Origin of the sequence: Bordetella tumbae, from assembly GCF_965139195.1 — a bacterium.
GTDB classification, from domain to species: Bacteria; Pseudomonadota; Gammaproteobacteria; order Burkholderiales; family Burkholderiaceae_B; genus Bordetella_A; species Bordetella_A tumbae.
The window spans coordinates 1-57,671 of record NZ_CBCSJH010000024.1 but is presented as its reverse complement, the minus strand read 5'-3'; the positions used below and the strand labels follow the sequence as shown (position 1 = coordinate 57,671).

General features: G+C 59.2%; 48 protein-coding genes (1 of these 48 running past the window's edge). 20 read left to right on the top strand and 28 right to left on the bottom strand.

Going from position 1 to position 57,671, the window contains the following annotated elements:
- The 11 genes from ACNA0J_RS20700 to ACNA0J_RS20650 all read right to left on the bottom strand — a co-directional run.
- A protein-coding gene (locus tag ACNA0J_RS20700; protein ID WP_415820757.1) for a glycosyltransferase crosses the window boundary here: on the bottom strand, positions 1 to 332 show its beginning. The gene continues 802 nt to the left of window position 1, outside the view; only the first 332 of its 1,134 coding nucleotides appear in the window; the start codon lies at positions 330 to 332; the stop codon falls past the left edge of the window.
- Complete coding sequence (locus tag ACNA0J_RS20695) at positions 332 to 1,690, bottom strand: ABC transporter ATP-binding protein (protein WP_415820756.1); 1,359 nt, start codon at positions 1,688 to 1,690, stop codon at positions 332 to 334. The genes ACNA0J_RS20700 and ACNA0J_RS20695 overlap by 1 nt, the downstream gene beginning before the upstream one ends.
- Positions 1,691 to 1,706: 16 nt before the next feature.
- Complete coding sequence (locus ACNA0J_RS20690; RefSeq protein WP_415820755.1) at positions 1,707 to 2,513, bottom strand: ABC transporter permease; 807 nt, start codon at positions 2,511 to 2,513, stop codon at positions 1,707 to 1,709.
- Between the two features lie 18 nt (positions 2,514 to 2,531).
- On the bottom strand, positions 2,532 to 3,656 hold the full coding sequence (locus tag ACNA0J_RS20685; RefSeq protein ID WP_415820754.1) for a glycosyltransferase family 4 protein: 1,125 nt from the start codon (positions 3,654 to 3,656) through the stop codon (positions 2,532 to 2,534).
- Positions 3,657 to 3,663: 7 nt separating this feature from the next.
- Complete coding sequence (locus ACNA0J_RS20680) at positions 3,664 to 5,913, bottom strand: glycosyltransferase (protein ID WP_415820753.1); 2,250 nt, start codon at positions 5,911 to 5,913, stop codon at positions 3,664 to 3,666.
- 53 nt (positions 5,914 to 5,966) lie between these two features.
- A complete protein-coding gene (locus tag ACNA0J_RS20675) occupies positions 5,967 to 6,902 on the bottom strand; it encodes a class I SAM-dependent methyltransferase (RefSeq protein WP_415820752.1) in 936 nt (311 codons plus the stop codon).
- 48 nt (positions 6,903 to 6,950) lie between these two features.
- On the bottom strand, positions 6,951 to 7,961 hold the full coding sequence (gene galE, locus ACNA0J_RS20670) for a UDP-glucose 4-epimerase GalE (RefSeq protein WP_415820751.1): 1,011 nt from the start codon (positions 7,959 to 7,961) through the stop codon (positions 6,951 to 6,953).
- A 115-nt stretch (positions 7,962 to 8,076) separates the two neighbouring features.
- On the bottom strand, positions 8,077 to 9,213 hold the full coding sequence (locus ACNA0J_RS20665; RefSeq protein WP_415820750.1) for a glycosyltransferase family 4 protein: 1,137 nt from the start codon (positions 9,211 to 9,213) through the stop codon (positions 8,077 to 8,079).
- Positions 9,210 to 10,427 carry a glycosyltransferase family 4 protein gene (locus ACNA0J_RS20660; protein WP_415820748.1) on the bottom strand — a complete coding sequence of 406 codons (1,218 nt, stop codon included), beginning with the start codon at positions 10,425 to 10,427 and terminating at the stop codon, positions 9,210 to 9,212. The genes ACNA0J_RS20665 and ACNA0J_RS20660 overlap by 4 nt, the downstream gene beginning before the upstream one ends.
- A 29-nt stretch (positions 10,428 to 10,456) precedes the next feature.
- The gene (locus ACNA0J_RS20655; protein ID WP_415820747.1) at positions 10,457 to 11,878 is read right to left on the bottom strand and encodes a mannose-1-phosphate guanylyltransferase/mannose-6-phosphate isomerase; all 1,422 of its coding nucleotides are present in this window, start codon (positions 11,876 to 11,878) and stop codon (positions 10,457 to 10,459) included.
- A 157-nt stretch (positions 11,879 to 12,035) separates the two neighbouring features.
- Positions 12,036 to 13,142, bottom strand: a complete 1,107-nt coding sequence (locus ACNA0J_RS20650) for an MraY family glycosyltransferase (protein WP_415820746.1) — start codon at positions 13,140 to 13,142, stop codon at positions 12,036 to 12,038.
- Between the two features lie 475 nt (positions 13,143 to 13,617).
- Between ACNA0J_RS20650 and ACNA0J_RS20645 the strand changes: the two genes are divergently transcribed.
- Positions 13,618 to 14,826, top strand: a complete 1,209-nt coding sequence (locus ACNA0J_RS20645) for an O-antigen ligase family protein (RefSeq protein WP_415820745.1) — start codon at positions 13,618 to 13,620, stop codon at positions 14,824 to 14,826.
- Positions 14,827 to 14,839: 13 nt separating this feature from the next.
- Here ACNA0J_RS20645 and ACNA0J_RS20640 read toward each other — a convergent pair whose 3' ends face one another.
- From ACNA0J_RS20640 to ACNA0J_RS20630, 3 genes are all read right to left on the bottom strand, one after another.
- A complete protein-coding gene (locus tag ACNA0J_RS20640) occupies positions 14,840 to 16,279 on the bottom strand; it encodes a 3-deoxy-D-manno-octulosonic acid transferase (protein WP_415820744.1) in 1,440 nt (479 codons plus the stop codon).
- A 21-nt stretch (positions 16,280 to 16,300) separates the two neighbouring features.
- A complete protein-coding gene (gene waaC, locus ACNA0J_RS20635; RefSeq protein WP_415820743.1) occupies positions 16,301 to 17,320 on the bottom strand; it encodes a lipopolysaccharide heptosyltransferase I in 1,020 nt (339 codons plus the stop codon).
- 103 nt (positions 17,321 to 17,423) lie between these two features.
- Positions 17,424 to 19,475 carry an acyltransferase family protein gene (locus ACNA0J_RS20630; protein ID WP_415820742.1) on the bottom strand — a complete coding sequence of 684 codons (2,052 nt, stop codon included), beginning with the start codon at positions 19,473 to 19,475 and terminating at the stop codon, positions 17,424 to 17,426.
- 250 nt (positions 19,476 to 19,725) lie between these two features.
- On the opposite strand from ACNA0J_RS20630, the gene ACNA0J_RS20625 reads away from it, so the two are divergent.
- The 5 genes from ACNA0J_RS20625 to ACNA0J_RS20605 all read left to right on the top strand — a co-directional run bounded on the left by ACNA0J_RS20625 (position 19,726) and on the right by ACNA0J_RS20605 (position 24,512).
- Positions 19,726 to 20,292 (top strand): CoxG family protein, encoded by a 567-nt coding sequence (locus ACNA0J_RS20625; RefSeq protein ID WP_415820741.1) that lies wholly within the window; start codon positions 19,726 to 19,728, stop codon positions 20,290 to 20,292.
- Positions 20,293 to 20,455: 163 nt separating this feature from the next.
- Positions 20,456 to 21,898 (top strand): MFS transporter, encoded by a 1,443-nt coding sequence (locus ACNA0J_RS20620; RefSeq protein ID WP_415820740.1) that lies wholly within the window; start codon positions 20,456 to 20,458, stop codon positions 21,896 to 21,898.
- A gap of 16 nt (positions 21,899 to 21,914) precedes the next feature.
- Positions 21,915 to 22,793 (top strand): DMT family transporter, encoded by an 879-nt coding sequence (locus tag ACNA0J_RS20615; RefSeq protein WP_415820739.1) that lies wholly within the window; start codon positions 21,915 to 21,917, stop codon positions 22,791 to 22,793.
- Between the two features lie 244 nt (positions 22,794 to 23,037).
- A complete protein-coding gene (locus ACNA0J_RS20610; RefSeq protein ID WP_415820738.1) occupies positions 23,038 to 24,228 on the top strand; it encodes a hypothetical protein in 1,191 nt (396 codons plus the stop codon).
- A gap of 2 nt (positions 24,229 to 24,230) precedes the next feature.
- Positions 24,231 to 24,512: a hypothetical protein gene (locus tag ACNA0J_RS20605; protein ID WP_415820737.1), complete on the top strand. Its 282-nt coding sequence runs from the start codon at positions 24,231 to 24,233 to the stop codon at positions 24,510 to 24,512.
- A gap of 5 nt (positions 24,513 to 24,517) precedes the next feature.
- On the opposite strand, the gene clsB is transcribed toward ACNA0J_RS20605, so the two are convergent.
- The 5 genes from clsB to ACNA0J_RS20580 all read right to left on the bottom strand — a co-directional run bounded on the left by clsB (position 24,518) and on the right by ACNA0J_RS20580 (position 29,526).
- On the bottom strand, positions 24,518 to 25,729 hold the full coding sequence (gene clsB, locus ACNA0J_RS20600) for a cardiolipin synthase ClsB (RefSeq protein ID WP_415820736.1): 1,212 nt from the start codon (positions 25,727 to 25,729) through the stop codon (positions 24,518 to 24,520).
- Positions 25,726 to 26,586, bottom strand: a complete 861-nt coding sequence (locus ACNA0J_RS20595; RefSeq protein ID WP_415820735.1) for an endonuclease/exonuclease/phosphatase family protein — start codon at positions 26,584 to 26,586, stop codon at positions 25,726 to 25,728. The genes clsB and ACNA0J_RS20595 overlap by 4 nt, the downstream gene beginning before the upstream one ends.
- 122 nt (positions 26,587 to 26,708) lie before the next feature.
- Entirely contained in the window at positions 26,709 to 28,496 is a 1,788-nt protein-coding gene (aspS, locus tag ACNA0J_RS20590) for an aspartate--tRNA ligase (protein WP_415820734.1), read from the bottom strand.
- Positions 28,497 to 28,537: 41 nt separating this feature from the next.
- Positions 28,538 to 29,179, bottom strand: a complete 642-nt coding sequence (locus tag ACNA0J_RS20585; protein ID WP_415820733.1) for a DUF502 domain-containing protein — start codon at positions 29,177 to 29,179, stop codon at positions 28,538 to 28,540.
- A gap of 20 nt (positions 29,180 to 29,199) precedes the next feature.
- On the bottom strand, positions 29,200 to 29,526 hold the full coding sequence (locus tag ACNA0J_RS20580) for an FmdB family zinc ribbon protein (protein ID WP_415820732.1): 327 nt from the start codon (positions 29,524 to 29,526) through the stop codon (positions 29,200 to 29,202).
- A gap of 323 nt (positions 29,527 to 29,849) precedes the next feature.
- Here ACNA0J_RS20580 and ACNA0J_RS20575 point away from each other — a divergent pair, with 323 nt between their 5' ends.
- The 3 genes from ACNA0J_RS20575 (at position 29,850) to ACNA0J_RS20565 (ending at position 34,047) form a co-directional block, all read left to right on the top strand.
- Positions 29,850 to 30,386: a sigma-70 family RNA polymerase sigma factor gene (locus ACNA0J_RS20575; protein WP_415820731.1), complete on the top strand. Its 537-nt coding sequence runs from the start codon at positions 29,850 to 29,852 to the stop codon at positions 30,384 to 30,386.
- A gap of 4 nt (positions 30,387 to 30,390) precedes the next feature.
- Positions 30,391 to 31,428, top strand: a complete 1,038-nt coding sequence (locus tag ACNA0J_RS20570) for a FecR family protein (protein WP_415820730.1) — start codon at positions 30,391 to 30,393, stop codon at positions 31,426 to 31,428.
- 192 nt (positions 31,429 to 31,620) lie between these two features.
- Positions 31,621 to 34,047 (top strand): TonB-dependent siderophore receptor, encoded by a 2,427-nt coding sequence (locus ACNA0J_RS20565; RefSeq protein ID WP_415820729.1) that lies wholly within the window; start codon positions 31,621 to 31,623, stop codon positions 34,045 to 34,047.
- Positions 34,048 to 34,074: 27 nt separating this feature from the next.
- On the opposite strand, the gene ACNA0J_RS20560 is transcribed toward ACNA0J_RS20565, so the two are convergent.
- From ACNA0J_RS20560 to ACNA0J_RS20525, 8 genes are all read right to left on the bottom strand, one after another.
- Positions 34,075 to 35,367, bottom strand: coding sequence for a putative Na+/H+ antiporter (locus tag ACNA0J_RS20560; protein WP_415820728.1), 1,293 nt, complete (start codon positions 35,365 to 35,367; stop codon positions 34,075 to 34,077).
- Positions 35,368 to 35,570: 203 nt separating this feature from the next.
- Entirely contained in the window at positions 35,571 to 37,202 is a 1,632-nt protein-coding gene (locus tag ACNA0J_RS20555) for a GMC family oxidoreductase (RefSeq protein WP_415820727.1), read from the bottom strand.
- Between the two features lie 57 nt (positions 37,203 to 37,259).
- Positions 37,260 to 38,162, bottom strand: a complete 903-nt coding sequence (locus ACNA0J_RS20550; protein WP_415820726.1) for a DUF6999 family protein — start codon at positions 38,160 to 38,162, stop codon at positions 37,260 to 37,262.
- Positions 38,159 to 40,111: a 3-oxoacyl-[acyl-carrier-protein] synthase III C-terminal domain-containing protein gene (locus ACNA0J_RS20545; protein ID WP_415820725.1), complete on the bottom strand. Its 1,953-nt coding sequence runs from the start codon at positions 40,109 to 40,111 to the stop codon at positions 38,159 to 38,161. The genes ACNA0J_RS20550 and ACNA0J_RS20545 overlap by 4 nt, the downstream gene beginning before the upstream one ends.
- A gap of 17 nt (positions 40,112 to 40,128) precedes the next feature.
- Positions 40,129 to 41,034, bottom strand: a complete 906-nt coding sequence (locus ACNA0J_RS20540; protein WP_415820724.1) for a fatty acid desaturase — start codon at positions 41,032 to 41,034, stop codon at positions 40,129 to 40,131.
- Between the two features lie 4 nt (positions 41,035 to 41,038).
- Positions 41,039 to 41,815, bottom strand: coding sequence for a sterol desaturase family protein (locus ACNA0J_RS20535; RefSeq protein WP_415820723.1), 777 nt, complete (start codon positions 41,813 to 41,815; stop codon positions 41,039 to 41,041).
- Positions 41,816 to 41,967: 152 nt separating this feature from the next.
- Positions 41,968 to 42,936, bottom strand: coding sequence for a 4-hydroxy-tetrahydrodipicolinate synthase (gene dapA / locus ACNA0J_RS20530; protein ID WP_415820722.1), 969 nt, complete (start codon positions 42,934 to 42,936; stop codon positions 41,968 to 41,970).
- 385 nt (positions 42,937 to 43,321) lie between these two features.
- A complete protein-coding gene (locus tag ACNA0J_RS20525; RefSeq protein ID WP_415820721.1) occupies positions 43,322 to 43,813 on the bottom strand; it encodes a GAF domain-containing protein in 492 nt (163 codons plus the stop codon).
- Positions 43,814 to 43,942: 129 nt separating this feature from the next.
- Here ACNA0J_RS20525 and ACNA0J_RS20520 point away from each other — a divergent pair, with 129 nt between their 5' ends.
- From ACNA0J_RS20520 to ACNA0J_RS20505, 4 genes are all read left to right on the top strand, one after another.
- Positions 43,943 to 45,142: an aminotransferase-like domain-containing protein gene (locus ACNA0J_RS20520; RefSeq protein ID WP_415820720.1), complete on the top strand. Its 1,200-nt coding sequence runs from the start codon at positions 43,943 to 43,945 to the stop codon at positions 45,140 to 45,142.
- A gap of 75 nt (positions 45,143 to 45,217) precedes the next feature.
- Positions 45,218 to 46,141, top strand: coding sequence for a 4-hydroxybenzoate octaprenyltransferase (gene ubiA, locus ACNA0J_RS20515; RefSeq protein WP_415820787.1), 924 nt, complete (start codon positions 45,218 to 45,220; stop codon positions 46,139 to 46,141).
- 34 nt (positions 46,142 to 46,175) lie between these two features.
- Positions 46,176 to 46,595 carry a DUF1090 domain-containing protein gene (locus tag ACNA0J_RS20510; RefSeq protein ID WP_415820719.1) on the top strand — a complete coding sequence of 140 codons (420 nt, stop codon included), beginning with the start codon at positions 46,176 to 46,178 and terminating at the stop codon, positions 46,593 to 46,595.
- A gap of 272 nt (positions 46,596 to 46,867) precedes the next feature.
- Positions 46,868 to 47,260 carry a DUF4148 domain-containing protein gene (locus ACNA0J_RS20505; protein ID WP_415820718.1) on the top strand — a complete coding sequence of 131 codons (393 nt, stop codon included), beginning with the start codon at positions 46,868 to 46,870 and terminating at the stop codon, positions 47,258 to 47,260.
- Positions 47,261 to 47,435: 175 nt separating this feature from the next.
- On the opposite strand, the gene glcC is transcribed toward ACNA0J_RS20505, so the two are convergent.
- Positions 47,436 to 48,200 carry a transcriptional regulator GlcC gene (gene glcC / locus ACNA0J_RS20500; protein ID WP_415820717.1) on the bottom strand — a complete coding sequence of 255 codons (765 nt, stop codon included), beginning with the start codon at positions 48,198 to 48,200 and terminating at the stop codon, positions 47,436 to 47,438.
- Between the two features lie 224 nt (positions 48,201 to 48,424).
- Here glcC and ACNA0J_RS20495 point away from each other — a divergent pair, with 224 nt between their 5' ends.
- The 7 genes from ACNA0J_RS20495 to ACNA0J_RS20465 all read left to right on the top strand — a co-directional run bounded on the left by ACNA0J_RS20495 (position 48,425) and on the right by ACNA0J_RS20465 (position 57,321).
- Positions 48,425 to 50,599, top strand: a complete 2,175-nt coding sequence (locus ACNA0J_RS20495) for a malate synthase G (RefSeq protein WP_415820786.1) — start codon at positions 48,425 to 48,427, stop codon at positions 50,597 to 50,599.
- A gap of 195 nt (positions 50,600 to 50,794) precedes the next feature.
- Positions 50,795 to 52,975: a TonB-dependent siderophore receptor gene (locus ACNA0J_RS20490; RefSeq protein ID WP_415820785.1), complete on the top strand. Its 2,181-nt coding sequence runs from the start codon at positions 50,795 to 50,797 to the stop codon at positions 52,973 to 52,975.
- Between the two features lie 207 nt (positions 52,976 to 53,182).
- The gene (locus tag ACNA0J_RS20485; protein ID WP_415820716.1) at positions 53,183 to 53,605 is read left to right on the top strand and encodes a PaaI family thioesterase; all 423 of its coding nucleotides are present in this window, start codon (positions 53,183 to 53,185) and stop codon (positions 53,603 to 53,605) included.
- 71 nt (positions 53,606 to 53,676) lie between these two features.
- Positions 53,677 to 54,360: a nitroreductase gene (locus ACNA0J_RS20480; RefSeq protein ID WP_415820715.1), complete on the top strand. Its 684-nt coding sequence runs from the start codon at positions 53,677 to 53,679 to the stop codon at positions 54,358 to 54,360.
- 140 nt (positions 54,361 to 54,500) lie between these two features.
- Positions 54,501 to 54,893, top strand: coding sequence for a RidA family protein (locus ACNA0J_RS20475; RefSeq protein ID WP_415820714.1), 393 nt, complete (start codon positions 54,501 to 54,503; stop codon positions 54,891 to 54,893).
- Positions 54,894 to 55,037: 144 nt separating this feature from the next.
- Complete coding sequence (locus ACNA0J_RS20470) at positions 55,038 to 56,321, top strand: MFS transporter (RefSeq protein ID WP_415820712.1); 1,284 nt, start codon at positions 55,038 to 55,040, stop codon at positions 56,319 to 56,321.
- Between the two features lie 16 nt (positions 56,322 to 56,337).
- Positions 56,338 to 57,321 carry a threonine/serine dehydratase gene (locus ACNA0J_RS20465; RefSeq protein WP_415820711.1) on the top strand — a complete coding sequence of 328 codons (984 nt, stop codon included), beginning with the start codon at positions 56,338 to 56,340 and terminating at the stop codon, positions 57,319 to 57,321.
- Positions 57,322 to 57,671: the final 350 nt, after the last annotated feature.

The following is a 57,671-nucleotide window of genomic DNA, read 5'->3' as shown; positions in this document are numbered from 1 at the left end:
GGACGCACCAGCAGATCCATCAGATCGGCGAATGGCCACGGGAAGTGGTAGCAAATCACATCCGCCTGCCGCGCCTGCGCCCCGAAACGCAATAGAGCGCCGGGCCCACCCACATCGCACGAAGCCGGCGCCATCCACGAGCGGGCTCGAACTACCTGGCCTTCCTGCATGGGTAACACAGACGGATGGGGTGTTGGAGACAGGGTAAAAATCGTGCTCTGTACCCCATGTGATGCAGTCGCCAAACATATTTGACGCACCGCCTGCGCAACTCCGCCCGGCGGGTCGGGATAGTACGTACGATAGATGTGCAGAATGCGCAGTGCTGACATCAATCGAGCGCCAGATTTTCTACTGAAAACGGCACGTAGGTGACTCCCCACAGATCCAGTGCGCTGTCACTATCGGGAAACCGGACGTTGAAACGCGCGCCGCCGGCCGCGTAATCGACGATATGGTTCGTCAGCATCTGGCCAAAATTGTTGGGATTTTTCCGGAACGACCCGATCCCCGCAGAGAGACCGTACTCTCCTGGGCACAATGAGTTGTCAAACTCAAACTCCATCATGCAAGGCCTATGCATGCTTTCCGTGTCCAGGGACACCCCCATCGAACATGAATTGAAGTGAACCACTTCCCGTCCGCTGTTATCAGAAATACCCAGCGTTATGCCACACTCCGCAGGTAGCTTCTTGTCGATCTGATAGAAAACTCGTATGCGGGTCTTCTCATTGAACGGCACGGTATCCGTATCGACACCATCGTGTCCAATGACGGCAATATCCAGGATTCTCGCTTCCCCGCTACCTGTGCGCAACGCGGCGATGCGCTCTTCAAAAGCCCTGTGTCGCGCATGGTCCACGCTCTGCGCGACTGCACTCTGCTGTTCCTGCGTCGCGCCATCATTGCCGGTGCTTACTTCGTCGCTCAGACCCGCATGGACCATGCGCCGGAAAACCTCGGCCTGATAAGCCGCTCCCACCTCGCTTGAGGACCCCGCCATGCGGACTTTGCCGTGATCCATCCAGACGCCGCGATCACACAAAGCGCGAATAGAATCCGCCACGTGCGTCACGTAGATAAACGTCACGCCATCGTCCAGCAAGGACTTGATCTTGTGGAGGCACTTATTCTGAAAATAAGCATCCCCTACACTGAGCGCCTCGTCCACAATGAGAATCTCGGGTTGGACATAGACGGCGCAGGCAAAGCCCAGCCGAATGGCCATGCCACTGCTGTAGGTTTTGACCGGCTGCTCAACCGCATCGCGCAGTTCGCTGAACTGGATGATGTCTGGCGTGGCGGCCTCTATCTCTTCGGAGGACATACCATGCAGCATGCAGAACTGCTTGATGTTTTCCCTGCCTGGCAACGCAGGGTTAAAACCGGCCCCCAGCTCCAGCAACGCCGAAACACGGCCGTTGACGGTAATGGATCCCGAGCTCGGCGTGAGCACCCCTGCCAGCACTTTCAGCAGCGTGCTTTTGCCGCTCCCGTTCTCTCCCACGATACCCAATCGTCCGCCCTTGGGCAGCATGAAAGAAACTGAATCCAGCGCCCGGGTTTCTTTGGCGTAGCGCCTTTTCCCATTTGTCAGGATTTCCAGCAGCCGATGCTTGGGAGACTGATAGGTATGGTAGATCTTATTGATATTCGACAGCTCGATAGCTACGTCTTGGCGATTGTCCATGTTCGAAGCCATCCCGTCAGAGCACGTCGGCGAAGCCGGACTTGAGTTTCTTGAATACCAATGCCCCCACCCCAAGTGCCACGAGCGATATCACAATGAGAAAACCCGCTTTGTCCGCCGAGAAGGTCACTCCCATATCGAACATTGAACGCCGGGACAACTCCGCCCAGTAATAAAAAGGGTTGTATTCAAGAATGAACGCCTTGGCCCACCGTCCGCCGTGGCTCTCCACGAGAGACGCGGGATACAAGATGGGCGTAAGCCAATACAGAATATTGACAATCACCGGCACGATCTGGGACAAGTCCGGAACGTACACGGTCAAAGCCGACACGGCATACGCCACACCGAGGGAGAAAACCAGGCAAGCCATCCACACAAAGAGATAGCCCCATGCGTCGGCTCCGGGTGCAATGCCGTAAAACGCCATCAGCACGGCCACAATGGACAAAATCACCACTTGGTTCACGAAGGCTGAAGCCAATGGCACCAGAGGCAATACCCAGAACGGAAAGGAGATCTTATTAATGAGATAGCTATATTCCTTGAGGATTCCGGTGCTGCGATTGACCGTCTCCTGAAAGAAAATCCAGATCGAGAACGGCACAAAGTAGAACAGTGCAAAGGGGATGTTCTCATAACCCCCACCCATTCTGCCGCCGACCAGAATTGAAAACACCGCCACGTTGATAGAAGCGTAGAGCAGTGGCACACCGATGTGCCATGCGATCCCCGCATACGACCCCGCGTACCTGTTTTTCAGATCGCGTTTGGACAGCATCCAGGCCAGCGATAGGCCTTTGAAAAAACCCGCATTGTTCATATAGCGTTATCTTGAACGTTACGCAGCGGTCTGGCGCCATGCGCCTGACATGCGTTCTATAAATCTCAGAAAACTGCGACGCACCGCATCAGGATGAAACTGTGCGACATGAGCCTTGGCCCGCTCTGCATACGCATGATAGCCGGTGCTCGCCCAATCCTTGCTATCGATGTCCCGCAACGCGTCGTCGAGCGCGCGGGACAGAGCCTCGACATCGCCCGTGGGCACCAGCGAGGCCAAGCCGCCCGACACCGCCGGCACATTGCTGTTCTCGTAGGAAACGACCCGACAACCACAAGCGAGCGCCTCTAAGATCGGAACGCAGAACCCCTCGTGATAAGTAGGCAGCGCGAAGATGTCCGCCTCTGCCAGGAGCGCTTGTTTCTCGCTGTCCGCCACGCTCCCCTTGAGCGCCACGCGCACACGCTCTGGAAACATCCGATGCAAAGCGTCAATTTGCAGCCTCACCTGGGCAATGATGGCCTGATCCGAAAAATCCAGGTTGCCAATCAGATCCAGCTGCAGGCGCCTGTCAGGATTGCCGTCCAGAACACGCCGTACTGCCTCCAACAATTCGCCCGGCCCCTTGGACTGGACGAAACGGCCCAGGAACACGATGCGCGGCAAACCATCAACAAAACTCGGTTTGCTGGCAGGCATCACCAAATCATCCCGTATTGCCAATGGCAGCTTGGTCCAGGGAACGGTGATTCCTGCCGAGAGCAAGACGTCATGATTGGTATCGCTGACGCATACAACATGATCCGCAAAGACAATATTGCTCATTTGTCTGAACGAGCGCTCGATCAGCGGTGCCGCGGACGGAGGCAGGAATTGCTTGGGCGTAATGTTATGAAAAACGACGATCCTTTTGGCATGCCGGGGCGTTACCATCAGCAAGTCAAACAGACCGGAATACACACCAAAGTGAAAAACCACGATATCGGCGGACTGAAATCCCGGATCGGACATCACCTGCCATAGGCTACTGACCTGCTTATGGGGAATATCCCCATAATCGCATCGATAGGTAAATAGCCGGACCTCGTGCCCGGCCTCTTTCAGCCATCGAACTTCGCTATGAATAGCATTGGAAATGGCGTCGTGCGCTACGCAGACTCCAGCCAAATAGGCGACTCTCATGATAGGTTCACAGTGAGTTTGCCCGTTCGCGATGTGCTGCCGTCGCGATCTCGTACAGTTCACCGCTTTTCTCCGACATCCGCCGAGCGGTGAAGTGTTCCTGAAAGCGCTGCAAACCGGCCCGTCCCATCTGGTCGCGCAGGTCCGCACTGTCAACCAACTTGATAATGGCCTGAGCCAGGGACTGCACATCGCCAGGTTCAGCCAGCAAGCCATTGCTGCCGTCCTCCACGACCTCGGGCATCCCGCCCGCGCGGCAACCAATCACCGGCTTGCCCACTCTCATTGCTTCCAGAAACACCAGGCCAAATGACTCGAAGCGGCTAGGCGCGACGAAAACGTCGGCTTGTGCGTAGGCTTGCAACAGCGCTTCCTGCTCGAGGCGTCCAGCAAAAGTGATGCTCGATAACCAAGCCTGCCGGGAATGCCGCTTCAGAAACGCTTTCTTGTAGGTGCTGCCGTCGGGGCCTGGCAACGTATCATCGCCGACCAGCGTAAAACGCACAGAAGGACAAGCTTCCATGACCACGGGGATGGCCTCAAGCAAGACATCGATGCCTTTGCGCGGCTCTAAACGACCCACATACAGGACATTGACGGCGTCGCCGCGATGGTCGCTGTCTTCAACGGCAGACACTGCTACATCCGCCATGCCATGCGGTACGACGCGAGTTGATTGGACCGGGAAATCGAATCCATAAGCTTTTTGAATTTCTTCGACGATGGCCTTGCTATTGGCCCGTACCGCGTCGGCCTTGAGCATCAATTCGCGCTCCAATGAGAGCATGGGCGTGCCGAAGCTTTCCATCCATTTCGAGTCTGCGGATTTTTCCGGATGCGAAGCGATCCAGAAATGCAGCGTCGTATGCAGGCTGGTTACCAAAGGCCACGCCCCATCCAGCAAGAAAGCAATGCCCTCGCAATCCCAGATGGGAGCCTCGATGACATCGATATTTCGATGCTCTGCAATACGCCGGGCTTCGGCCAAGGCGCTGGCCGACCAGTTCCAGATATGTTGCGGGACCTGCCGGGAAACAGCCTCCGGCGTTCTCTCTCGATCTTTCAGGACGATCCGGTGTACCCATACGCCATGTTCAAGATCGACACGATCAATGTCGGGGCTATGCGTGATGACATGAACGATATGCCCTTCTTGCGCAAGCGCCTCGGCCAGGTTCTGGCTGAAAACAGCGATACCACCGCCGTGTCCGGGCGGAAAATCCTTGGATACCAACACCAGACATTTGGCGTTCGGATTGTGAATTGGCTCGAAGGGCAGGAATTCGCCCGCATACTTCTGCTGTTTGGCCGGAGTGATCAGACCGTCCGGCAGCGTCCCCTCAAAACCGCGTTGCAGGCCCACCTCGACGGCGCGCTCCATATCCACATTAAAGCGTTTTACGTCCTCGTCGGACAACAGCCGCTCACCGTGACACCAATTCACATCATTGCGTTGCGACTGCAGAAAAGAATCCTGCTCCTGCATGACACGATCCAACGAATAATATTCGCGGGCATGCTTGAGCATGAAATAAATTTTGTTCTTGATGATGGGATAGCGGTAGCGCACTGCTTTGTTCTCGCCACGAATATTGCTTGGCGCATATTTGTGATGGACAAAGGCGTTGGGCAGCTGACCGATCAGATAGCCTGCATCGACGATACGCAGACAGACATCGGTTTCATCAAGAAAATACTCGAACTCCTCATCGAACCCACCAATTTCCAATAACGCTGAACGCAGGAATGATGAGTTACACCCGAGCAGATGGGGGAAGCTGCTGCTTTTGGGAAACGAGAGCTGAGGGTGAGCCCTGGAAGGCGTAAGATCGGCATTGCCGAAACGATCCACCAAGCCATACTTGTACTGGAAATGGTAGCCCGTGTGATTGAACACAAATCCGCCAACGGCACCCACCTGAGGGTCGCGGCGGTAGGCCTCGGCCAGTTGCTGCAGCCATTCCGGTTCCGGTACTGCGTCGTCATCGATGAATGCGATGATGTCACCGCGAGCCATGCAAATGCCCACATTGCGCGACACGGACAAATTGGCGACATCGCACTTGCCCGCCCGAATTCTCGGAAGCCACGACGCAATGACCTCTTCGGAATTATCGGTAGAAGGCCCGTTGACGACAACGACCTCGAACTCGCCATCGTATTTCAGCCACTGGAAGCTCTCCAGTGTTTTCTGGAGCACGGCGCCCCGATTCAGCGTGTTGATGACGATTGTGAAAGAAGGATAGGACTGATCCATGCTCACCCGCATGTTATGTAATTTCGGTAAGGTTGCGACAAACGCAATACGGTTTACTTTTTTGCTGAAATCTCAAACTCGTAGCATTTACCGTTCTTGCGCCCGGCCTCGATGACAGTCACATCGCCAAACCCTGCTTCCACAAGCAATCCGCTCAGCGAATCAGGGGTAAACATGTTGAAGTGAAAATCACCGTCATAGTCCTGCCCGCCGTATAGAACCTCTCGCATATCGTCGTAGGGATAATTGCCGTTGCCGTACTCGCGAATCATGGCTTGTGCATCGGGCACCACCGCACGAAACTCGCCGCCGCTCTTGAGCAGCCTGTGGAAATAGGGCAATAGCTCACGTCGCAGCTGTTCCTGAGGGAAATGTTCCAGCACATGCGCCGAGAACAGCTCGTCGATCTCGTCATCGCCGAAAGGCAATTGATCGATCTCGGCCACGATATCCACACCGGGCAAGCCCCGCCGATCGACATTCAAATAGCCATCTAGCGGCACATGACCACAACCCAAATTCAGCCGTAAAGCGCTGGCACGCGCCTGTTCGAGCTTTTCCTGATTCAGCACCTTGGTGTTGGCCGTGATCTGGTCATCCCCTTCTGCGGCTCCACCCGAGGCGCCATAGCGCATTTCAAACATCAGTTCACGGCGGACAAACTCCATCCGGCCCAAAAGATAGCCAACGGATTCCTTGATTTCTTCTATCGTCTGCTTCTTGTCGGCGGCCGCGCTTTGCGACTCTTTTAGCTCGGCAACCAGGTTTTCAACATCCGACACCGTCTTTTTTAATTTATTCAAGTCCAACGTATTCTGACGCAACGCGATAGGCACGGATTGAATGAAATTGTCGTGCTCCAGCCGACGATGATTGACGTCGGAAATCGCCTGCAGCAGAGTGGGCATCTGCTCTTCCTGGAAATGCGGCAGTCGAACCACCGCGATGCCGATGTTCACGAAACGCCCTATGACAGGCATCTTCGCCATCCGACGAACTACTCTTTTAATGAACGGCTTCACGTTTGCTACCTCTATTCAATAACCATTTGGGTTTTTCGTTTGCCAACGCCACGTATCTCTGCACATACGCTCGATATCATGCTTGGCCTGCCACCCCAACAATTCCCTGGCCTTCGCTGGATTGGCATAATACTCTGCCAAATCGCCCGGGCGACGGGCCACTATTCGGTGAGGGATAGGCCTATCCGCCGCCTTGCCAAACGCAGCCACCATCTCCAATACGCTGGTCGACTGTCCAGTCCCCAAATTGACCACAATGGGATTGGCCTGCCCTTCCAAAGCATTCAGCGCCGCCAAGTGGCCTGAGACCAGATCCTCCACGTGGATGTAATCTCGCCTGCCGGTGCCGTCGACGGTCGGATAATCACCTCCGAATACCGACAGATATTCCCGCTGACCTGATGCCACCTGTGACATGAATGGCATCAAGTTGTTGGGTATGCCTCTGGGATCCTCTCCGATCAACCCAGATTCATGCGCCCCGACGGGATTGAAATAACGCAAAATGGCTACACGCCAGGCAGGATCAGCCTTGAGCGCATCGCACAAAATCTGCTCTACCATCAATTTGGTACGGCCGTAAACACTGACCGGTGCCACAGGCGTATCTTCGCGGTAGTCAGGGTAACCCGGGTCACCATAAACGGTGGCAGAAGACGAGAAAATGATTTTCCTGACCCCGGCGCTGGCCATTTCCATGAACAGGGCGGCACTGCCTAGTACATTATTGTCGTAATAACGTAGCGGCTCGGCTTCGCCCTCGCCCACCGCCTTCAGGCCGGCAAAATGGATGACTGAGTCTATTTCGTGAGTGGCGAACAGTTCCCGCAACGCTTGTCGATCACGAATATCACCCTTGACGAAAGCAGGGCGTTTGCCGGTGATGGCCTCGATACGATCGAGGACCTGTTCCTTGCTATTGCTCAAATTGTCGAAAATGACAATATCTCGCTGCGCTTCAAGTAGCCGCACAGCCATGTGCGAGCCGAGATAGCCTGCGCCACCCGTTATCAATATCGTTTTCATTTGAACCCTTCTCTCGGAACAGCCATTGAACGCCCTCGCTCCAAGGGACAGCCTGACCAAATCGATAGTGCGAGCAGCGATGCAGGCATAGCAGCAGAGTAATCGTTGAACATTTTCACGTCAGTACAGATCGGTAGACAGCTTGCGTGCGGATGGCGCATGCTTGCCAGGTAAACAAGCGGGCACGCGCCAGCCCGGCAGTTATGAGTCGATTGGCTAGCGCAGAATCGTCCACAATTCGACGCATGCCGTCAGCAATAGAGTGTGGATCACGCGGGTCGACCAACACCGCAGCCTGACCCGCTACTTCAGGCAGTGAGGTGGTGTCGGATGTCACAACGGGCAACCGGGAAGCAAATGCCTCCAGTACGGGCAAGCCGAAACCTTCTCCCAGAGACGGGAAGATCATGGCCGAAGCACTTTGCATCAAGGCGCGCAAGTCCTCGTCTGGCAAGTACTGTAACCAGTACACCGTCCCCACAGCCTGTGATGCCTGCAGGCGCCTCACCAACGTTTCGCTGCCCCAACCTTCCCTGCCTACTACGACCAAGGGAAATTCGGTGCGCACAGCTGCCGGCAAGGCAGCATGCGCGTCCAGCAGATTACCAATGTTCTTACGTGGTTGCAGCGTACCAATAGACAGAAAAAACTGCTCGGGCAGGCCGTATCGCGACAACACCGTTTTCCGGTCCGCTGACGCGATCAGCTGGAAAAATCGCTCTCCAACACCCTCTGGAATGACAGTAATGCGGCGCGCAGCAATCCCGAAGTACTCGACGATCTGCCCTTTCGAATACTCCGACACGGTGACGATATGGTCAGCCCAGCGTGCGGCGCGTTTCCATAACCAGCATTTCAAGTGGGCGTTTTTCATACGAATCCACTCAGGATGGGATAACGGAAAGGCGTCGGCCAATGTCGCTACGACAGGAATGCGCGAAAGCTTCGGAATCAGGTTATCCGTCGCATGAAATAAATCGATCTGATTCGCCAATGCGGACTCGCCCCGAAAAGCAAACGGTGTGCTCACTCCCAAGCCTGCCAGCGCAGGATAACGCCCCATCGACACGGGCCTTTGTGCCTGCGGAAACACGTCGGTATTTATGTTGTGCCCGAATCCAACGGGCACCAAGCCCACATCGCCGACATCCAACAGCGCTCGACCCAATTCCCGAGTGTAGATGCCAATGCCATCCACCCCGCTTCCCGCCAACCCCCGGGCCAAATTCGTCGTACCGTATCCCACTCTCACTTCGCGTACGCTCCCAGTACGTTCAGTAGTTGACGTGCCGAATTAGACCAATTGAACTCGCTCACACGCTGCCGTGCTCTGGCCCCGACGTCATCTCGGTACTGCTTGTCGAATGCAAGCCTATGCATGGCGCGGGCCCAGGCCTGGGCATCATCCGGCTCGCAGAAAACTGCGGCGTTCCCCAGCGTTTCATCCATGGCGGGACGCGCGCTACAAATAGAGGGAACGCCTAACCAGGCCGCTTCGAGCGGAGGCAGACCAAAGCCCTCGTACAAACTGGGAAACACCAGTCCGGCGCTGTCAACCAGTACGCGACCCAGGCTCTCATCGCTGAGTTTCCCCATGAACCACACTCGGTCTGACAGGCCTAGTGACTTAACCTTCCGCACGCAACCCTGGGTCCTGTTGTCTCCTATCATGGCCAGCGCCACGCCACGCATGGCAGGGTCGGACATGGCCTCGAGCACTACGTCTACGTTTTTGTGCTTGTCGTCCGAAGCAAGGAATACGAAATAGGGCAGGTCCGGCATGGACATATCCATGCGTTGAGCCACTGGCAATACCGTCGTACCGTTATAAACGACGCTGATCTTTTCTCGTGGAATATCGAACACGCGCTCGCAGGCCTGTGCGGTAGCTCGACTGATCGCCACGATATGCACGGCCTGCCGCAAGATATGCCGGAAGCGATATCGCCATTCGCTGACCAACGATCTTGAAAACTCCTCGGGAAAAAGCAGAGGTATCACATCGTGGACCATCACCACGGTATTGGGCGGCAACGTGCCGGGACACCAGTGCACGGAAGTGTAGAAACGTACGGTGCGTCGTCCCGCTTGCGCGTATCCGGGGTTTTCGACAGACTTTGCCGATAGCGTCGACAACTGCCCTATTTGTTCGCGGCAGACTCTGCCTATACCGCGACGATCCAACAATGGCCCATTGGAAAACAGCACATCGAAGTCACCGCAGTCGATTCGCGAAAAACTGGCATCCTTGATGTCTGTTCCTTGCGGATTGAACATCACACGATGCAGGGTCCGAAGTGTCGGATTGAGCGGTTGCGCCTGGGGCGACGTCAGGCGCGACAGACCAGGCACGGCCTTCATGGCGCGCCCCATCACTCGCAACCCAACATACAGCAGACGCTTGACTCCCACTATGGTTGCGTATCGAAAGGACGCGAAAGACTGCAGCCACCAGGAACCGCTCATATTGCAAGAGTCCTCGCGCATATCTGGAGTCAAGTGCGTCCGTAGATATCCGCAAAACGCACGATATCATCCTCGCCCAGATATTCTCCGCTTTGCACCTCGATCATGACCAGATCCAGCACGCCCGGATTTTCCAGGCGATGCTTGTGGCCGGCAGGGATGTAGGTGGACTCGTTGGCGCCGACTAACAGTTCTTTGTCGCCGTTGACAACCCGGGCCATACCGCACACCACGATCCAATGCTCGCTGCGATGATGATGCATCTGCAGGCTCAGGCTGGCACCGGGCTTGACTTCGATGCGCTTGATCTTGAAACGTGGCCCCTCCTCGAGCACCGTGTAGGTGCCCCATGGCCGCGTCACAGTGCGATGCAGCCGATAAGCTTCATGGCCTTGAGTTTTGAGCTGCTTGACGACCTGCTTGACCTCTTGCACCTTGTCCGGATGAGCCACCAGCACAGCGTCGGGCGTATCGATGACCAGCAGATCCTGTACCCCTACGGTGGCCACCAGGCGGTCATCGCCTTGCACGTACACGTTATGGCTATCGACGAACACCGCATTGCCCGTGGCGCGATTGCCGACATCATCGGCGGCAGTCAAATCGCGCACGGCGACCCAGGAACCTATATCGCTCCAGCCGAAATCGCCGGGCACCACGGCCACGTTGGACGAACGCTCCATCACGGCATAATCGATAGAAATATCCGGCACCTCGGCAAACGCCGCAGCGGGAATCTCGGCCATGGCAAGGTTGTCACCGGACGACGCAAGCGTGGCTTCCCAGCAGGCGCGCGTGGCAGCGTCCACATCGCTCGCGTGCGCGGCGAGTTCTTGCAGGATGACGCCGGCCTTAAAGCAGAACATCCCTGAATTCCAGACAAAACGGCCCGAGTCGACATATTCTCGAGCCTTGTCCAGCGAGGGCTTTTCAACAAAACGCACTACCTGCTTGCCATCACCTACGTCGGCACCGGTTTCGATATATCCGAAACCGGTTTCCGGCCCGGTAGGAATGATGCCGAACGTGACCAGTTTGCCTTGTTCGGCCAACGTCTGAGCACGAGATACTGCATCTGCAAAACTGTCTTGATCCTGCACGAGATGATCGGCAGGCAACACCAGCATGAGGGCATCGGGACCATAACGCTCTGCCACCAGATGCGCGGCCATCGCCACGGCTGGTGCCGTATTACGGCCGGCGGGCTCAAGCAGGAATTGGGTAGACACATCAAGCTGCGCCTGCGCCATCTCATCCTTGCTCATGAAGTAGTAATCACGATTAGTGACCGTGAGAATGTCTTTGGCGCCCACGGCCGCCGCACGCCGATAAGTTTTAAGCAGCAGACTTTCGCCATCCGCCAGCTTCATGAATGGCTTCGGATAGCCCTCGCGAGAGACGGGCCAGAGGCGGGTACCCGCCCCACCAGACAGGACAACAGAGATCAGCATGAAGATGCCTTAGCGTTTAAAGGGAATGGCGACTTCTTCTGAAGAAAGGCAGGATTCCCGATGACAGAATGATGAATAATAGTAGCCTGGAGCTATTTTGCTCCATTTGGCAATCCGCAAGGGCAGAAAAACGGCTGCCCAACGTACGGATTACCGATCAACGTCCATGCTTTTTCTTCCTCACAATCATCCATTTGGGAATACGGAAAAGCACTAATTTTCGATACAGCATGACGTACCCCGTGGCGAATGCGAGCACGCACACCATCAATACAACGGGCATTTGCCAGAACAGCACGGCAGGAATCACTCCTAGCGACGACAGCAGCCACAAATACGGCGATGTCAGCGAATTGCGCCAAGTCAGATGATGCGCTTCACGCGACCCCACCACCCATCGTACGACACGCTTGTAGATCAGCATGTGCAGATGCACGCCGTCGGGCGCGCCCGGTGAATTACCGCGCAGCCACCGTTTCCGATAAATAGAAAATAGCGTCTCGAATACGGGATAGATACACAGCAGCAACGGGAACCAGGCAGACACCTCTGGATGGCGCGCCAGCAGCAACACCGACAACTCGCCAATCATGAAGCCCAGGAAATAGGCGCCGCCATCACCCAAGAAGATATGACCACGCGGATAATTCCAGAAAAGGAATCCGATCACGCCGCCCAACATCCCCAGGGCCACGATCAGCAGCATGCGATCGCCCAAATAGAAACAGACATAGGCGAAACCCGCGAAAATCATCGCCGACACCACCGCCGCCAAACCGTTGTACCCATCGATGATATTCAAGGCATTGGCCGCACCGCCGATCGCCACAATGGTAAACACGAACGAGATGGCGCTGAACTGCAGCAACCAGTCCAGGCCGATGATATCCACCCGCGTCACCGCGGCATCGAGCAGAAAATACGCCAACGCCCCCGATGCCATCGCCAACGCCAAACGGGTCAAGACCCGTACGCGCTTGGTCAGGTCCTCAACGAATCCGCCCAAAAAGGCGGGCGCGGCCGACAGGCCCAGCAACAGCATGCCCCACAGGACCTCCGGCTCGCGAAAGCCGGCGACCATACAGGTGGCAGCCATAGCGATCACCAACGAGAGGCCACCCACTCGCGGCACAGGCTTGGCGTGGAATTTTTGTACGCTGCCGAGTTCGGAATCCAAAGTCCACCCATTGCGCCAGAATCGGCACCTAACGAGTAATGCAGTGAATACCAACGAGGTAAGAAATGCCGTCAACAAATATTGCATAGCAAAGCAGTGTTAGAAACCCCAAACTGCCGGGTTCCGAGCGGATTCTATAGGTAGGCACCCATACATAGTGTTTCTGGATTGATCCGCTGGTATTCGCGAACCTTCGCGCCGGACACCAATGCATGCGTATCTATCGGTTCATTTCAGTCGTCGCAGCTATACTCGCTGGATTAGATGTCTCCTCTTGGCTACTGCAAAGCCTCGGATTCGGCGTTCTTGGAGATCTAAGCCGCACAACGAATCCCCCAACCTTCACACTCTGTGGCAAAAACCACAAAAAGATTCCATCGGGTTAGTTTAAGTTTAGAATATTTTACACAATTTATGTAACAATTTTGTCACGCTTTCGTTGCATACCCAAGGGCAATCATAGACTGCCCTAGCCGTACCAGTCTGCCGCTTTCTTTTCATGACGCCTTCATCTTTACCCCGTGCCTCGCTACTGATTACTGTCTTGGTAGCGCTCCTGCCTATGCTGACACTCACTGTGGGCTGGGGCAGCGGTCTCTTCTACCTGCTGGCTTTCGTCTGCCTCTGCCTTATCTTGACCGCGCCTGCCCCGCACTGGCTGCAGCAGTTGCATCCCTACCGCTGGCTGATGCTCGCCTTGTGCCTGCCACTGGCGGCCGTACTGCTCAGCCAGGCGCTCAACGGTCATTTGGAAGGTCCCGGCATCGAGCGTGGCCTGCGAGTCGCCTTGGGTTTTCCTTGCCTGCTGGCTGGTTTTCTATTGATCGACCGTGATCGGCTGCGCCATTTCGTCTGGGGTGTGCTCGCTGCGGGCATTGGCTCCACCGCTATCGTGTGCTATTTGGCAGGACCGACGTTAGAGCGCCCACCAACGCCCCAATTCAATGCCGTCGGCTACGGCAACCTCATGCTGCTGATGACCGTGCTGACGCTCTATAGCCTGGGTTGGCAGCTCACTCGTCACCCGCGAGCCGAACGCGCGCTCAAACTCGCCGTCGCGGCGATCACCTGCCTGGGCTTCGTCCTGACACAAACTCGCACCGGCTGGATGGCCATCCCCGTATTCGCGGCGATCGGCATCGCATTGGCCGGCTGGCTCCACCGCCCAATGCGGGCATTGGCAGCACTGCTGGGCATTGGCCTGGTCGCGTTGGCCATCGGTGCGTCCAGCCCGGCATTGCGTGAGCGCGTGGCGCAAGGCGTTCAGGAAATTCACGAATGCGTCACCGTGGCTCCGACTGCCGATACGTCCATGTGTATACGTCTGCAGCTATGGGGCGCAGCGTGGCATACGATCAAACAATCCCCTTGGTCGGGGATCGACGGTGAATCCACTTTCTCAGACAAGCTGCGGCAACTCGCTGCCACGGGCCAAGTCTCATCCTTTGTCGCGAGGGATTTCGGCGAACCGCATAATGACTTCTTGCTGGCGCTGGCCACCAACGGCGTGCCGGGCGGCATCGCTCTGCTAATTCTGTATTTCGCACCCGCAGGGCTGCTCGCGTGCCGCTTGCGCCGCAACGTGCCACAGGCTCAACGTGTAGCGGCAGCCATGGGGCTCGCGGTATGCCTGGGTTTTGCCGTCTTTGGCGTCACCGAACTCATGTTCCGGGGCATGCGCACGGTGAGTCTGTACGTGACACTCATTGCACTGTTTACTGCACTGTCGGCACCAGGCCGCGAGCAGACGACAGCCTCAACACCCAGATAGCTCGGGCAAGCTGCTACGACGACAGCCACGTCTGCAGCGCCTGCAGGGTCCGCGCCGTGGCTCCGGCATGCGCAGCGGCCCAGCCGCGCGCGGCACGTCCCATGACCAGACGGCGGTTTTCGTCACCCAAGAGCGCCGATGCCGTGTCCAATGCTTCAAGGACGTCGGAGGCCCGCAACGCAGCGCCTGCGGCAATCGCATCAGTTGCCGCCTGTTTGAAATTGAACGTGTGCGGCCCGACGATAACAGGCACGCCGACGGCGCAGGCCTCGATCAAATTGTGCCCCCCCAACGGCACGAAGCTCCCCGCAACGATGGCCACATCCGAGGCGGCGAAATAAAACGGCATCTCGCCCAGCGTGTCTCCCAACATGACATCGACATCGAGATCGGTCAGCGGCAAGCTTTCTGCCTGCGTCAGCGGCAGTTGCCCCTGTTGCGGCACCGTTCGAGGCGCAAGGCTCTCCGGCGCGTATTTTCGGGCTTGAGTACGCCGCATATACGTCAATCCAGCGGCATTCAACTGCTGTGCAACGTCTTCAAAGCGTTGCGGATGCCGAGGAATTATCAGATACAACACTGACTGCAGGCCGCCCGTCTGTGCCGTTGCCGCTGTATCGGGCGCCGTCTTTCCAGAGTCCGCTATCGCTACTGCGCCGTTCGTCCGCGCGTCGCGCAGCGTCTTTATCGCTTGCACGAACAACGCGTCTTCCCCTTCACGCGTACTCGCCACGGCCACGATCGGCCTTCCCACGGCGTGACGCCAGGCCCGGCCCTCCTCGACCTGCGCGGCGGGCAGGCTCAGATCGAACTTCAGATTGCCTGTCACGCTGACCCGGTGCGCGCCCGCCTGCTCCAGCCGCTGGGCGTCTTCGGGGGTTTGTGCCAGCACGGCATCCAGGCCTGCCAGCGCATCGCGCAACGCCCGTCCCATCCATCCCGCCTGGCGCAGCGAAGAGGCGGAAAATCGCGCACTGATCAATGCCATGCGTATCCCTTGCCGACGCGCCTGCGCCAACAGGTTAGGCCATACCTCACGCTCGATCAAAAGCCCGCAACGAGGCCCATAACGCTGCAAAAACCCGCGCACAGCGCCAGGAAAATCATAGGGCAGCCATGTCTGACGCAACTGACCGGAGGCAATCGCCTCGGCAAACAGACGAGCGCCTTCGGCTCGGCCTGTCGCCGTCGTATGTGTCAACAAGATGGGCAATCCGCGCTCCAGCAGAGCCTGTACCAACGGTTGCGCCGCGCGCGTCTCTCCCAGGCTGACGGCATGTACCCAGACGGGCGGACGGGCAAATGGCGCCGGGCTGCGGTCGTCAGCCCGGCCAAACCTTGCGCCTGAAAAAATGCCCCAGTCGCCCCCGGCCCGGCGGGCACGCCGTCCCATCCAGAGCCACACCAAGGGAGCCAGAACATACAACGCCAGAGTGTAGGTGCCGCGTCGCATGTCAGCCCTGTGCCATCGTGATCAGCTAGCCGCCAATGCCTGATCGACAGAGGCCAAGACCGCCTCTCGCGACGGCGGAGCGCCTCGGTCCCCTAGACTGGCAGTGAAATTCGAGCCGATCAAAGGCGTCCGTACCGGCGTGGAGGCCCGATAGATCCCCACCGTGGGACGCCCCAACGCTGCCGATAAATGCGTCAAACCGCTGTCCAGCCCCACCATGATGCGAGCACCGGCCAACTGCCGGGCAATCGCCGTCAAATCCATCCGGGGCAGTACCTCGACGCCGTCGAAGCCGGCCACCAAAGCCTGGGCGCGCTCGGCCTCTTGCGGATTGCCTGCCAGCAACCGCAATGTGCACCCCGCCTCGCGCACGCGAGTGAATACGGCGCGCCAGTCCTCCTCGGGCCACAGTTTGTCGTCACGGCTGGCGGACGGCATGATCACGGCGTAGCCACGATCCGTATTCAGATGATGATGCGGACGGGCGCAATCACCCTGGCCCTTGCAGGCCTGCGCCTGCGCCCGCGCCTGCTGCGCGAACGTCTGCAATCCGAAATCCGGCGGGCCACTGTAGGTATAGCCAAATGCCAGAGACGCCAACAATCGTTGCCGCGTCACAGCCGGCTGCCAGAACTCAACGCGGTGACGGACCTGATAAAACAACGACGCCAAAGGCTCACGGGCCGAGCGCCAGTCCAGCCCGTGACGCACGCCACGGGTCTGGCGTACCAGCCAGGCCGACTTCATCAGCGCCTGCATATCCAGCACGACGTCGTACTTCACCGACCGCAGCCGCTGGGCCAGCGCACGCCGCTCGGCCTTCACCGGCTCGGACCACCAGGCCTTGCGCCAACGCCGATGCGCCACTTTGATCACGTCATGCACGGCAGGATGCCAGCTCGGTATCTCCGCAAATGCCTCCTCCGCGATCCAGTCGATGACAGCATCGGGAACATGGCGCGCGATGTCGGAGATCGCGGGCAGCATGTGCACGAGATCGCCCAGCGACGAAGTACGAACAATAAGAATACGGGTTGTCATCAATGACTAGCGGGAACCCTCGGGATACGGGTCAGGCCGCAAAACAGAATCCTGGCAATTTACAACAAACGTAAACTTTATGGTGCCCGCCCTGCGGGAGGCCTCAGCGCGGAGCGGACACGGATCGCAATAACGGCAAGAAGACAGCGCGCAATTCGCGGGCGGCGTCATCGGTCACCTGGTGCGCGTTGCGATACCAGGTACGCCCCTCACTTGCCACCAGGCATTGCCCTGTCGCGCACAGCTCAACGGCCGGATCCACAATTCCAAAGGGCTTCACGGTCGGCCAGACCTCCTCGATGCTCCTCACGATTGCCGCCTGGCGCGCCATATGATCGGCCAGACTGGGCCCGTACACATCGACCCCTTTCTGGTTGACACTGAGCAACGCCGAATCGCGAGGGACATCGTCATTGGCCAGCCGCGGCACATCCAGAATCAGCGTTACCGCCTTGCCGGCCTGCTGCAAATATCGAATGGTGTCACGCAATGAGGTACTGAACGTCGGTGCAGGCATCGGCGAACCATTCGCCACCGCCGCTGGTCTCGCAAACGCCGTTGCCTCAGCCTCAGTCCAAAAACCAGCCAAAATTACCTGCTGGACGGGAGAGCGCGCGACATATTCCAGCGCCGTATCGGTGATCTGCGCACAATCTGTGCGGGCGGGGGAAACCGCCCCACGCAACGGCGCGCAATTGGCATACGCCATGGCGACACCATGCAATTGCAATTCACGTGCCGACGCATCGAATGCACTGACCCACATCCGCGCATGCGAGTCCCCCAGCAAAATGAAGTCAGGCTGGGATGCAGCCGTCGCGGGATCTCCCAGCTCACATCCCGACTGTCCCATACGGATCGCGTCGAGCTCGGGCTTGCCTTCGCATTCGATACCTGGCGCTACGCTGGTGTCACGATCCAATTGGGTCAGCACTGGCGGCAAACTCTGCTGATCGGTACGGCTGGCGTGTATGGTCCACCATCCCGCCCCAACGCCCGCGATACACACGCCCAATGCCACGGCGAGTATCGTCCTGGATCCTGCTGTCGAGAACCACCCCGTCCGGAAAGGACGCTCGATCCCACGCCACGAGACCCATGAGACCAGGAATGTAAGCGCGAGATACCCTGCCACCGGGATTTGTGGCCAGCCGTGGACCGACCACACTGTCGAGCGCGACAAGACCCACAACGGCCAATGCCACAAATACAGCGAATAGGACATCAGCCCCACAAACACCAGCGCCCGCAAAGACAACAACCGTGTCATCCAGGCCGGCGTGCTCGAATGGCCCGCATAAAGAATCAACCCCGCGCCCGCCACCGGCACTAAGGCGTGCGCGGCAGGAAACGGAGTCGCCTGGGTATAGGTCAACACGCCCCACAGCAGGCAGACCAAGCCGATGATCGAGCAGATTTCGGCCAACCACAGTGGCGGCCGGCTCAGGCGCGACCCTGCCAGCGATGCAATGATGCCCCCGAACAGCAGCTCCCAGGCGCGGGACGGCAGCAGATAAAACGCCGCCGACGGGTCGGCCTGCAAGAGAGCGCCGCTCACAGCGAACGACACCAAGGCCAGCCCGGTCAATACGCTGCGTACCACCCATATTGGCGGTGGGGCGAAAAGATGCGGCCCCGCCGGATCAACGCGCCTGCCTGCACGAAAAAGCAACACCAGCAAGCCTGGCAGCACGATGATGAACTGCACTCCCACGGCCAAGGACCAGACATGCCATAGCGGTTGCGTGCCCTGTGCAATCTGGTCCCAGTGATTGTTGCCCAAGCCCCAGAAATAGTGATTCGAGAAAAAATACGCCGTCTGCCAGGCCGCTCTGCCGGCCTCGGCCAACTCGTCTGGCATCAACAGATAAAAACTCGCGGCCAAGGTGAACGCAACCACCGCCAACAAGGCCGGCACAATGCGCTTGATGCGCCGTGCATAAAAATCGCAGAAGGAGAATTCGCGCTGATACAAGCCGGACAAGATTTGCCCAGTGATCAGATAGCCGGAAATCACAAAGAAAACATCGATGCCGACGTAGCCTCCGCCAAAGCCAGCCACACCGGCGTGGCACAGCACCACTGACAGCACGGCCAGCGCGCGCAAACCATCTATATCGGGACGATATTCAGGGAAATACAAAGAAGACGACATACGGCGTGGCACAACTCATGCGTAAAAACACCCAGGAAACTTCATGCATGCAGGCCATGCCTAATGCTAGCCGCTGTTTATATTGGGTTTTGTCCTAATTTACTCGTATCCAAACGTACTATTTCGCTACATTTCATTAATTTTCGCTATGACGGTGCCTCTGCCTCGCGGCGGATACTTAACGCGAGATAGATGACAACGACGGCAGTCAGGTCCACAATGAATTCAAAAGCAGACCAAGGAGACCGCCATGCGCATAGCCGATGCTCAATGGATTCCGTCCACCCAGCACCAGACCTGGGACGCACTCATGGATCCTGCTGTGCTGCAGAAATGCCTGCCGGGGTGCGTCAAAATCGAACGCCGGTCCCCGACAGAGTATGCCTTGTCTTTGCATGCCAATGTGGGCGGCGTAGAAGCCAGTTACGAAGGAGAAGTTTTGCTTTCCGAACTGAAGCCGCCGCACAGTTGCGCGCTCGCTTTCGAAGGCAAAAGCCCGACCGCTTGCCTGGCAATCGGGACGGCGCAGATCAATTTATCGGAGAAAGACGACGGCACGCGCCTGGCCTATACGGTGGCCGCCATGGCGGGCGGATCGCTGGGCAAGGTCGGCGATCCCATACTCATGAAAGCCGGCGGCAAGCTTGTAGAAAAATTCTTTGCCGCTTTCATCGATCACATGTCCAGGGTCCCGCGTATCGCGCCCCCACCACCAGTACAAGAACCCGAACGTGGCCTGGCCTCCTCACGCTGGTCGTGGCTGGCCGTGGCAGCAGTGGTAGTCGTGATTGTCGGGTATCACGCGTTGTTCAAATAGGACGGGCCCGCCCCATGCGGGCCGCCATACTCCTGTCTGGCCATTGGTAGGGCATACCAATGGCTCGAACTCGCACTCCGGCCAATATGTACTGTCGCGTTTTCGTCGAATCATCTGTGGTTCACGATTAAATCGCTGACCTGTCAATGATATCCTTGGCGGCATGACCACACCTGCGACGCCCTCTGCTGAAACCGCTGCTGAGCCTACCCGCTCCAAGCGCGATTTGCTGATGGCGATGATGGGCGTGTCGGCCACTGTCGTGTTGGCCGCCTTTGACTCCACCATTGTCAGCACGACGCTGCCGCGCGTCGCACAGGCCCTCAATGGCATGGCGTTGTACGCCTGGGTGGGGACCGGATATCTGCTCGCTACCGCGGCGTCCATTCTGATTTTCGGACGCCTGGGAGACTTATTCGGGCGCAAGCCGCTGATGCTGCTGTCTGTGGCGATTATTGCCCTGGGCTCCATCGCCTGCGGCTTGGCGCAGTCCATGCCTCAGTTGATCGTCTTCCGTACGTTGCAAGGCATAGGCGGCGGCATGATGATCGCCACGGCCTTTGCCGCGCCAGCAGATCTATTTCCCGATGCCAAAGAACGCGTACGTTGGCTGGCGCTGGTGTCGGCGGCCTTTGCCATGGCCAGCGGCATCGGACCGCTGCTCGGCGGTGCTGCCACACAGGCGTTGGGCTGGCGTGCTGCGTTCTTCATATCCCCGATCGCCGCAGTGATCGCCCTGTTCCTGCTGGCGCGCTATTTTCCACGTATCCGGCCGCTTGCGGCGCAGACGGGCGGCCAGCGCATAGATTGGGTGGGCAGCCTCTTGCTGGTCATCGCCGTCAGTGCGCCGTTAGCCGCAATGGAACTGGCCTTTGCACCCGGCGAGCATGCCCACCCTATGATCGCACTGGCTTTGGCGTTGGCAGGCGTGGCTGCCATTGCGCTGTTGATTCCCTACGAGCGGCGGGTGTCCTCGCCAATTTTCCCGTTGCGCGTCATTGCTCAACCCGAGCCGCAATTGCTGAACGTTGCCGGCCTCGCCGTCGGTGCAGTGATGTTCGTCCTGATTTTTTACAGCCCCCTGCTGCTGCAAACGGAAATGGGCTACACACCGAGCGAGGCTGGCCTGTTGTTGACACCGCTGGTGGCAGCCATTCCCATAGGCAGCATCATCAATGGACAGCTCTTTCCCAAACAGAGCGAGCCACAGCGCCTGATGGTATTTGGCGGCTGTCTGTTGGCGGTAGGCTCGCTGATGGTGCTGGCGTTTGGCAAAGACACCTCGACGATCTGGATCCTAGCCGCCTTCTTCGTCAATGGCTGTGCCTTGGGCTTTCTGCTGCCCAATCTGACTCTGTTCATGCAGATGCTCAGCGAGCGCCGCGACGTCGGCATCGCCTCCGCATTGGTACAGACTACTCGCGCCATCGGCAGCGCCGCAGGAACGGCATTGGTCGGCATTGCCATTGCCCGCAGTTCGGTCCTGCAAGGCGTGCGTATTGGCCTGGTCATCTGCGTACTGCTGGCCTTGGCTTGTGCCTATCTGGCGCATCGCGTCAAAATGAAAAACGTCCTCACCCGCGCCGCTCAACGGCGCAAAGCCTAAACTGGAAATTTGCGCCATGCGCCGTCGCGACTTGCTGGACCTGCTGCTGTTGGCGGCAGTGTGGGGCGGATCATTTCTGTTCATGCGTATCGCCGTGCCTGAGTTTGGACCTGGTCCGCTCATGGAACTGCGCGTCGGTCTGGCGGCGCTGACACTACTGCCTCTGGCCGCCCTGCGTGGCAAATTTCCCCTGATCGCACAGCGCTGGAAAGCCATTCTGGTCGTGGGCGCGTTCAATTCCGCCATTCCCTTCCTCCTGTATGCCTATGCCGCACAGTCTCTGGGCGCCGGCTTCATGTCTGTCGCCAACGCGGTCACACCCGTCTGGGGTGCCGTCATCGGCTGGCTATGGCTGAAAGACCGGCTGGCCTGGAGTCGCGCGTTTGGCTTGGCTGTGGCCGTATTGGGGATTGTTGTGCTCGTCTGGGACAAGCTGAATTTCGGCGCCGGCGGCGACGGGCCCGCGGTACTGGCCGCCGTTTCCGCCCCGCTGTTCTATGGCATCGCCGCCAACTGGACCAAACGTTTTCTCAGCGACGTCGACGCGTTGTCCAGTGCAACCGGCAGCATGATAGGGGCTTCGCTCATACTGGCGCCCCTGGCCATTGCTACCTGGCCGGCGGAGCCCGTCTCTTGGCAAGCATGGTCTGCCACCGTTGCACTCGCGATTCTCTGCACCGGATTCGCCTACATCATGTTCTTTCGCCTGATCGCCAGCGTCGGGCCGACGGGTGCGGTGAGTGTCACCTTTCTGGTGCCGGTCTTCGGCGTCCTGTGGGGCGTCTGGTTCCTGGACGAAATGTTGACCGCGCGTATCTTGATTGGCGCGGCCATCATTTTGATTGGGACAGCGCTTTCATTGGGACTGATTCGCTGGCCCGCACGGCGCACCTGACCAGAAGCGACCCTGCGCTTTCCATACGGCCAGGCATTCAGTTGCCGGGCAGAGGCCTGATCTGCAGCGAACAGGCCGCCCACGTCGTACGTCTATGTCAATTTGAAACAAGCGCGAAAAATATTGTCGTTCCGCGGCTTATTACACAAAGATTGCTAGCATTTGACGGCTCTGTCGCAAGCCGGTGTGTCGCATCGTCTCGCCAGAGCCCAGTCGTGGCCATTACAAAACAACGACATGCCCTATGGACGTCAAATCACTAGAACGATCCGGCGAAGTCGCCGCTCTGCGTAATAACGGCGAACTTTTGCTCATCGGTCCCTGGTATGTATTCGAGGGAATATCCAGATCGCTGGTCATCAACGAGCCCACGCGCCTGCGTGCGGTGCTGTATCCCCACCTGCGTAATGATGCGTCGCTGGCCAAACTGTCGGCGCTTTATCGGCGGTTGATCTGCTCTGGCTCGGTCCCTGGACATTACTCTGCCCAGCAGACTGTCGAGCAAATGATGGCGCTGATGCGGGTCGGCCAGATCTCCGCAGTCGCCCTGCCAGACTCTGCCAGCCACGATATCAACGGCAGTGTTCAGCCCGCACAACTGTCGGCCACGCTTTCCGGTCCGGTCTCTCAGTGGTCCTTGGCCGATCGCTTCAGCTACGTCCTCAATCAAAGCCTGGAGTACATGCCTGCTGCACTCAAAACGGAACTGGCTGGCCAACTCAGCGGTACGAATCTGGCAATCATTGTCGGCGGTCTCGTGATCTGGGCAGGCTCGCACGCCGTCGGCGTAGGGTTTGTCGCTGATGCGGCGCTGATTGCCATCGGCTTTGCTTTCGCAGGGTGGGCGATTTTCAGCGGTATCAAGAATCTGGCGCGATTCTTCAATTTGACCATCGACGCGTCTAGTCACAACGACCTGAACGAAGCGGCCAAGCAGTTCGCGCAAGGCGTCATGGCGATGGGTGTCGGTGCGGTCATCGCCATGCTGACCCGGGGAGCCGGCCGTCTGGCGCCACGGCGAGCGAGCGGATCAATGCCCAGACCCGGCACTGAAACCCCGCAAACCGCACGCCAAGCCGGAGCCCGGCCGGCAGAATCGGCCCCTGCTACCCATGATTCCCTACCTTGGGGGTCGTGGAACGACTATCCCAAAGTCACGCAAGGAGGCCGAACCTACGCACAAATCGGCGACCGTCTTTATTCGCAGCACGCGGTAGACCGCATGCTGCCGTCCGGGTTGGGCGCTCCTGCAGGCACGGTGGGAGCAGGCCGCAATATCTCTCCCAATATCGTCGAGCACGTCATCCGCACGGGAGATCCCACCACATCGATCGTCAACGGCGTGAGCCGCACCACTTACTGGAGTGGTAATGTTGGGGCTGTCACCGAAAATGGTGGGAACGTCATCGTCACCATTCTTCGTCGAGGAGGATAAAAATGAATACTTGGCTATACCCAGAGGCAGTCCAACGCGTAGAACAGGCTTGCGCTTCGTTCTTGTCGCAAGATGCCACTATTGAACAAGTGCAAGCGGCGCTACGCCAGTCCGAACAAGAAGTCGTAGCGCTCGATGAAAAATGGCTGCGATCTCTCCTGTTTGACGCTGAAAACAAGCTCGAGGAAATCTTGTACACAGTCTCCGACGACCAACAGGCCCAGGCTGCAAACGAAGTCATTCGCCACATTTTGCACAGCATTCAGGCGCCGCGTTCCGCTTGAGACAATCAGTATTCCCCGGAACGCCCTGTCAAGGCCACGCCGATACGTAGCATCGTGTATGACACGGCATCGACACACCGCTTCCACCAACCTCGCCGCTGATAGTCCAGAGGGCGAACAAAACGCCCTCCTTGTGCAATCGCTGTTTCCAGACGTTGTTGCAAGTCGTGGGCAAAGGCGAGGTCATCGACCACGACATTCGCCTCGCGTGCCAGCAATAAGCTGAACGGATCCAGATTTGACGAGCCCACTGTAGCCATGCCGTCAATGACCGCGACCTTGGCGTGCAAATAGCTGGGCATGTACTCATAGATTTCTATTCCGCCCGTCAACAACTGATCGTACAGCGATCGCGTCGCGTAATACTGCATGTGGTATTCGATCTTGCCTTGCAGCAGCAAACGCACCTTGACGCCTCGTGCAGCCGCACGCAGCAGTGCTTTGCGAAACTGGCGTCCAGGAAAAAAATAGGCGTTACCGATCAGGATATCGCGCTGGGCATGCTGAATGCCATACAAATAGGCTCGCTCAAATGTCTGCCGATAGCGCAAGTTGTCACGCAGCACGAGTGCGGCACGCTGATGGCCCGCCAATACCGCAGAGGGCCACGATGGCAAACCCAGTTTGATACGAGGCCAGTCGCGCGGATAGCGGCGCAGTCTGGCCCAATTCATCCGTACCCACAGCAAGTCCTGGGCATGCACCGCATACGCGACCAGAGGGCCTCGCACTCGCACTGCAAAATCAAAACGAGGCGCATTGATACCGTCATGAGGATCCAGATCGTCGTAATCATCCACCACATTGATGCCGCCGATAAAGGCTATTTCCCCGTCCACGACCGTCAGCTTGCGATGCAAACGGCGTAATCGGCTGCGTGACGGCACCAGGCGTCCATACCACGGAGGCTCTGGGCGATAAATACGGCATTGTCCGCCCGCCTCCACAATACGATCACGCATGGCTTGCGCGGTATTGGCACTGCCAAAACCGTCCAGCACGACTCGGACCTTTACACCGCGACGCGCCGCCTGCTCCAGACTATGCAGGACCTGCTCACCAGTGCGATCTGGCAGAAAGATGTACGTTTCCAGATGCACGCTGACGCGTGCCGCATCAATCGCCTGGCACAACGCCGGAAAAAAATCGGCGCCATTCTGCAACAGGTCGACGGCGTTGTGATCGGTCCAGTCCAGCCTGACGATATCGGCCTTCACGGCAGCTCGAGCTCCGCCAGCAACGGGGCGTGATCCGACAGGCGCGCCCATTGGCGGCCGCGCAGGACACGAGCGCTGCGCACCGCGAATCCGCGCTGATAAATGCGATCCAGCCTGAACCACGGAAACACGGCCGGAAAGGTGCGCGGCGGCGGTAGCGGGCAATAGGCGCCGTCCATCCCCAGTTGATTGCTGCGCTCTTGAACGGCCAGTGAATTGGGTACGCCTCTCAAGGCATTACTGAGCCGCCGTACCGAATCCCGCAAGCGAGGCAGTTCCCCGCCATGGCTGCGCGGCGCATTGGCAAAGACCTCGACGACGCCCAACTGCTGCACGAACAATGGCGCCAGACGATCGCCCCAATCGTTGAAATCCCCCGCGATCAGAATAGGATCGCCGTCGGGCACCGATCGAGCGATGCGCTCGGACAACGCCAGGACCTGTCGACTGCGGCTGCCCGCGAACAACCCGAGGTGCACCACGAAACAGTGTACGTCGCGGTCCTCGACCCGGACCCGCGCATGCAGCAATCCACGCTGCTCTAGCCGATGATCGGAGATATCCAGATTCTCGTGGTCCAGAATCTCATAGCGCGACAGTAATGCATTGCCATGATCGGTACGATCACGAATGGCATTGCAGCCATAGGCCACATTCAAGCGCAACGCTGCCGCCAATGACTCGTGCTGCGCGTCCGACATCGAACGCTGCTCATTGCGGCCCTGCACTTCTTGCAGAAACACCAGATCGGGGCGCAGCCCATACAGGCCGAGACGCAAGTCGTTCAACGACTCGCGAGCCCCGAGGGACGATCGCCCCTTGTGAATGTTGTAGCTGATAACGCGAATAAGCGACATAAACCGAATGGCGCCTTTTATGCAACGGACAAGGGCAGCCTAAGCTGCCCTTACCCTGGCTAGCGGGTGAGTGACAAACCGGCCTGACCCAGGCCCGCGCCACCCTCTGCCCGCAGATTACTTCATTTCACTTCAACATTGCGCAGGCGAATGTGCAACTCGCGCAATTGCTTCTCGTCAACCTCGGACGGCGCCTGCGTCAGCAGGCACTGTGCGCGCTGGGTCTTGGGGAAAGCGATAACATCGCGAATCGACTCGGCGCCGGTCATCATGGTCACGATACGGTCCAGGCCGAACGCGATCCCGCCGTGCGGAGGCGCGCCATATTGCAGCGCATCCAACAGGAAGCCGAACTTCTCGCGGGCCTCTTCGGCACCGATCTTCAGCGCACGGAAGACCTTGCTCTGGACTTCTTCGCGGTGAATACGAACCGAGCCGCCACCGATTTCCCAACCGTTGAGCACCATGTCATAGGCTTTGGCGAATGCCTTGCTGGGATCCGATTCCAGGAAGTCTTCGTGGCCATCTTTGGGGCTGGTGAACGGATGATGCGCAGCAGTGTAGCGGCCGTCTTCCTCGTCGTATTCGAACATCGGGAAGTCGACCACCCACAGGGGTTTCCAGCCGCTGGACGCGAGGTTGTGCTTTTTGCCGAAATCGCTGTGACCGATCTTGACGCGCAAGGCGCCGATCGCATCGTTGACGACTTTGGCACGATCGGCGCCAAAGAAAATGATATCGCCGTCTTGTGCGCCGGTGCGCTTGATCAGCTCGGCCAATGCGGCATCGTGCAGATTCTTGACGATGGGCGACTGCAGGCCATCACGGCCCTTGGCGGTTTCGTTGACCTTGATATAGGCCAGGCCCTTGGCGCCGTAAATCGCGACAAATTGCGTGTAGGCATCGATCTCGCTACGCGACAATTCACCGCCATTCGGCACACGCAAGGCCACTACGCGGCTGCCAGGTGTCGTGGCGGCGCTGGCGAATACCTTGAAATCCACATCAGCCATGATGTCCGCCACATCGGTGAACTCGAGGTTCACGCGCAGGTCGGGCTTGTCCGAACCATAGCGCTGCATGGCGTCGGTCCAGCTCATCATGGGGAACTGCTGAGGCAGCTCGACGTCTTGCACCACCTTGAAGACATGACGGATCATGTTTTCAAAGATCTCGCGGATTTCGACTTCGTTCAGGAACGAGGTTTCGCAATCGATCTGGGTGAATTCCGGCTGACGGTCTGCGCGCAGGTCCTCGTCACGGAAGCACTTGGTGATCTGATAGTAACGATCAAAGCCCGACACCATCAGCATCTGCTTGAACAGCTGCGGCGACTGAGGCAAGGCAAAGAAGTGACCGGCGTTCACACGCGAAGGCACCAGATAGTCGCGCGCGCCTTCGGGCGTGCTCTTGGTCAACATCGGGGTTTCGATGTCGATGAAACCCAACTGATCCAGGAACTTGCGCACTTCGATGGACACACGGTAACGCAGCATCAGATTGCGCTGCATCTGCGGGCGGCGCAGATCCAGCACACGATGCGTCAGGCGCGTGGTTTCAGACAGATTGTCGTCTTCGAGCTGGAACGGCGGCGTGATCGACGCGTTCAGGATCTCGACTTCTTTACACAGCACTTCGACTTCGCCCGAGGCCAGATCGGGATTGGCTGTGCCTTCGGGGCGCAGACGCACCAGACCGGTGACGCGGATGCAGAACTCGTTGCGCAGGCGTTCGGCGGTGGCAAAGGCGGCATTGTCCGGATCGAACACGATCTGGGCCAGCCCCGCGCGGTCGCGCAGGTCGATGAAGATGACCCCACCGTGGTCACGGCGGCGGTTCACCCAGCCGTACAGGGTGACAGTCTGGCCGAGATGGTCACGGCAAACCTCGCCGGTGTAGCAGGTACGCATTGCGGAATGACTCCTAGGTGCTGTGTGTCAGCGTAAAAAAGTTACGAATCGACGGCCGGAGCCGCCGGAATGGGGGTAACTGCCGCGACCGGTTGGGCCGGCGGCGCCACCACGCCCATGGATACGATGTATTTCAGGGCAGCGTCCACGCTCATTTGCAGCTCAATGACATGGTCGCGAGGCATCATCAGAAAGAATCCCGACGTAGGATTCGGCGTCGTCGGGACATAGACACTGACGTGCTCGCCCGGCAGATGGTTCGCCACCTCGCCACTAGGCACGCCCGTCAGGAACGCAATCGTCCAGGACCCGGCTCGCGGATACTGCACCAACACTGCCTGGCGAAACGCCTGGCCATTGGGTGCCAGCACCGTGTCGCTGACCTGCTTGACCGAATTGTAGATGGAACGCACGAGCGGGATGCGGCCCAATAGAGATTCCCACTGTTCGAGCAGCGTGCGGCCAAGCAGATTGGCGGCAAATATCCCCGTCAGCAGCACCACCACGATGACCAGCGCAAACCGGAAACCAGGAATATTGATGCCGAACAGGGATTGCGAAGACAAGAAGCTGGGCACAAAACCCTCGAGGGTCGCCACCAGCAAACCCAGGACCCAGACGGTAATCGCCAGGGGCACCCAGATCAGCAACCCAGTGATGAAATACTTCTTGATGATGCGCATGCCCATCTGCCCCAGAGCGATCAGGAAGCTGCCGCAGGCGCGGGGGGGGATGCGGCGGCGGCTGGCGCGGGACTGGCGTCGCTCTTGGCAGGCGCAGCCGGCGTGGCCGTGGTGCTAGTGCCGGACGTACCGCTGTCGGGCGTGGCGGCGCCACCGCTGGCGCCATTGTTACGGAAGTCGGTCACGTACCAGCCCGAGCCTTTGAGCTGAAAACCGGCCGCAGTCACCTGCTTGGTGTACGTGGACTGACCGCATTCGGGGCAAACCGACAGCGGCGCATCAGACATTTTCTGCAGGACGTCCTGGGCATGGCCGCAGGCGCTGCATTTGTAAGCATAGATAGGCATCGTTGGGTATTCCAGGCACGCCGGCGCATCAAAAACCGCCGTGTCGCCACCCGGGCAAGCAGGCGGCGGCCTGGCGGCGCCGGATCCAATACGGGAAAGTATTGAATTTTAGCGGTTTTTGCCGACGAGGCAGTGTCCTGCGGCCAACACCTGCTCCTGCGGCGTACTTGCCAGCGACAAGAACCATCTCATAGAATGAAAATAATTCTCATCCACCAAATCAAGTTTCCACTCTCGTACCGCCCGCTTGCCGCGCCTGATGAGCGTATGTGTTGCCGGGAGCCGTGACGGCAAACTGACAGAACCCTGCTGGAACCAACGTCTTGCGCGCCAACGAATCCTCGCTCCAACAGCAGGTCGCTACGCTATACACCGACCATCACGGCTGGCTGCAGGCGTGGCTGCGCCGCAAACTGGGCGATACGCACCATGCCGCCGACATGGCCCACGATACCTTTGTGCGCATCATGGCATCGCGCGATGCGCTGCTGGGCATTCAAGAGCCCCGTGCCTATCTCGTCACAACGGCCCGGCGCCTGCTGGTGGATCGCTCCCGGCGGCAGCTCATCGAACAGGCTTATCTGGCCGAATTGACGTCGCTGGCTCAAACGCTGCCCGGCTACCCATCACCGGACCAGATCCTGATGGCCGTCCAGGCATTGGAACAAATCAGTACGGCGCTCGACACACTGCCCGCCAAGGTACGGGAAGCCTTTCTGCGACACTATCTGCAAGAACAGTCTCAGACCGACATCGCCATCGCCCAGGGAGTTTCCAAACGGATGGTGCAAAAATATCTGGTGCAGGCATTGCTGCATTGCCGTACCCATTGCCCTGCCATGACCCAACCAGGCACCTGACGGCATGGCAAAGCCCGAGACAAGCGACCCTGCTCTGGGACCGCTGGCCGAACAAGCCGCTCACTGGATCGTACGGCTCACCAGCGATGACACGGCTGAGCGCGAACGCGCTCGCCACGAATTCGAAGCCTGGAAACGCGCAGACCCGCGCCATGCTGCCGAAGCTGCGGTGATGGAAACCTTGATCGGCTTGATGCAGAGCCTGCGCGCGCCTACGGCCGGTAATGGCCGCCCTGCACGCGCAGCGCTCGACGCGGTACAGGCGCGTAACGACCGCCGGCGGCGCACCAAGCGTCTGACCGTCTCGCTACTGCTCCTGCTCGTCTTGTGTGTCCCCCTCGCGCTGATGCTGTACATCGCCTCACCCACCTACCTATTGGCCGACCTGCGCACCTCCACCGGTCAATGGAAAACCCACACCATGCCCGACGGCACCCACATCACGCTCGACAGCGCCAGCGCCGTCAATTTCCACTATGACTCGCAACGCCGCGCCATTGAGCTCGTGCAAGGCAACGTCCTGGTAAGCGTCGCCAAAGACACCTCTCGACCATTCGTCATCAGTACGACTCACGGTTGCGTGCGGGCGCTGGGCACGCGTTTTGTCGTCGAACGCGATCCTGACGTTACCGTGCTCAGCATGATCGAATCGCGCACAGCAGTTCAGACCGCAGCCCAATGCGAAGGCCATGCCGATGCCGCCATCCAGATCCAGGCCGGGCAACGCGTACGCATTACAGAGCATGCCGTCAGCCCCCCCGAAACCATTGTGCCCACGCAGGTAGAGGAGGCTTGGCGGCGTCACCAGCTCATCGCCGCCGACCGGCCGCTCACCGAGATACTGGACGAACTCGCTCGCCACCGGCGCGGTTTCATCTATTACGACCGCCCGCAGATCGAGAACATCCGTGTCAGCGCAGTGCTGCCGCTGGACGCGCCAGACCAGGCCATAAAACTGCTGCAGGCCAGCTTTCCAAACCTGCGCGTGCGCACATTGACCGACTACCTGGTGCTGATCGATGCTCCGGCTCCGAATCCGTGATATCCCCCGGAGGTCTGAGCCAAGGGCAATGCGCCGGGCTCCGTATACACAAAAATGAACGGCCTTCTACAAATCGGCACGCCAATGTAATCAGTTCGAAGATTCTTTTGTTTCTGCGGTTCCACTTTTTGCGTTTCGTTCGTCATGTCTTGGACACCGAAAAATCTGCAACGCAAACCAGGAACTCGAACCATGTCCCTACCCGCCGCAACGCACCGGCACCGCGCCGCAGTGCACCGTCACGCTACATTTACGCCCGTGCACCTCAGCCTGATCGTACGCTTGGCCTTTTCCGGATCTTTGGCGCTTGGACTAGGCCTTGCCTTGCCCGCCTATGCCCAGACCGCGGCAACTGTGACATACAACATTCCCTCCGGGCCGCTGGCTGACGCGTTGAACCAATACGCACAACAGGCGGGCGTATCTCTCGCGATGGATGCGCGCCAGTTGCGGGGCCTGACATCACCCGGCCTGCGTGGCAGCCATGGCATCGAAGCGGGCTTCAATCTGCTGCTGCGCGGCAGCGGCTATGTTGCCCACAAAACCGAATCCGGCTACGTACTGCGTCCGGCACCCGCCGCCTCGCAAAACGAGGTCGCCACGCTGCCTGCCGTTACCGCCATAGCCAGCGCGCCATCGACGCAGGGCTATGTGGCGGCACGTACCATCGCCGCCACCAAAACCGACACCTCCCTGCTGGAAACGCCGCAATCGGCCTCCGTCATCACCCGCGAGGAACTGGACGACCGCAACGTGCAAACACTGCTCGAGGCCATTTCCTACACACCGGGCGTACGTACCGAGCAAAGTGGCTTCGACCCGCGCTTTGATGTCTTTACCTTGCGCGGTTTCGACGTCACCTACACCGGCATCTATCGCGACGGCCTGCGCCTGCCCGGCGCCAACATGTCGGTATTCAAAGTCGAGCCCTATAGTGTGGAGAACGTGACTGTGCTGCGTGGCCCGAGTTCGGCGCTCTATGGTCTGGGCTCTCCCGGCGGCTTGGTCGACATCACCTCAAAACGCCCGGTCGACGAACCGTTTGGCGAAGTCCAGCTCATGACGGGCAACTACCAGCGCAAACAGGGCCAGTTCGACATTGGCGGCCGCGCCGACGAAGAAGGCCAGTGGCTGTATCGACTCACCGGTGTCGTACGCGACGCGGGCTCGCCAAACACCGACGGTGGCGGCAACAACGACATTACCTCCATCGCCCCGGCGTTCACATGGCAACCCAATAGCGACACCACAGTCACCCTGTTGGGCGAATACCTGAAATCCAGGACGCCCGCTGCCCTGCCTTATTACGCGTGGGGCGGTGCCCGCTCGGACCTGCCAGGCTCCACCGGTGACTACAACCGTCAGGATCAAGAGCAATTCCGAGTCGGCTATCTGGCCGAACACCGCTTCAACGACACCTTTACCGTGCGGCAAAACCTGCGCTATGGCCAGGTCAATACCCATGTCCGCTACAACAGTCTCGGCGAAATCGACACCGAGGCCAACACCATCAGCCGCTCCACAGGCTATGTACACGACAAACTCAAATCATTTGTGGTCGACAACCAATTGCAGGCCGACTTCAAAACGGGCGATGTCGAGCACAAGCTGCTCGTGGGACTGGATTATTCCTATCTCGGCTTGGACGGCGGCATCGGCTACGGCACAGCCTCTGATCTCGATGCCTCGACACTCGAGCCACTAGGCCCCACGGAAGACCCACCGACCGACGCCTCGCGTTATCGCCAGCGTCAACGCCAGACCGGGCTCTACTTGCAAGAACAAGCCAAGTTCGACGGCTGGATCGTGACCCTCACCGGCCGTCATGACTGGAGCACCAGCATCGCGGACGACCTGATCGCCGATAGCCGGGAAAAGACCGTCGATCGCAAGTTTACGGGCCGTGCTGGCCTGACCCATGTTTTTGATAACGGCATCGCTCCCTATGTGAGCTACTCGACCTCGTTCGCACCCACTAGCGGCGTCGACGCCAACGGCCAGACCTTTGACCCCACCACCGCGCGGCAGGTCGAAGCAGGCGTGAAATACGCACCCAGCAACATGAACAGCTACGTGGCCGCGTCGATCTTCGAACTCAAACAGTCCAACGCGCTGGTCACGGATCCCAATAACCCGCTCTTTCAAGTGCAGACCGGCAAGGTGCGCAGCCGCGGTATCGAGCTGGAAGGCATGCTCGACCTGGCCCAGGGACTGAAGGTCCACGGTGCCTATACCTACCTGATGGCTGTCAATATGTCCGGCTCACCGGAGACCGACGGCCGCACGCTTTCCGGCACGCCGCGGCACACGTTCTCGCTGTGGACCGACTACACATTTCAATCAGACACGGCACTGGCTGGTCTGGACGTCGGTTTCGGCCTGCGTTATGTCGGCACCAGCTGGGGCAATGCGACCAATACATTCCAGAACTCAGCGCATTTGCTGGCCGACGCCAAGATCGGATATGACCTGGGACGCCTATCACCGTCGCTCAAAGGCTGGAGCGCGCAGGTCAATGCCTTGAATCTCTTTAACAGGGACTACACGACCTGCGACGCGGGCTATTGCTACGAAGGCGCTCCGCGCATGGTCACGGCCAGCCTGAAATATCGTTGGTAGCGGGACTATCGATCGCGGACCGGGATACTATCGCCCCAGCGGCAACAAGAACATCCCGGCCGCCACCAGCGTAGGCACCAGCGCAGACAAGAACAGCTTGCCTGCGGAGATTGCTTCGTCAGGGAAAAAGGGCCGCAAAATCGCGTAACCCGCAGGATTGGGCGCATTAGCAATCACCGTCAATCCGCCTCCAGTCACCGCACCGGCTACCAACATGTAATGCCATGCCGGGCTCGATCCCTCGACCAGCGAACCCAGGTAGGTCAGCGCGGCGTTGTCTGTGATCGCCGTTAGCGCGGTCGCGCCCCAGAACAATACAGTAGGTTCCAAGCCGCCCAGCAAATCCTGCAGCCACCATTTCTGCAGGCCACCCAAGACCACCAACCCCGCCAGGAAAAAACCGACCATCAGCCCCTCGCGGATCAGCAAACGATCTTGATGACGCCGATAGGCATGGGAAAAACCGATGAACAGCATCATCAAACCCAAAAAGACGGCCGGATGATGCGCCGTCATCACAATCCCCACCAGGCATGCCAAGTGAATCAGAATGATCAACAGAGGCACAGGAGCGCGGCGGGGGGGCTCGTCTTCCGCAGCATTGACCCCATTGCCCGTTCCGATACGATGATCGATCAAGGCACTACGGCAGATCCACGTCAGAACCCCAGCATTGATGAACACGGCAATCGCAGCACGCCAGCCGAAATGCATCGCCATAAAGGCCGAATCCCATCCAAACGTGGAAGCCACCATCAAGACCGGTGGCGCAGCATAAGCCGTCAATACCCCGCCAATCGACACGTTGACAAACAACACGCCCAGCGTCAGATATTTAAAACGCGTATGTCCCGATCGGCAGAAATAAGCATCACGCAGCAGAATTGCCGCCAGTGTCATCGCCGCCGGCTCAGTGATGAACGAACCTCCCAGCGGCACCACCGACATCACAACGAAAAACGTCGCGACCTCGCGTTGCACCGGCAAACAACGCGCCAGACCTCGCACGACCAGGCCCACCAATTCCAGGATCGGCCGGCTCGCTGCCACCACCATGATCACGAACACGAAAAGCGGTTCGGTGAAGTTGCGCGTATCCACGTAATGAATGGCAGCTTCGCTCCCGCTAAGCAGCGCCATGCAAACGATCAACACAAAAGCCCAGACGCCGAATACGGCCTCCACCTCGGACAGCAAATGCCACACCCCCGCATGCGGTCCATTGCGATGCGCCAGGCGCGCAAAGATCGGCACCGAAAAGGTGTGGATAACCGCCACCGCAAACAAGATAGTGGCGACAAGCTCAATAGTGTCTGGCATAGGAGAAACCCTGAAACATAGCAGTGCACCCCCACATCGATCGCAGCGTGCGGGAAAACTCAGGGACTATAACTCAGCGATTTGTACAGCACGTGCCCACGGACTAAGCATTTGCCCTACCCGCGCGCATCGCGTCCAGACGATAGATCTATGCCCCTCTGAACAGGGGGGTTGGGGCACAACGGACCAGTCATGCAGGCAGATCACGCGCCAGCTTTCGCGCTGGCGTGGAGAAAATGCGCGCCTCTCTCGGCGATCATGACCGTGGGCGAATTGGTATTGCCCGACGTGATGGTCGGCATCACCGACGCATCGATGACACGCAACCCTTGCAAGCCATGAACACGCAATTCAGGGTCCACCACCGCCAAGGGGTCCACGCCCATTTTGCAGGTTCCCACCGGATGAAAAATCGTGGTGCCGATTTCACCGGCGGCACGCGCCAAATCCTCATCCGTCTGCAATGCGTTACCCGGTTTGTATTCCTCTGGGGCGTAACACGCCAGCGCCTGCTGCGACACAATACGGCGCGTCAGTCGAATACTGTCGGCCGCCACTCGCCGGTCGGCCTCGGTCGATAAATAATTGCACAGGATCTCAGGTGCATCATCCGCCTGCGGGCTCGTGATCCGCACATGGCCACGGCTGGTGGGCCGCAGATTGCAGACCGAGGCCGTAAAGGCCGGAAAAGCATGCAAAGGCTCGCCGAATTTTTCCAGCGACAACGGCTGCACGTGGTACTGCACATTGGCGCGTTCTTGTTCAGGACCGGATCGCGCGAATGCTCCCAGTTGCGACGGCGCCATACTGAGCGGCCCGCGTCGTCCAAAGGCATACTGCGCCCCCATCAACGCCTTGCCCCATAACGATCCCACCATGGCATTCAAGGTTTTGGCGCCCGTGACGCGGTAGATCATGCGCAACTGCAGATGGTCTTGCAGGTTTTCACCTACCCCCGGCAAATCATGCAGCACCGGTATACCGCGGGCCTGCAACTGCGCCGCCGGCCCGACGCCGGACACCTGCAGCAATTGCGGCGACCCTATCGCTCCCGCAGCCAGGATGACCTCCGCTCGCGCACGCGCCACTTGTTCGCTGCCGTCTCCCAGGCGAAACGCCACACCCTCGGCGCGCCGATTCTGGAACACGATGCGCGACACGCGCGCGCCTGTCATGACGTGCAAATTAGATCGCTTGGCCACCGGCCTGAGAAAAGCCCTGGCCGCGCTCCAGCGCATGCCGCGACGCTGATTGACTTCGAAATAATCGCAGCCCTCGTTGTCGCCCCGGTTGAAATCCGACACCGGCGCAATCCCAGCCTGGGCTGCCGCGGCACGAAAGGCATCGAGCAAATCCCACGACAAGCGCTGACGCTCGACACGCCATTCACCGCCTGCACCATGATAGTCCGACGCCCCCGCGTGATGGTCCTCGCTGCGCTTGAAAAACGGCAGCACCTCATCCCATCCCCATCCGGCATTGCCCAACGCCGCCCAACCGTCATAGTCCGCGCGCTGGCCGCGCATATAAATCATGCCGTTGATGGAAGAACTGCCGCCCAGCACGCGGCCGCGCGGATAGCCGAGGCTGCGTCCGTTCAATCCCGGATCGGGATGCGTGCGATAGCACCAATCGGTGCGCGGATTTCCGATGCAATACAGATAGCCGACCGGGATATGGATCCAATGCCAGTTATCGCGCCCACCGGCCTCCAGCAGCAACACCCGCTTGTCCGGATCGGACGACAAACGATTGGCCAGCAAACACCCTGCCGACCCTGCGCCCACCACGATGTAATCAAACACCAGATCGGTACTGCCCGTCTCGGCCGCCATGGGTTGTGTCTCCGTTAGCTCGTCCAGGTTTCCTTCAGTATGCCAGCATAGCGGCTCTCATGCTGCTTGCGATGCTGGTGAATCAGCGGCCTCGGCCTCGCTTTTCGCATGCATCAACAGACTATGCAACATCTCGGTCGACAAACCATGCAGCACCAATCGGTATCCCGCACGCAGGGTCGACAACGGCACCAGCGGATGCTTGTTGTTCACCAAAATCAAATGCTGCGGCGCGCCCAGAATCTGCGCGGCATAAATGCCGACCGTTTCGTCCAACTGCAAGGAATTAGCCGCGCGCCAAAAATCATTGTCGGTCAACATCAACTGATATAGCGGCGTGAACAACTCGATCGCACTTTGCAGATCCAGCAAATTCCGTTTGCGCTGCGGCATATCTTCCAGCCGCAACCCGGGATCGCGAATCATCGAAAAATCCACTTTCTCGGGCGCATGCATTTCCACGCCCGCCTCGCGCAGCGCGCCATTCAACCGGATCACAAAGTTGAACAAGTTCAGATCATGCTTGACGAACAACTCGTCCTTCAGATCTGCAATACCCATGGGCTCCAGCGGCGTGGTCGACACCTGCACCGGCGCATTGCGCGCGATGAACGACAAGACCTGCGCGCCCAGATGAAAATGCCGCAGGATCAGCCAATTGGCCTCGGGCGACACAAAGTGTTCCAGCCCCCACGCCAAAATCCGATGCAGCAATTTCGAATGCGACCACTTGCGCGGCAGGAACGTCTTGACGACTTGAATCAGGATGATGAACGCCCGCGCCAAGGGCCGCAAAAACGGCAGCAAATACTGGCGCGATCCACAACTGGAATCTGCGAGCCATGCCTCTTTCACAGCATCGGGCAAAGGCGTGCTGCGATCCAGATAGAGCGCCAGCCACGGACTGGGATCTGCCGGATCGTGTTCGCGTGTCAAAAACTCAGGGGTGCGGGAACTCATGATTGTTCGGCCTCCATCACGTGATGGAATTGCATCAAGTAGAGCGCCGCTGTGCGGCGTGCCGTATCCACGATACGACGCTCTGCCTGGCCGCGATCGTCGGCGTCCAGCGCCAACTCCACCGCCATCAACCAACGCGCCAGATGGTTCTCGTCATTGTGCCCGTGATACTCCAGGAAGCGGAATCGATCCGGCGGCAAATCCAGGCTCGCCTTCAAGAGCGGCAACAATGCCGGCACTATGCGTTGGCCTGTACCTTCGATGATATAGATGGCGCCCAGCAATCCAATCGGATCCTTCGTCGCGGCCAAGGCATGCAGATAGGCATTCAAGGCCTCGCCGCCGGGATTACGGCGCAACGCATCGATGTCCGCAATGGTGCCGCCCGCGTTTCGATAATCCTGGAACAGAATCTGGAAATCATTCTGTTCCTCGCCGGCATGTACGCCAATCAAATCCGCCAGGGTCTGATACGTATCAGTGAGCGACGCCGCGCCCTCGCGCATCCACTTGCTGCCTTCGCGCACCTGAGGGATCCACTGTTCCATCCAATTCAAATAATCCGCCGTCACGAAACGGCGCTCGCGCAAACGCCGCACGACAGGCGTGCGCCAGACGCGGGAACGGTAATCGTGCCAGATCGAGGCCAGCTCCGTCAGCAGCGGCCCCAGCCCCTGTGGCGCTTGCTCGGGATCATGCGGCGGCGCAATCGTATCGGCATCATCGCTATGCACCGATGCGCTCACGGGCGCACCCGGCCGCACCGTCGCGGCGGCCTGACCCGTAGCGGACGACGAGGCCGATAACGGCGCGTCGACAGCCTCGGCCTCGAACAACATATATGCCGTCATGAACCGCCCAGACTCCGGGATGTAGCAAAAGACTTGCTGTCCGGGCGTGAGGGTATGCGTTTCGAGGAACTCCGCCAGCATGATCAGAATCGACGCAGCGCCGGTATTCCCACGCCAGGCCAGGTTGCTGAACCATCGCTCGTGAGGGATCTCCAGCCCGGCCTTTTCCATGAGATCGGCCACGACCGGAATGAATTTCTCTGACGAGTAGTGACACAGGAAATGGTCTACCCGTTCAGGATTCACCCAGCCGTCACGCACCAGGCTCACATATTCATGAATGCCTATATCAAACAGATGCGGCAACAGGCGGATATCCTGACGCAGCGACAATGCACCAGCTGCCTCGGCCTCGGTCCACGACGCGTAGTCCAAATGCCCCTGCCCGCCCTCGGCGGGCAGGCCCAGTTGCATGCATACCGGATAGTCGCCGGAAAACGCGCGTTGATGGATCCACTTCAACCGCAGTCGCACCCCCGACGACGATCCCGGCAACGCAGCGCCGCTATTGCCCAGCAGCAGCGCGCCCGCCCCATCCGACAGCATCCAGCGCAGAAAATGCGAATCAAAGTCTGCGTCATAACCTCGCGCGGCAAAACGCGAGCGCTTGAACAATCTCGAGGGCATCTCGCTGGCGACCGCTAACGCACGATGATGCGCGCCTAGCTCAATCCCTTGCGCCGCCGCTTGAATCGCCGACACCCCCGCCGCGCAAATGCCATGCACCGACAAGGTCTCCATCGGCGGCGCCGCCAACTCGCCTTGGATCATATTGGCAAAGCCCGGCATCAAGGCATCGCCGCCCGACGAACCGCAGGTGAGCAACGACACCTCGTTCAGCGTACGATCCTGCCGGCGCAGACAATCGCCGATAGCCTGCGCAGCTTGCGCAGCATTCGTCCAACGTGTATTGCCCGTCTCGTCGATCGAGTAATACCGTTGCTTGATACCGTTTTCAGCCAGAATGCGCTGCTTGATACGGCCCGATATGCGGTTCAGCGGCGCAATATAGCGATCCATATCCTCATTGTTCACGGGCTCGCCCGGCATGAAATAGCCGGCACTTTCCAGATACACGCGGTCAAAGGAAACAGGCATGAGAAGGAACGCTCCTACTAGGTAATATGTTCCGGCCGCATCAATGAGCGACTACGGCAGCGCGGCCAGATCAGCGCCAACACAAACACCCGCCACATATACGGGACCAGGCCGCGTTCGATCAGCATGGGATCGACGCGATGGCGATAATGTTGAACATGCAAACGCGTCAGCTCGGACCAATGCGCGCGGCCGTGCTCGTGGTGCGCGGTATGCAATCCGATGTTGAACAGCAAGGGATTGACCCAGCCCTCGAAATTGCGCGCATAGCTCAACCGCGCACGGCGCTCGGGCCCGCCGTCAGTATGGGCGTGCTGCAGATAGTTCGTCGCCAACAGCCAATGCAGGCCATGCAGCTGCGGCACGATCACGAACACCAAAGCCTTGGACGGATTTACCGCCAACAACCCACCCCATAAACTCAGCCATGCGGCATACTGCCAAAGACAATAGCGCAGCGTCCCCGGCCAGTATCGGCGCAACCGCGCCAACCAGCGCCAGAACAAGGGATACAAACTCCACACTGCTTGAAACGGGTGCAGTAAATACCCCGCGAGATGATTCGTATCGCCACCGTAGCGATAGGTCCGCGCCAAGTCACGCGGCCCATGTTGATAGCGATGATGATTGCCCGCATGGGCCGGAAAAAACACAAACGTGGGATGGCCCTGCAATAAGGTCAGCACCATATCCGTCGCTCGGTTCGCGCCACGATGACGCCACATGCGCAAGTGCGTGTGGTTGTGATGCACGACACCGATGCCCAATGTCAAAAACAACATCAACCCATACAGCAGCCAATTCAGTCCGTAGACCCACTGCCACGCCATCAATGCCGGCAAAGCGGCCATATAAGCCAGGCTTTGCACGTCACGCCAATGACGCAGCATGGGCAGCCTGTGCGGCCCTCTCGCGCGCGCCATGGCGCTAGCTCCGACGCTCAACCGCGCCTCGCCGGTTAGCCGCGGCCAATTGCGCTGAGGCTGCATCTGCCGTTAACCGCGTGCGGAATAAACGGTCCATGAACGTGAACTGGAATCCATAGTTGCCGTTGTAGCAAGCGTGGTGCAGGTGATGCCGGCGGCTGGCGGCAAACCAGTGCGCATAGGACACGCGTGGAAAAAAATCATAGTTGGCATGCCCCACGCAGTTGAAAAACAGACTGAACAGAGGCACCGAAAACAGCGACCAGAAACTGAAATCGTGCAGCACCATGGGCAACAAGATCACATTGCCCAACATCAGGGCCTCGATGGGATGAAAGCTGTACGTCGAAAATGGCGTCGTCACCACCGAGCGATGGTGCGGCAGATGAAATCGGCGCAGCCACCGCGTGTGCAGCAAACGGTGGTTGATCCAGAAATGCACGTCGTTCCAGGCCACCAATACCAGGATCTCTACGACGATCTGCGTGGCACTCGCATCGGGATTGAGATGCGCCCATCCGAGCTGCAAGAAGCCCCAGGGAAAGACCATGCCCAGCCCAAAGATCAGGACGGACACCCCCGATTGTGTCAACTCGCGACGCAGCTGACCGGGCGCCAATGGACGCGGGTCCAGCACTCCGCCAATACCCAACGCCGGCAAGACATAACGAGTCAGCAGCCAGGTCGCCGTGCCGAACAACAAGTAGATACCGCCGAAAAACAGCAGGCCGGCCATCATGACCTGCCACGCCGACAGCGACTCAAAAGTATGCGCCATGGAACTCCATAGCCCACTGCGGAGCTATTCAGGATGGCCGCATCATAGCAATATGGCAGAAATATGTACGCCTTGGCATTGCCCGCCGTTCAGAGGATGCTGCCAAGCGATGTGCGGCATACTCTGAATGGCGGGATCTGCCGCCCACGGCATCAGGCCGCGATACCCAGCCGGCCCGCGATTGGAAACGCCTGATTCAACCCGATGACGACCGCTTCCAACTCTGCTGCCGTGGCAGCACTGGCATTGGGCATCGGGGCGCGCAGCACGTCGGAAAGCAGCCCCTGCCGGCCCAGGAGCGCCTTGAGCGGCCCCGGATTCGGCTCGGCGAATACCAGGCGAATCGCAGGAGCCAGGGCATGAAACAGCCCGCGCGCTACCTCCAATTGTTGCATCTGCACCGCCCGATGCATCGCCACGAACAGATCCGGACGTATATGCGCGGCAGCCGCAATCATGCCGCTGCCACCGAGACACATAGTGGACAATGCCTGCAGATCCTCGCCCGCCATCACCTGCATCCCGCCATCGGCGATCAATGCCACCGTCTTGTCCAGCGAGCCGCCACAATCCTTGATGGCGGCGATATTGTCGTGCTTGGCCAACGCCAGCAACGTCTCGGTCTCCAGCGTCGCCCCCGTGCGATAAGGGATGTCGTAAAGCACCAGCGGCACACGTGAAGCGTCGGCCAGCGTGCGAAAGTACGCCAGCGCACCCTGCTGCCCCGGACGCACGTAATACGGCGCGGGCGTCAACACCCCCGCTAACGGCCGCGTCCCGAACGCCGCCAGACGCTGCATCACATGCCCTTGATGATTCCCCGCCAGCCCCATGACCACTGGCAGGCCCTGCGCTTCGTCGAGCACGGTATCCAACACCGCCAATTGCTCCGCATCATCGAGCGCCGCGGCCTCGCCTGTGCTGCCGCAAACCACCAGCCCGTCCACGCCTGCGGATACGTAGTGACGGACCAGACGCCGCAACGCGCCGCCGTCCACGGCGTCAGTGAAAACATGCCCGCCACGCCGCGCTTTTGACTGGCGGCCCACCGCGCCGCTGAACGGCGTCACCAAAGGAATCCAGACCCCCTGGAAAATCGAAGTAGAAGCAGAACTCGACATAAAGCACTCCTGATGCAATGCGGACCGTCAAAGGAACCGTGCAGAAGTGCTAAGGATGCTGGGGGGAAATCGCCGCGCGTCATGCCGCCGGGTTTGCCGCCGTTCCGTCGCCCATCTGACGGAACAGCATGCTCCGGTCAGATGAGCGGCTGTTTTTTGGATTTCAGGCCAACGCACGTCAACCCCACGCAGATAGCGCGGAGAGCAACGACGGAGCGGATGGCCGGAAACATTGGAAAAATAACGCGTACGCGAAGTGGGCGTAGAAGAAACCGAAATCTACCGGGCCGCGGCAAAGCTGTCAATTCGTCGCGGCCTCTGAAGAAAACACCGGATGCCCAAGTCGCTGACAAAGCAGCGCCCCGCTCCCCGGTCTACGAACGCCCTAGCGTTGCCCGAGACTTTCCAGGAACACGGCGCACAACGCCTCCATCCCTTGGCGATCCTCGTCGTCGAACCGGCCGGGTTCGGGGCTGTCCACATCCCAGACACCCAACAGCTCTCCGTTGAGCACCAGCGGCACCACGACCTCGGAACGCGACGCCGCATCGCAAGCGATATGTCCCGGAAACGCATGCACATCCGCCACGACTTGCGTGCGACGCTGGCTTGCCGCTGCGCCGCACACGCCCCGATTCAAAGCGATGCGCACGCATGCCGGCTTGCCCTGAAAAGGTCCCAGCACGAGCTCTTCGCCGTTATAGAAATAAAAACCCGCCCAATTAATCGCAGGCAACGCCTGATACGCCAACGCCGCAAAATTGGCGGCATTCGCAATACGGTCCGTTTCGTCGGTCAACAACGCCCGGGCCTGGGCAGTCAGTTCAGCGTAAAAACGCGGCTTGTTATCGGTAGGCAGATCAGTGGCGGTAAACATGGAAATGTAACTGTACAGGCAACTTTCGAACCAAGTGATTTTAGGCCCTGCCGCCCCGCATGACGGCGTGCCTCGGCGTTGTGGGACAATATTTGCTCATTTTTTCCGTTCTTTTCTCCAAAGTTTCCCATGGACCAGCCTCTCGAACCCGTGTGCGTGTTTTCCCAACGCGCTCAACAACTGACCAGCTCCGCTATCCGCGAAATCCTCAAAGTCACCGAACGTCCCGAGGTGATTTCCTTTGCCGGAGGCCTGCCTGCCCCCAGCGGTTTCCCGGTAGAAGTAGTACGAGCGGCGTTCGACAAGGTATTGGCCGACAACGGCCGCGCGGCCCTGCAATACGGTCCCACCGAGGGTTATGCCCCGCTGCGTAAATGGGTGGCCGAGGATCTGAACCGCGCCGGGGCACAGGTCACGCCTGATCAGATCCTGATCGTTTCGGGCTCGCAACAAGCCCTGGATCTGCTGGGCAAAGTCCTGATCGACGAAGGCAGCAAAGTCCTGGTTGAAGACCCCAGCTACCTGGGCGCACTGCAATCGTTCAGCCTGTATCAGCCCAAGTTCGTACCCGTCGCGACCGACGAGGGCGGCCTGATTCCCGAGGCCATCACGCCCGAGTTGGCCGCAGATGCCCGTTTTCTGTACGCGCTGCCCAATTTCCAGAATCCCACGGGCCGCACCCTGACCCTGGAGCGCCGCAAGGCCCTGGTCCAGCGTGCGGCCCAACTGGGTCTGCCCATCATCGAAGACGACCCCTACGGTGAACTGCGCTACGCCGGCGAACCGCAGCCGGGTCTGCTGGCCCTGGCCAGCGAATACGGCGCCAACGTGATCCGCCTGGGCACATTCTCGAAAGTCCTGGCGCCGGGTCTGCGTCTGGGCTATATCGCCGCCCATCGCAGCATCATCGACAAACTGGTCCAGGCCAAACAAGCCACTGACCTGCACACGCCGACGTTGACCCAGATGGCCGTCTACGAGGCGGTAAAAGACGGTTTCCTGGAAGAGCACCTGCCGACCGTGCGCGAAATCTACCGCGTACAAGGCCGCTGCATGCTGGACGCCCTGGCCCAGGAATTCCCCGGCACCGTCAAGTGGACTGTCCCAGAGGGCGGCATGTTCCTGTGGGTCACGTTGCCGGAGCACATCGACAGCACCAAGCTGCTGGCCGAGGCCATTGAGCAAAACGTAGCCTTTGTTCCCGGCAAGCCGTTCTACGCAGGCAAGCCCCAGACCAACACCTTGCGCCTGAGCTTTGTCACCGTCCCTGAGGACAAGATCCGCTCCGGCATTGCCATTCTGGGCAAGTTGATCAAACAATACGTCTGATCGTTTACGTTGGGNGGCGCCTTCCACGGCGCCNCCTGGTCCCAGCACACGCCTATCCATCGAGCTGTCATTATGGTGAGCGCGCAGCAAACCCCCTCTCCCGATCTGAACGACATCGTCTTTACTGACTGGGTCGAACGTTGGCTACCCAAATCGTGGCGTCCCTACGCACGCCTATGCCGCCTGGATCGCCCTATTGGCACCTGGCTGACGCTGTTGCCTTGCATCGCCACGCTGATCCAGGCTGCCGGCGGCCTGCCGGATCTGGGCCGATTGATCGTATTCTCGCTCGGCGCCTTGCTGATGCGCGGCATCGGTTGCACCGTCAACGACATGTGCGACCGCGATATCGACAAACATGTCGAACGCACCCGGTTTCGCCCACTGACCAGCGGCCAGCTCAGCATGCGCCAGGCAGTGTGGTTCTTGCTGGGCCAGTTGCTGGTCTGCGGATCGCTGCTGTTTTTCATTAACGAAATGAGCCGTTGGCTGGCAGTCGCCGTCCTGCCCTTCGTGTTCATCTACCCATTGTGCAAGCGCGTCACCTACTGGCCGCAGGTCGTATTGGGCATCTGCTTTAACTGGGGCATGCTGATGGCATGGTCCGATACGCAAAACACCGTACCGCTGGGTGCCATTGCCATGTGGCTGGGCGCTGTGCTGTGGCAAGTCGGCTATGACAGCATCTACGCCTACATCGACGTGCGCGACGACCAGCAGCTCGGCCTGCGTTCGACGGCCCTGCGATTTGGTGCCCGCGGCAAACAATGGGTGGGCGGGTTTTATGTCGCAACCATCATTCTGTGGGCATGGGGCGGCTACGATATCGGTATGCACTGGGCTTACCAAGTCGGCATCTTTGCCGTCGCGGTGCACTTGGCTTGGCAACTGTATATTTTTGATCTGCAACGGCCGGCACGCAGCCTGATGCTGTTTCGTGCGAACCTCTGGACTGGCCTGCTGCTGATCGCGGCAGCACTGGCCGGTACACTTATCTGACGCCCGGGTAGCGGGCATGCAAAGAGGAGTCACCATGTCCGTTCTACCCCGCCTTTCCTGCTGGTTTGCCGGCGCCGCCCTGATCGTGCCGGCCCTCTCCGTCCAAGCCGCCCCCGCGGCCGCCATCCAGGACTGCAGCGCCTTGCGCAGTTGCGCGGCCAAGTTCTGCCACATCGAAAACGACATCGCCGCCGCACAGGCCAATGGCAACACCCATCGCGAGGCGGGTCTGCGCCGTGCGCTATCAGAGGCGCGCGGATCCTGCACCGACGAGTCTTTACGCAAAGATCGCCTGCAAGCCATCGATGAACGCAAAGAAGAAGTCCAGGAACGCGAAGAAGAACTCGCCGAGGTACGCGCCAAAGGCAAACAAGACAAAATCAACAAGGCCCAACGCAAACTCGAAGAAGCCCAGGCCGACCTGAAAGACGCGGAAGACGAGCTGCAACGCTAGCAGCTGAGACGGAATCCCTGCCCGAACACATCGGCGATAGATCCCGGTAGACGAGCTTGGCCAGGATTCGTCTATTCCATTTATCAGGGAAATCGCACGGTTTTCACAAAACCGTCACCAATTATCCTTATTTTTGGAAAAATATTTTCAGAAAACTAGGGTTTATCCCAGGTCTCAACAGGCACACAATGTCTTCAACGGGCAACAATCACACCCCCTAAAATTTCAACTGCCGGGTGCGATGGTCCCAAGACAATGAACTGGAGATCGTCATGAAAACCCTTGCTACTGCCATCCTGTTATCCCTGGGTGTCGCCGCCGGCGCCCAAGCCGCTGATACCAACACCCAACCCATCACCCGCGCCCAAGTCCAGGCCGAACTGGCTCAGGCCAAGGCCACTGGCCAATACAGCTTTGGTGATCTGGACTATCCGCCCACCGTCGCCGCCCAAGGCCCCAGCCTCAGCCGCGCTGAAGTTCAAGCCCAATTGGCCCAAGCCAAGGCCGCCGGCCTCGTGACCTACGGTGAAGAAGATTATCCCGCTGCCGTGGCCGACAATGGCAGCCGCCTGAGCCGCGCTCAAGTACAAGCCGAACTGGCCGAAGCCAAAGCTTCGGGCAACTACTCGTTTGGTGACCTGGACTATCCGCCGTCCAATAGCTGATTGTCCCGATCGGGGGCCCCCCCTCCTCCCCCGGCACACTGGCCTCCTTCGGGAGGCCTTTGTGCGTCTGGACGCGGGGCTCGCGCCCGCTTGACGCCGTATTACCGTTCCCCAGGCAACATCGATGCCGATCGGAGACAGCGTTGACTCGAGCCGGCGTCCGCGACGACGCAGACTACGCCCAGCCCTCCAAGCGTAGCGTCGCCCGCACCAGGCGCTGCTCTTCTTGCTCAATCTCGCCCAGGCTTTGCCGCACGCTGTTGACATGATTCGTGGCGGCTTGATGGGCCTGATCCGGCAGACGCGCCGTCACCGCCTCGAACACGGCCGTGTGCTGATGATCGATCTGCTGCTTGTGCGGCTGGCGATGGTACAGATTATTCACACAGGCAAACACCGACCCCAGCATCAGATCCGTCAGCGATTGCAGCGTATGCGTCAGCACAGGGTTATGCGAGGCCTCGCACACGGCCAAATGAAATGCGTGATCCAGATGGGCGTGCGTCGCAATATCGGTATCCTGCTCGTGCGCGTCCATCATGGCCTGATAACGCCGGCGGATCATGATGAAATCCGCCTCGGTCCCTCGAATCGCCGCCAGGCGCGCAGACTCCCCCTCGAGCAGGGCGCGCACCTCCAACAGGTCATACAGCGTGCGCGGCTGGGAATGGAACAAATGCACCAGCGGCCCCGCATCCACCTGCGAAATCGGCGCGACGAATGAACCCTTGCCTTGTTCGGTGTGAATGATGCCGCGTGCGCGCAAGAGTTTCAGTCCCTCGCGCAGGGCCGTACGAGAAGCGCCGAGCTTTTCCGTCAAACGGCGCTCAGACGGCAATGCCTGCCCGGCTTTGAGCACGCCATCCATGATCAGGCGTTCAATACGTTCGGCCACCACATCGGCAACCTGGCGTCCTGCTGTCGCAGTTTCTGTTTCCATACGGGGCTCACTGGTATGACCGGGTGATCCTCCAGCATGCCACATGCATACCGAATCCAGTCAAGTAATTGAAATAGAAACATAAAAAAGTCCATTACCGCAAATTCAAACCAAATAAACTGGTATGACCAGTGGGTTCGGAGGTAGACATCGTGGCCACATGCCCGGATCATGTAGGTTCATCGCGCTGGTTGCGCCCGCCCCTGATTTTTTGCGAGCAAATGATGACTGAACGTATTGAGCAAGATGGCCTGCAAGTGGCGGCCGTCCTTCACCAATTCATCCAAAACGAGGCCCTGCCCGCAAGCGGCATTGCCCCTCAAGATTTCTGGCGCGGTTTTGCCGCCATCGTGCGTGACCTCGCGCCGCGCAATCGCGCCCTGCTGGCCGACCGTGACCGCCTGCAAAGTGAGCTGGACAACTGGCATCGCGCCAATCCGGGGCCGGTACGCGATCTCGCCGCTTACCGCGCCTTTCTCACCAAAATCGGCTATCTGCTGCCCATCCCCGACGCAGTGCAAGTCACCACGCCCGATGTCGACGCCGAAATCGCCGAGCAAGCCGGCCCGCAGTTGGTCGTGCCCATGTCCAATGCACGCTACGCCCTGAATGCCGCCAACGCACGCTGGGGCAGCCTGTACGATGCCCTGTATGGGACGGACGCCATTCCCCCGACGCCCGGCGATACCGGCCGCGGCTATTTCCCGCAACGCGGCGAGGCCGTCATCGCCCGCGCGCGCGCCGTGCTGGATCAAGCCGTGCCCCTCGCGCAGGGTTCGCATGCAGATGCCACGTCCTACACCATCGACAACGGCCAGTTGGTCGTCACGACCAAACAAGGCAGCACTGGCCTGAAAGACGCCACGCAGTTCGTGGGCTATGTCGGCGAGCCCCAGGCCCCGCAATCCGTCTTGCTCAAACATCACGGCCTGCACATCGAAATCCAGATCGACCGCACACACACCATTGGCGCGACGGATGCCGCGGGCGTCAAAGACGTCGTGGTCGAAGCCGCACTGACCACCATCATGGATTGCGAAGATTCCGTCGCCGCCGTCGACGCGGATGACAAAGTGCAGATCTACCGCAACTGGCTCGGCCTCATGAAAGGCGATCTGACCGAAGCCGTCACCAAAAACGGCCAGACCTTCACGCGCCGCATGAATGCCGACCGCGAATACCGCACGCCCGACGGCAAGAGCACACTGACCTTGCATGGCCGTTCCCTGCTGTTCGTGCGTAACGTTGGCCACTTGATGACCAACCCGGCGATTCTGGATGCCAGCGGCAACGAAATCCCGGAAGGCATCCTGGACGCCGTGCTGACGACTTTGACGGCCCTGCCCGACCGTGCAAACAAGCGTAATTCGCGCAAGGGCTCGATCTACATCGTCAAACCCAAGATGCACGGCCCCATCGAAGCGGCCTTTGCCAATGAACTGTTCGATCGTGTCGAAAACCTGCTCGGCCTGCCGCGCCACACGATCAAGATGGGCATCATGGACGAAGAGCGGCGCACCAGCGTCAACCTCAAGGCCTGCATCCTGGCCGCTGCCGGCCGCGTTGCCTTCATCAACACGGGTTTCCTCGATCGCACGGGCGACGAAATGCACTCCACCATGGAGGCAGGTCCCATGATGCGCAAGGGCGACATGAAATCCAGCGCCTGGATCGCCGCCTATGAGCGCAGCAACGTCCTGGTCGGCCTGGATTGCGGCTTGCGCGGCCGTGCCCAGATCGGCAAAGGCATGTGGGCCATGCCTGACCTGATGGCCGCCATGCTGGAGCAAAAAATTGCACATCCCAAGGCTGGCGCCAATACCGCGTGGGTGCCCTCACCCACCGCAGCCACCCTGCACGCCTTGCATTATCACCAAGTCGACGTGTCTGCCGTGCAGCAACAACTGGAAAGCACCAAACTCACCGACGTACAAGACGAACTGCTCAATGGCTTATTGACCGTCCCCGTCGGCAACCCCGCCGACTGGAGCGCCGATGACATCCGCCGCGAGCTGGAAAACAACGCCCAGGGCATCCTGGGCTACGTCGTGCGCTGGATCGACCAGGGCGTCGGATGCTCGAAAGTCCCGGACATCAACGACGTCGGCCTGATGGAAGACCGCGCCACGCTGCGTATCTCCAGCCAGCACATCGCCAACTGGTTGCGTCATGGCATCGCCACGCGCGAACAAGTGCAGGAAACCCTGGAGCGCATGGCCAAAGTCGTCGATCAACAAAACGCCAACGACCCGCTGTATCAACCGATGGCCGGTCATTTCGACACGTCCATTGCGTTCCAGGCGGCCAGCGCCCTGGTGTTCGAGGGCCTGACGCAGCCCAACGGCTACACCGAGCCGTTATTGCACCGTTATCGCCAGGCGTATAAAGCGGCGCACTGATTCCGCGCATTCCGCGATGATCCTTCGACGGGCCCCTGACAGGGCCCGTTTTTTTCGTTCTCCCCGATTTTTATCGGTAGCCGCACTTAATCATTTCAATAATTAAAAGTAATTGCGAATTACTCGTATTTTCAATAAAAAGACAGGTTTTCCTTCTCATCATTCCTGTCTGGAGCCCCTTCCGTGGCTTACTCAATGTATTTCCGGCAACGTCCGGCATGGTTTAGCGCTCAACGTCCCAGCCTGCCCACCGTTCTCGCCCTGGCCTTGGCTGGCGTCTATGCGACTTGCGCCCAAGCGCAGTCCACTGAAGCATCGGCCTCAACCAGTGCGCCGAGCGTGACGCAACTGCCGGCTGTCACCATCCAGGCCGATACCTTCGATGACTCGCTGGAGCACCTGCAAACGCCCGTGAACGCGGGCGCATTGGGCAGCCGCACCCAACTTGAAACGCCATTCTCCAGCACCGTTGTCACCGCCGCAGATATCGAAAATCGCCAGGTTTCCAAATTGGGCGACGTATTTGCATTGGACGCCTCTGTAGGCGACAACAGCTCATCCAACGGGGCCTGGGCCAGCTACCTGACGGTGCGTGGCTTGCCACTGGATTGGCAAAACTCCTATCGCATCGATGGCAAGCCCTTTGTCAGCTATGTCACCACCTTGCCCTACGAGCAGTTCGAGCGTATCGACTTGCTCAAAGGCGCCTCGGGATTCATGTATGGTTTTGGCGCGCCGGGCGGCATGCTGAACTACGTCACCAAGAAACCCACTGAGGAACCTGTACGCAACATCACGCTAGGCTATACCTCGCAAAGCGTGTTGCGAGAATCCGTCGACCTGGGAGGCCGCGCCGGCGATGACGGACGATTCGGCTATCGGCTCAACGCGACCCACGAAGAAGGCACCACCTACAACGATGGCTCACTTTATCGCGACTCTGTCTCGCTGGCGCTGGACGCGCGTCTGACCGACAAGCTGACCTGGGATTTTCAGTCCATCTACCAGGACCGCAAGGCCATCAGGCAGGACGCGACCATCACCGCCGCGGGCATGTCCGGCACTTCGCTGCCCTCGCCGCTGCGAGCCGATAACGACAACCTTCAGGGTGAAGGCCCCTATGCCGACAACGCTTTCCGCTTCTACTCCACAGGCCTGAAGTACGCGGTAAACGACAACTGGAACGTCAGCACCCACTACACCTATAACTCCACCCGTACACGCCGCAACGAAGCCGTACTGTCGCTGACCAATAGCGATGGCGACTACGACGATTACCGTTCCGACTATGGCGAGGCCTATTCCTATAACCAATGGGAAGCCATGGCCGAAGGCAAATTCAGTACCGGTCCGCTCAAACACCAAGTCGTGCTGGGCGTGTCGTGGCAAAAGCAAAAGAACGATTACAGCTCCAATGGTGTGTATCAGCTCCAGGGTACAGGCAATCTGTATGAGCAGAATCCCAACACCTATTACAGCGAGGGCCAGCTCGATCTGTATCGCGCCGCAGAGATCACACAGAAAGCGGCGTTCGCCAGCGACACGATTGACTTGACCGGCGGCTGGTCGATCCTGGGCGGGCTGCGCTACACCAATTATGAGCAACAAGGTTTTGACGCCACCGGCGTTCGTTCCGAACCCTATGAGAAAAACGGCGTCCTGACACCGACCGTGGCGCTGATGTACAACCTCACGCCGCAGACCATGGCGTATGCCAGCTACATCGAATCCCTGGAACCGGGCTCCGTCGTCGGCAATACCTATGAAAACCGCGGCGCCCTGCTCAGTCCGCTCAAGAGCAAACAATACGAGCTGGGCATCAAGACCGAAAACGAGGATTGGTCAGCGACCGCCGCACTCTTTCGCATCGAGAAAAAATCGGAGTACGCCCGGCAGCTCGCAGACGGAGGACAAGAGCTGGTACAAGGCGGCAAGTCGATTTACCAGGGCCTGGAGCTCGGGGCCTCGGCTCGCGTCGCGCGGGACTGGAATGTCGGCGGCAGCATCATGCTGCTCGATAGCGAGTACAAAAAAGGCGCCGATCACAACGGCAACCGCGTCGCAGGCGCCCCCAAATTCATCGCCGCAGCACAAGTTGTCTATGATGTGCCGCAACTGCCAGGTCTGAAACTGCGGGCCGATGCCAAATACACGGGCGGGATCATGCTGGACGCGTCTAACAACATCGAGGTCGACGACTACACTGTCTTTAATATCGGCGCCACCTACGACACGCGCATCTATGGCTACAACACGACCATCCGTGCCGGCATCAACAACCTCACCAACAAGCGCTACTGGCTGTATCAGTCCGAAAACTACATCAAGGCCGGGGATCCGCGTACTTATAGCTTGAGCGCCAGCATCGCGTTCTGACCCCAACCGGGGCCGATGCGCGCCAGCAGCGCTGGCAGCACTCACCACACGCACGCGAGGCGGACGATGATGATTCATTGTCCGCCTCGCCGCTTGTGCGACACCTGTTGTGCGGCAGGTTCAGCCGACAAATTGATCTATCAACGGTATCATCGATGGTTGTATCCGGGTGCATGCGCCCGATTCCACTATCCATTGCTACGTATCATGAGCCGTTTCGAAGACAATCCTTTTCTGCACTCGCTGGGCGCCACGATCGAGAGTTGGGGCGACGGCCGCGTCGTCATCCGCATGGCGCTGCAACCCAACCATCTCAATCGCCAGGGCGCGTTACAAGGCGGTGTTGTCTCCGCCCTGTTGGATGCCGCCTGTGGTTATGCGGGTATCGATCCCGATCATGCCGAGCGCAGCAACTCCGTGACCATCTCACTGGCCATCAACTTTATCGGCTCGGTCAAAAGCGGCCATGTCCTGGCGACGGGTACTGTCACCGGCAGTGGACGCAAGATCTATTTCTCTCAAGCCACGGTGACCGCCCCCGACGGCCGCGTGTTGGCCTCAGCACAGGGATCATTCAAATATGGCAGCCCTCGCGTCAACGCGGATGCGCCAGAGGTGCCAACCGTCTGACCGGTGACATGAACTCGCTATCCTCGGGTTGACGCCCATCGACCTGGATACCGGACTTAGGGAAGATTGAAATGAACGATGTACAGCACGCCGTTGAGCAAGCCATCGTCTCGCGGCAAAGTATTCGCGGTTTTTTGCCTACGCCAGTGCCCACTGAACGCATTCGCCACATTCTGGAAGCGGCGGCGCGCGCACCCAGCGGCAGCAACATCCAGCCCTGGAAAGTCCACGTCGTCACAGGGGCTCGCCGCGATGCGCTGTCGCAGGCCTTGCTGCAAGCCCATCAGCGTGGAGAGCCCGAGCGACGCGAATACCAGTATTACCCTGTCAACTGGCGCAGCCCCTATCTGGAACGGCGCCGCGCAACGGGTTGGGGGTTATATAACCTGCTGGGTATCCAGAAAGGCGACCGCGACGCCTCGGCACGGCAGATCGGCCGCAATTTTGAATTTTTTGGCGCGCCCTGCGTACTGCTGTTCACGATCGACAACGACATGGACAAAGGGAGCTGGCTCGATTACGGCATGTTCTTGCAAAACATCATGATCATGGCTCGTGGCTGCGGCCTGGATACTTGTCCACAGGCGGCCCTGGCCAACTATCCCGATATCGTCAAACAACAGCTGAACATCCCCGACGATCAGATCGTGGCCTGCGGCATATCAATGGGCTATCAAGACGTCGACGATCCAGCCAATCAATATCGCACGACGCGTGTACCCGTCGACGAGTTCACTATTTTCCACGATGCCTGATATGCGGCACCGCTCACGTCCGCACGCGTAGCCATGCCCTACGAGCACCATAGGAGTTCACTCGCCATGCCTCCCATCACGCTTCACCGGCACAGCGTACGCAAGTCCTGATCGTCTTTTTATCCACACGGATCTGCCTCATGCAAACCAACACATCTGCTCCCGCCCCCATTCGCCGTCAACCCAATTTCTCGCTGTATCGCCGCGCAGGCGATCTGGTTTTCGTCTCCGGCCAGATGGCATTTGGCGAAGGCTTTCGCCTGATCGGCGATGACGTCACCACACAGACACGCGTCTGCCTGGAAAACATCGAACGCCAACTCAAAGCCGCCGGACTCACCGCGCGCGACATCGTCAAGGCCACAGTCTGGTTGACCCGCACCGAAGACTTCGCGGCGTTCGATGCAGCCTACGGTGCGTTCTTTGGCGATGCCACGTTACCGGCGCGCTCAACAGTGCGTGCCGATCTGATGGTGCCAGGCGCGTTGATCGAGATCGAAGCCATTGCTCAAGCCGGCGCAGGCAAGGCCTGAGTTTGGCGCTATCCTTGCACCCATGGCCGCACTATTGCGACCATGGGACTTCAGCCGGACGACATTCTGTTTTCCGGCTTTGTATTTAACGCTGTCTGACAGCATCCATTCAAACGCTCTGTCTCACTTTCGGACACTTCATCCATGGACACCGCATCAACGGTATCGCCAGCAACAGGCAAGGCCTCTCCTTCAGCAGGGCGCCTGATCGCCGCCGCCTCAATCGGCAATGCACTGGAATGGTTTGACCTGGTGGTTTACGGCTTTTTTGCCGCGACCATTTCGCGCCTGTTTTTTCCGAACGAAAACGAAACGATTTCGCTGCTGATCACGCTGGGTACCTTTGGCGTGTCGTTTTTCATGCGCCCCCTGGGCGCATTAGTGCTGGGTGTGTACGCCGATCGTGTCGGCCGCCGCGCTACCTTGACGCTGGCCATCATGCTCATGATGCTGGGCACATTGATGATCGCCGTCATGCCCACCTATGCCGCGATCGGTATCTGGGCGCCCATCGGCATTGTGATCGCGCGCATGATCCAGGGCTTTTCCGCAGGCGGAGAGTTCGGTAGCGCTACCGCCTTTCTGGCCGAGCACAGTCCGAACCGCCGCGGCTTCTTTGCCAGCTGGCAAGTCGCCAGCCAAGGCCTGACCACCATCCTGGCCGCCGGCTTCGGCACTGGCCTCAATGCCTGGTTGACGACCGAACAACTCGAGAGCTGGGGTTGGCGTGTGCCGTTTTTCTTTGGCCTCTTGATCGGCCCCGTCGCGTACTACATCCGCACGCGCATCGACGAGACGCCAGAGTTTCTCGCGGCGGAGCGTACGGAATCACCATTGGCCGATACCTTCACTCAACACCGCACGCGCTTGATCCTGGCCATAGGCTCTGTCGTACTGGGCACGGTTGCGACCTATCTGATCCTCTACATGCCCACGTATGCGGTAAAGCAACTGGGTATCCCCGCGTCCGCCGCGTTTGCCGCGACCCTGGTCACCGGCGTCGTTCAATTCATCTTTGCGCCCATCGTCGGTCACTGGTCTGATCGGCACGGGCGCACCGGTGTCATGCTGACCTCGGCAGTGCTCTTTCTCGTCTTGATGTATCCGCTGTTCTTATTGCTGAGATCGTCGCCCACCTTTGCCACCATGATAGTGGTGCAATTCGTGATCGGCGTCTTGTTGGCGGGCTACTTCGGTGCGCTGCCTGCGTTGTTGACCGACCTGTTCCCGACCCAGTCGCGCACGACTGGCATGTCCCTCGGCTACAACATCGCCGTCACAATCTTTGGGGGATTCGCGCCCTTCATCATCGCCTGGCTGATATCGACCAGCGGCAACAAGCTCGCGCCGAGCTTCTATGTCATTTTCGCGGCCGTGATCAGCTTGATCTCGCTCATTGCCGTACGCAAAAAATTAGGCTTGCGCTGAACCATAGGAAATCATCATGACCACCTCTGCGGAAACATTACCCGTTCCGGACCTCGCCGCCATCACCGACCTGCATAGTGAGCTGCAACACTGGGTACGCACGACGCCTGTCGTTGCCAAATCCGATTTCGATCCTGTTGCGGGCACGGATGTTTGCTTCAAATTTGAATTGTTCCAAGCCAGCGGAACGTTCAAGGCACGCGGGGCCTTTTCCAATCTGCTTGCGCTTGGCGAAGCCCAGCGCAACGCCGGCGTGACCTGCGTCTCTGCCGGCAATCACGCAGTCGCCGTCGCCTACGCTGCCATGCGTTTAGAGATCCCCGCCAAGGTCGTCATGATCAAGACGGCAAGCCCTGCTCGCGTGTCCCTATGCCGGCAGTATGGCGCCGAGGTCGTCCTCGCCGAAGACGGCCCGTCGGCGTTTGAAACGGTGCGCCGTATTGAAAGCGAAGAGGGCCGATTCTTCGTACATCCGTTCAACGGCTATCGCACCGTTCTGGGTACCGCTACGCTGGGCTACGAGTGGCTGCAACAGGCTGGCAAGCTTGACGCCGTCATCGTCCCCATCGGTGGCGGCGGTTTGATGGCAGGCGTCAGCACCGCCATCAAACTGCTCGATCCCCAGTGCCAAGTCATCGGCGTAGAGCCCGAAGGCGCCGATGCCATGCATCGCAGCTTTGCCACCAATGGCCCCGTCAAAATGGGCCCCATGCAAAGCATCGCCGACAGCCTCATGGCGCCTCATACCGAGCAATACAGCTATAACCTGTGCCGCCAGAATGTCGACCGTCTCGTCACTGTCTCGGATGACGATCTGCGTAGCGCGATGCGGCTGCTATTCGATCAACTCAAACTGGCGACCGAACCCGCTTGCGCTGCGGCGACTGCAGCGTTGGCCGGAAAACTCAAGGACGAGTTGGCCGGTCAACGAGTCGGCGTATTGCTCTGCGGCACCAACACCGATCCTGCGACGTTCGCGAAACATCTGGGCGTGAAGTAGTTGGCTATGAATAGCGGGGTTCAGGTTGGCGTGTCGCGAAGTCGTGGTGCGAACAATTTCCTGCTGGCCTATGAGAAATCGTTGCTCGAGAGATCTTCTGTTCGCCACCGATGCCAAAGCCTTCGCATGCAGATCACGAACGCGATCCATGGGCGCGCCCGTAGGCGCCCANGNATCGCCACCCTGCAAGATATTCGTCCTTGCAAAAGCCAGTTCCTACGAAGCCTAAGAAAACCAGCCGTGCCAGCGACGAGGGAGTCAGAGATTCTGCGAGTCGAAGGGGGGCAGTGACTGCGTTGGCGCGCCTCGGAGTCGCGCGAGCGGANGTCGTAGGTAGGCCCGAAGGGGCC

What these genes read in the sequence shown, in the direction of transcription:
- ACNA0J_RS20595 (WP_415820735.1), bottom strand. Translation starts at nt 26,586, where the DNA reads ATGTCGCTTATTCGCGTTATCAGCTACAACATTCACAAGGGGCGATCG.
- glcC (WP_415820717.1), bottom strand. Translation starts at nt 48,200, where the DNA reads ATGGAAACAGAAACTGCGACAGCAGGACGCCAGGTTGCCGATGTGGTG.
- ACNA0J_RS20630 (WP_415820742.1), bottom strand. Translation starts at nt 19,475, where the DNA reads ATGTCGTCTTCTTTGTATTTCCCTGAATATCGTCCCGATATAGATGGT.
- ACNA0J_RS20540 (WP_415820724.1), bottom strand. Translation starts at nt 41,034, where the DNA reads ATGGCGCGCGCGAGAGGGCCGCACAGGCTGCCCATGCTGCGTCATTGG.
- ACNA0J_RS20570 (WP_415820730.1), top strand. Translation starts at nt 30,391, where the DNA reads ATGGCAAAGCCCGAGACAAGCGACCCTGCTCTGGGACCGCTGGCCGAA.
- ACNA0J_RS20605 (WP_415820737.1), top strand. Translation starts at nt 24,231, where the DNA reads ATGAATACTTGGCTATACCCAGAGGCAGTCCAACGCGTAGAACAGGCT.
- ACNA0J_RS20465 (WP_415820711.1), top strand. Translation starts at nt 56,338, where the DNA reads ATGACCACCTCTGCGGAAACATTACCCGTTCCGGACCTCGCCGCCATC.
- ACNA0J_RS20680 (WP_415820753.1), bottom strand. Translation starts at nt 5,913, where the DNA reads ATGGATCAGTCCTATCCTTCTTTCACAATCGTCATCAACACGCTGAAT.
- ACNA0J_RS20675 (WP_415820752.1), bottom strand. Translation starts at nt 6,902, where the DNA reads ATGGCGAAGATGCCTGTCATAGGGCGTTTCGTGAACATCGGCATCGCG.
- ACNA0J_RS20550 (WP_415820726.1), bottom strand. Translation starts at nt 38,162, where the DNA reads ATGAGTTCCCGCACCCCTGAGTTTTTGACACGCGAACACGATCCGGCA.
- ACNA0J_RS20645 (WP_415820745.1), top strand. Translation starts at nt 13,618, where the DNA reads ATGCTGACACTCACTGTGGGCTGGGGCAGCGGTCTCTTCTACCTGCTG.
- ACNA0J_RS20470 (WP_415820712.1), top strand. Translation starts at nt 55,038, where the DNA reads ATGGACACCGCATCAACGGTATCGCCAGCAACAGGCAAGGCCTCTCCT.
- ACNA0J_RS20625 (WP_415820741.1), top strand. Translation starts at nt 19,726, where the DNA reads ATGCGCATAGCCGATGCTCAATGGATTCCGTCCACCCAGCACCAGACC.
- waaC (WP_415820743.1), bottom strand. Translation starts at nt 17,320, where the DNA reads ATGACAACCCGTATTCTTATTGTTCGTACTTCGTCGCTGGGCGATCTC.
- ACNA0J_RS20695 (WP_415820756.1), bottom strand. Translation starts at nt 1,690, where the DNA reads ATGGACAATCGCCAAGACGTAGCTATCGAGCTGTCGAATATCAATAAG.
- ACNA0J_RS20555 (WP_415820727.1), bottom strand. Translation starts at nt 37,202, where the DNA reads ATGGCGGCCGAGACGGGCAGTACCGATCTGGTGTTTGATTACATCGTG.
- ACNA0J_RS20615 (WP_415820739.1), top strand. Translation starts at nt 21,915, where the DNA reads ATGCGCCGTCGCGACTTGCTGGACCTGCTGCTGTTGGCGGCAGTGTGG.
- ACNA0J_RS20485 (WP_415820716.1), top strand. Translation starts at nt 53,183, where the DNA reads ATGAGCCGTTTCGAAGACAATCCTTTTCTGCACTCGCTGGGCGCCACG.
- ACNA0J_RS20520 (WP_415820720.1), top strand. Translation starts at nt 43,943, where the DNA reads ATGGACCAGCCTCTCGAACCCGTGTGCGTGTTTTCCCAACGCGCTCAA.
- ACNA0J_RS20610 (WP_415820738.1), top strand. Translation starts at nt 23,038, where the DNA reads ATGGACGTCAAATCACTAGAACGATCCGGCGAAGTCGCCGCTCTGCGT.
- ACNA0J_RS20660 (WP_415820748.1), bottom strand. Translation starts at nt 10,427, where the DNA reads ATGAGCGGTTCCTGGTGGCTGCAGTCTTTCGCGTCCTTTCGATACGCA.
- ACNA0J_RS20545 (WP_415820725.1), bottom strand. Translation starts at nt 40,111, where the DNA reads ATGCCTGTTTCCTTTGACCGCGTGTATCTGGAAAGTGCCGGCTATTTC.
- ACNA0J_RS20505 (WP_415820718.1), top strand. Translation starts at nt 46,868, where the DNA reads ATGAAAACCCTTGCTACTGCCATCCTGTTATCCCTGGGTGTCGCCGCC.
- ACNA0J_RS20495 (WP_415820786.1), top strand. Translation starts at nt 48,425, where the DNA reads ATGACTGAACGTATTGAGCAAGATGGCCTGCAAGTGGCGGCCGTCCTT.
- ACNA0J_RS20640 (WP_415820744.1), bottom strand. Translation starts at nt 16,279, where the DNA reads ATGCGACGCGGCACCTACACTCTGGCGTTGTATGTTCTGGCTCCCTTG.
- ACNA0J_RS20580 (WP_415820732.1), bottom strand. Translation starts at nt 29,526, where the DNA reads ATGCCTATCTATGCTTACAAATGCAGCGCCTGCGGCCATGCCCAGGAC.
- ACNA0J_RS20655 (WP_415820747.1), bottom strand. Translation starts at nt 11,878, where the DNA reads ATGCTGATCTCTGTTGTCCTGTCTGGTGGGGCGGGTACCCGCCTCTGG.
- ACNA0J_RS20690 (WP_415820755.1), bottom strand. Translation starts at nt 2,513, where the DNA reads ATGAACAATGCGGGTTTTTTCAAAGGCCTATCGCTGGCCTGGATGCTG.
- ACNA0J_RS20685 (WP_415820754.1), bottom strand. Translation starts at nt 3,656, where the DNA reads ATGAGAGTCGCCTATTTGGCTGGAGTCTGCGTAGCGCACGACGCCATT.
- ACNA0J_RS20490 (WP_415820785.1), top strand. Translation starts at nt 50,795, where the DNA reads ATGTATTTCCGGCAACGTCCGGCATGGTTTAGCGCTCAACGTCCCAGC.
- ACNA0J_RS20510 (WP_415820719.1), top strand. Translation starts at nt 46,176, where the DNA reads ATGTCCGTTCTACCCCGCCTTTCCTGCTGGTTTGCCGGCGCCGCCCTG.
- ACNA0J_RS20565 (WP_415820729.1), top strand. Translation starts at nt 31,621, where the DNA reads ATGTCCCTACCCGCCGCAACGCACCGGCACCGCGCCGCAGTGCACCGT.
- ACNA0J_RS20620 (WP_415820740.1), top strand. Translation starts at nt 20,456, where the DNA reads ATGACCACACCTGCGACGCCCTCTGCTGAAACCGCTGCTGAGCCTACC.
- ACNA0J_RS20480 (WP_415820715.1), top strand. Translation starts at nt 53,677, where the DNA reads ATGAACGATGTACAGCACGCCGTTGAGCAAGCCATCGTCTCGCGGCAA.
- ACNA0J_RS20525 (WP_415820721.1), bottom strand. Translation starts at nt 43,813, where the DNA reads ATGTTTACCGCCACTGATCTGCCTACCGATAACAAGCCGCGTTTTTAC.
- ACNA0J_RS20560 (WP_415820728.1), bottom strand. Translation starts at nt 35,367, where the DNA reads ATGCCAGACACTATTGAGCTTGTCGCCACTATCTTGTTTGCGGTGGCG.
- dapA (WP_415820722.1), bottom strand. Translation starts at nt 42,936, where the DNA reads ATGTCGAGTTCTGCTTCTACTTCGATTTTCCAGGGGGTCTGGATTCCT.
- ACNA0J_RS20475 (WP_415820714.1), top strand. Translation starts at nt 54,501, where the DNA reads ATGCAAACCAACACATCTGCTCCCGCCCCCATTCGCCGTCAACCCAAT.
- ACNA0J_RS20585 (WP_415820733.1), bottom strand. Translation starts at nt 29,179, where the DNA reads ATGCGCATCATCAAGAAGTATTTCATCACTGGGTTGCTGATCTGGGTG.
- ACNA0J_RS20650 (WP_415820746.1), bottom strand. Translation starts at nt 13,142, where the DNA reads ATGCAATATTTGTTGACGGCATTTCTTACCTCGTTGGTATTCACTGCA.
- aspS (WP_415820734.1), bottom strand. Translation starts at nt 28,496, where the DNA reads ATGCGTACCTGCTACACCGGCGAGGTTTGCCGTGACCATCTCGGCCAG.
- galE (WP_415820751.1), bottom strand. Translation starts at nt 7,961, where the DNA reads ATGAAAACGATATTGATAACGGGTGGCGCAGGCTATCTCGGCTCGCAC.
- ACNA0J_RS20535 (WP_415820723.1), bottom strand. Translation starts at nt 41,815, where the DNA reads ATGGCGCATACTTTTGAGTCGCTGTCGGCGTGGCAGGTCATGATGGCC.